The sequence below is a fragment of the Enterobacter sp. HSTU-ASh6 genome (genome assembly GCF_026319105.1).
Lineage (GTDB): Bacteria > Pseudomonadota > Gammaproteobacteria > Enterobacterales > Enterobacteriaceae > Enterobacter > Enterobacter sichuanensis.
In genome coordinates, this window is the sequence record NZ_WSPD01000004.1 from 227846 (window position 1) to 282241 (window position 54396).

59 protein-coding genes, 5 tRNA genes and 2 pseudogenes (2 of these 66 only partly in view) are annotated in these 54396 nt (G+C 56.6%); 35 read left to right on the forward strand and 31 right to left on the reverse strand.

Annotated elements, in window-relative coordinates; all coding sequences use genetic code 11:
* The 7 genes from gutQ to srlA form a co-directional block, all read right to left on the reverse strand.
* Window positions 1-25, reverse strand: partial view of an arabinose-5-phosphate isomerase GutQ gene (gene gutQ, locus GM298_RS06675; RefSeq protein ID WP_045286052.1) — the start only. Its footprint begins 941 nt before the window's first position; the window shows 25 of its 966 coding nt (coding positions 1-25); its start codon is at window positions 23-25; its stop codon lies off the left edge, out of view.
* Window positions 18-791, reverse strand: coding sequence for a glucitol operon DNA-binding transcriptional repressor SrlR (gene srlR, locus GM298_RS06680; protein ID WP_059386982.1), 774 nt, complete (start codon window positions 789-791; stop codon window positions 18-20). The genes gutQ and srlR overlap by 8 nt, the downstream gene beginning before the upstream one ends.
* Before the next feature lie 63 nt (window positions 792-854).
* The gene (gene gutM, locus GM298_RS06685) at window positions 855-1214 is read right to left on the reverse strand and encodes a transcriptional regulator GutM (RefSeq protein ID WP_045286053.1); all 360 of its coding nucleotides are present in this window, start codon (window positions 1212-1214) and stop codon (window positions 855-857) included.
* Window positions 1215-1281: 67 nt separating this feature from the next.
* Entirely contained in the window at window positions 1282-2061 is a 780-nt protein-coding gene (gene srlD / locus GM298_RS06690; protein WP_266153821.1) for a sorbitol-6-phosphate dehydrogenase, read from the reverse strand.
* Window positions 2062-2075: 14 nt separating this feature from the next.
* Window positions 2076-2438 carry a PTS glucitol/sorbitol transporter subunit IIA gene (gene srlB, locus GM298_RS06695; RefSeq protein WP_024907705.1) on the reverse strand — a complete coding sequence of 121 codons (363 nt, stop codon included), beginning with the start codon at window positions 2436-2438 and terminating at the stop codon, window positions 2076-2078.
* A 12-nt stretch (window positions 2439-2450) separates the two neighbouring features.
* A complete protein-coding gene (locus GM298_RS06700; protein WP_025757116.1) occupies window positions 2451-3410 on the reverse strand; it encodes a PTS glucitol/sorbitol transporter subunit IIB in 960 nt (319 codons plus the stop codon).
* Window positions 3407-3970, reverse strand: coding sequence for a PTS glucitol/sorbitol transporter subunit IIC (srlA, locus tag GM298_RS06705; RefSeq protein WP_025757117.1), 564 nt, complete (start codon window positions 3968-3970; stop codon window positions 3407-3409). The genes GM298_RS06700 and srlA overlap by 4 nt, the downstream gene beginning before the upstream one ends.
* A 250-nt stretch (window positions 3971-4220) precedes the next feature.
* Between srlA and mltB the strand changes: the two genes are divergently transcribed.
* From mltB to GM298_RS06800, 19 genes are all read left to right on the forward strand, one after another.
* Window positions 4221-5321 carry a lytic murein transglycosylase B gene (gene mltB / locus GM298_RS06710; protein WP_025757118.1) on the forward strand — a complete coding sequence of 367 codons (1101 nt, stop codon included), beginning with the start codon at window positions 4221-4223 and terminating at the stop codon, window positions 5319-5321.
* Window positions 5322-5631: 310 nt separating this feature from the next.
* Window positions 5632-6285 (forward strand): metal ABC transporter ATP-binding protein, encoded by a 654-nt coding sequence (locus GM298_RS06715; protein ID WP_045286056.1) that lies wholly within the window; start codon window positions 5632-5634, stop codon window positions 6283-6285.
* Window positions 6282-7142, forward strand: a complete 861-nt coding sequence (locus tag GM298_RS06720; protein WP_059386979.1) for a metal ABC transporter permease — start codon at window positions 6282-6284, stop codon at window positions 7140-7142. The genes GM298_RS06715 and GM298_RS06720 overlap by 4 nt, the downstream gene beginning before the upstream one ends.
* A gap of 14 nt (window positions 7143-7156) precedes the next feature.
* Window positions 7157-8035 carry a metal ABC transporter substrate-binding protein gene (locus GM298_RS06725; RefSeq protein WP_262747991.1) on the forward strand — a complete coding sequence of 293 codons (879 nt, stop codon included), beginning with the start codon at window positions 7157-7159 and terminating at the stop codon, window positions 8033-8035.
* A gap of 129 nt (window positions 8036-8164) precedes the next feature.
* Complete coding sequence (gene pncC, locus GM298_RS06730) at window positions 8165-8662, forward strand: nicotinamide-nucleotide amidase (RefSeq protein WP_025757122.1); 498 nt, start codon at window positions 8165-8167, stop codon at window positions 8660-8662.
* 89 nt (window positions 8663-8751) lie between these two features.
* Window positions 8752-9810 (forward strand): recombinase RecA, encoded by a 1059-nt coding sequence (gene recA / locus GM298_RS06735; protein WP_025757123.1) that lies wholly within the window; start codon window positions 8752-8754, stop codon window positions 9808-9810.
* Between the two features lie 68 nt (window positions 9811-9878).
* Window positions 9879-10379, forward strand: a complete 501-nt coding sequence (recX, locus tag GM298_RS06740) for a recombination regulator RecX (protein ID WP_025757124.1) — start codon at window positions 9879-9881, stop codon at window positions 10377-10379.
* A gap of 131 nt (window positions 10380-10510) precedes the next feature.
* Window positions 10511-13138, forward strand: coding sequence for an alanine--tRNA ligase (gene alaS, locus GM298_RS06745; protein ID WP_266153822.1), 2628 nt, complete (start codon window positions 10511-10513; stop codon window positions 13136-13138).
* Between the two features lie 241 nt (window positions 13139-13379).
* Window positions 13380-13565, forward strand: a complete 186-nt coding sequence (gene csrA / locus GM298_RS06750; RefSeq protein WP_000906486.1) for a carbon storage regulator CsrA — start codon at window positions 13380-13382, stop codon at window positions 13563-13565.
* Window positions 13566-13907: 342 nt separating this feature from the next.
* A tRNA-Ser gene (locus GM298_RS06755) sits at window positions 13908-14000 on the forward strand.
* A gap of 4 nt (window positions 14001-14004) precedes the next feature.
* Window positions 14005-14081 (forward strand) — tRNA-Arg (locus GM298_RS06760).
* 64 nt (window positions 14082-14145) lie between these two features.
* A tRNA-Arg gene (locus tag GM298_RS06765) sits at window positions 14146-14222 on the forward strand.
* A gap of 29 nt (window positions 14223-14251) precedes the next feature.
* A tRNA-Arg gene (locus tag GM298_RS06770) sits at window positions 14252-14328 on the forward strand.
* Between the two features lie 29 nt (window positions 14329-14357).
* Window positions 14358-14434, forward strand: a tRNA-Arg gene (locus tag GM298_RS06775).
* 117 nt (window positions 14435-14551) lie between these two features.
* Window positions 14552-15118 (forward strand): fructose-1-phosphate/6-phosphogluconate phosphatase, encoded by a 567-nt coding sequence (yqaB, locus tag GM298_RS06780; protein ID WP_025757126.1) that lies wholly within the window; start codon window positions 14552-14554, stop codon window positions 15116-15118.
* A complete protein-coding gene (locus GM298_RS06785; protein WP_025757127.1) occupies window positions 15115-15543 on the forward strand; it encodes a YqaA family protein in 429 nt (142 codons plus the stop codon). Before yqaB ends, GM298_RS06785 begins: the two co-directional genes overlap by 4 nt.
* A gap of 83 nt (window positions 15544-15626) precedes the next feature.
* Complete coding sequence (gshA, locus tag GM298_RS06790; RefSeq protein WP_045286061.1) at window positions 15627-17171, forward strand: glutamate--cysteine ligase; 1545 nt, start codon at window positions 15627-15629, stop codon at window positions 17169-17171.
* A gap of 153 nt (window positions 17172-17324) precedes the next feature.
* On the forward strand, window positions 17325-17840 hold the full coding sequence (gene luxS, locus GM298_RS06795; protein WP_025757129.1) for an S-ribosylhomocysteine lyase: 516 nt from the start codon (window positions 17325-17327) through the stop codon (window positions 17838-17840).
* A gap of 54 nt (window positions 17841-17894) precedes the next feature.
* Window positions 17895-18659, forward strand: a complete 765-nt coding sequence (locus tag GM298_RS06800; RefSeq protein ID WP_095449261.1) for an AraC family transcriptional regulator — start codon at window positions 17895-17897, stop codon at window positions 18657-18659.
* Here the strand turns inward: GM298_RS06800 and leuA are convergent.
* The 13 genes from leuA to GM298_RS06865 form a co-directional block, all read right to left on the reverse strand.
* Window positions 18646-20301, reverse strand: coding sequence for a 2-isopropylmalate synthase (leuA, locus tag GM298_RS06805; protein WP_266153823.1), 1656 nt, complete (start codon window positions 20299-20301; stop codon window positions 18646-18648). The two genes, GM298_RS06800 and leuA, sit on opposite strands and share 14 nt — an antisense overlap.
* A 190-nt stretch (window positions 20302-20491) precedes the next feature.
* Complete coding sequence (gene emrB, locus GM298_RS06810) at window positions 20492-22039, reverse strand: multidrug efflux MFS transporter permease subunit EmrB (protein WP_025757132.1); 1548 nt, start codon at window positions 22037-22039, stop codon at window positions 20492-20494.
* Between the two features lie 16 nt (window positions 22040-22055).
* Window positions 22056-23228, reverse strand: coding sequence for a multidrug efflux MFS transporter periplasmic adaptor subunit EmrA (gene emrA / locus GM298_RS06815; RefSeq protein WP_045286064.1), 1173 nt, complete (start codon window positions 23226-23228; stop codon window positions 22056-22058).
* 126 nt (window positions 23229-23354) lie between these two features.
* Complete coding sequence (gene mprA, locus GM298_RS06820; protein ID WP_047959312.1) at window positions 23355-23885, reverse strand: transcriptional repressor MprA; 531 nt, start codon at window positions 23883-23885, stop codon at window positions 23355-23357.
* Between the two features lie 314 nt (window positions 23886-24199).
* The gene (locus tag GM298_RS06825) at window positions 24200-25384 is read right to left on the reverse strand and encodes an MFS transporter (protein WP_266153824.1); all 1185 of its coding nucleotides are present in this window, start codon (window positions 25382-25384) and stop codon (window positions 24200-24202) included.
* A gap of 158 nt (window positions 25385-25542) precedes the next feature.
* Window positions 25543-26538 (reverse strand): glycine betaine/L-proline ABC transporter substrate-binding protein ProX, encoded by a 996-nt coding sequence (gene proX / locus GM298_RS06830; RefSeq protein WP_047959310.1) that lies wholly within the window; start codon window positions 26536-26538, stop codon window positions 25543-25545.
* Between the two features lie 9 nt (window positions 26539-26547).
* Window positions 26548-27612, reverse strand: coding sequence for a glycine betaine/L-proline ABC transporter permease ProW (gene proW / locus GM298_RS06835; protein WP_266153826.1), 1065 nt, complete (start codon window positions 27610-27612; stop codon window positions 26548-26550).
* Window positions 27596-28807 (reverse strand): glycine betaine/L-proline ABC transporter ATP-binding protein ProV, encoded by a 1212-nt coding sequence (gene proV / locus GM298_RS06840; RefSeq protein WP_045286363.1) that lies wholly within the window; start codon window positions 28805-28807, stop codon window positions 27596-27598. Before proV ends, proW begins: the two co-directional genes overlap by 17 nt.
* Before the next feature lie 330 nt (window positions 28808-29137).
* A complete protein-coding gene (gene nrdF, locus GM298_RS06845) occupies window positions 29138-30097 on the reverse strand; it encodes a class 1b ribonucleoside-diphosphate reductase subunit beta (RefSeq protein WP_045286361.1) in 960 nt (319 codons plus the stop codon).
* A 9-nt stretch (window positions 30098-30106) separates the two neighbouring features.
* Entirely contained in the window at window positions 30107-32251 is a 2145-nt protein-coding gene (gene nrdE, locus GM298_RS06850) for a class 1b ribonucleoside-diphosphate reductase subunit alpha (protein ID WP_266153827.1), read from the reverse strand.
* Window positions 32224-32634 carry a class Ib ribonucleoside-diphosphate reductase assembly flavoprotein NrdI gene (nrdI, locus tag GM298_RS06855; RefSeq protein ID WP_021241965.1) on the reverse strand — a complete coding sequence of 137 codons (411 nt, stop codon included), beginning with the start codon at window positions 32632-32634 and terminating at the stop codon, window positions 32224-32226. The genes nrdE and nrdI overlap by 28 nt, the downstream gene beginning before the upstream one ends.
* On the reverse strand, window positions 32631-32870 hold the full coding sequence (nrdH, locus tag GM298_RS06860) for a glutaredoxin-like protein NrdH (RefSeq protein WP_047959307.1): 240 nt from the start codon (window positions 32868-32870) through the stop codon (window positions 32631-32633). Before nrdH ends, nrdI begins: the two co-directional genes overlap by 4 nt.
* Window positions 32871-33122: 252 nt before the next feature.
* Window positions 33123-33449: a DUF883 domain-containing protein gene (locus GM298_RS06865; RefSeq protein ID WP_025759729.1), complete on the reverse strand. Its 327-nt coding sequence runs from the start codon at window positions 33447-33449 to the stop codon at window positions 33123-33125.
* A gap of 160 nt (window positions 33450-33609) precedes the next feature.
* Between GM298_RS06865 and GM298_RS06870 the strand changes: the two genes are divergently transcribed.
* The gene (locus tag GM298_RS06870) at window positions 33610-33954 is read left to right on the forward strand and encodes a DUF2002 family protein (protein WP_008502568.1); all 345 of its coding nucleotides are present in this window, start codon (window positions 33610-33612) and stop codon (window positions 33952-33954) included.
* Window positions 33955-33986: 32 nt separating this feature from the next.
* Here GM298_RS06870 and alaE read toward each other — a convergent pair whose 3' ends face one another.
* Complete coding sequence (gene alaE, locus GM298_RS06875; protein WP_025759727.1) at window positions 33987-34436, reverse strand: L-alanine exporter AlaE; 450 nt, start codon at window positions 34434-34436, stop codon at window positions 33987-33989.
* A 494-nt stretch (window positions 34437-34930) separates the two neighbouring features.
* Between alaE and stpA the strand changes: the two genes are divergently transcribed.
* Window positions 34931-35335 (forward strand): DNA-binding protein StpA, encoded by a 405-nt coding sequence (gene stpA, locus GM298_RS06880; protein WP_025759726.1) that lies wholly within the window; start codon window positions 34931-34933, stop codon window positions 35333-35335.
* A 38-nt stretch (window positions 35336-35373) separates the two neighbouring features.
* Here the strand turns inward: stpA and GM298_RS06885 are convergent, their stop codons facing one another.
* From GM298_RS06885 to GM298_RS06895, 3 genes are all read right to left on the reverse strand, one after another.
* Window positions 35374-35553, reverse strand: a complete 180-nt coding sequence (locus tag GM298_RS06885; protein WP_025759725.1) for a hypothetical protein — start codon at window positions 35551-35553, stop codon at window positions 35374-35376.
* Between the two features lie 79 nt (window positions 35554-35632).
* Window positions 35633-36154, reverse strand: a complete 522-nt coding sequence (locus GM298_RS06890; protein WP_025759723.1) for a rhodanese family protein — start codon at window positions 36152-36154, stop codon at window positions 35633-35635.
* A gap of 9 nt (window positions 36155-36163) precedes the next feature.
* A complete protein-coding gene (locus tag GM298_RS06895) occupies window positions 36164-36463 on the reverse strand; it encodes an ArsR/SmtB family transcription factor (RefSeq protein ID WP_025759722.1) in 300 nt (99 codons plus the stop codon).
* Between the two features lie 178 nt (window positions 36464-36641).
* Here GM298_RS06895 and GM298_RS06900 point away from each other — a divergent pair, with 178 nt between their 5' ends.
* Window positions 36642-36800, forward strand: a complete 159-nt coding sequence (locus GM298_RS06900; protein ID WP_008502562.1) for a YqaE/Pmp3 family membrane protein — start codon at window positions 36642-36644, stop codon at window positions 36798-36800.
* Here the strand turns inward: GM298_RS06900 and GM298_RS06905 are convergent.
* Complete coding sequence (locus GM298_RS06905; RefSeq protein WP_025759721.1) at window positions 36797-37726, reverse strand: LysR substrate-binding domain-containing protein; 930 nt, start codon at window positions 37724-37726, stop codon at window positions 36797-36799. The genes GM298_RS06900 and GM298_RS06905 overlap by 4 nt on opposite strands.
* 318 nt (window positions 37727-38044) lie before the next feature.
* Here GM298_RS06905 and GM298_RS06910 point away from each other — a divergent pair, with 318 nt between their 5' ends.
* From GM298_RS06910 to GM298_RS06940, 7 genes are all read left to right on the forward strand, one after another.
* Window positions 38045-38650, forward strand: a complete 606-nt coding sequence (locus GM298_RS06910; protein WP_025759719.1) for an ankyrin repeat domain-containing protein — start codon at window positions 38045-38047, stop codon at window positions 38648-38650.
* Between the two features lie 107 nt (window positions 38651-38757).
* Complete coding sequence (fdrA, locus tag GM298_RS06915; RefSeq protein ID WP_262783940.1) at window positions 38758-40299, forward strand: acyl-CoA synthetase FdrA; 1542 nt, start codon at window positions 38758-38760, stop codon at window positions 40297-40299.
* Window positions 40299-41714 carry a DUF1116 domain-containing protein gene (locus tag GM298_RS06920; RefSeq protein ID WP_025759716.1) on the forward strand — a complete coding sequence of 472 codons (1416 nt, stop codon included), beginning with the start codon at window positions 40299-40301 and terminating at the stop codon, window positions 41712-41714. The genes fdrA and GM298_RS06920 overlap by 1 nt, the downstream gene beginning before the upstream one ends.
* Before the next feature lie 11 nt (window positions 41715-41725).
* Window positions 41726-43279, forward strand: a complete 1554-nt coding sequence (locus GM298_RS06925) for a xanthine permease (RefSeq protein ID WP_266153829.1) — start codon at window positions 41726-41728, stop codon at window positions 43277-43279.
* Window positions 43276-44232: a carbamate kinase family protein gene (locus GM298_RS06930; RefSeq protein ID WP_266153830.1), complete on the forward strand. Its 957-nt coding sequence runs from the start codon at window positions 43276-43278 to the stop codon at window positions 44230-44232. Before GM298_RS06925 ends, GM298_RS06930 begins: the two co-directional genes overlap by 4 nt.
* Before the next feature lies 1 nt (window position 44233).
* Window positions 44234-45613 (forward strand): amidohydrolase family protein, encoded by a 1380-nt coding sequence (locus tag GM298_RS06935; RefSeq protein ID WP_025759713.1) that lies wholly within the window; start codon window positions 44234-44236, stop codon window positions 45611-45613.
* Between the two features lie 125 nt (window positions 45614-45738).
* Window positions 45739-46470 (forward strand): class I SAM-dependent methyltransferase, encoded by a 732-nt coding sequence (locus tag GM298_RS06940; RefSeq protein WP_266153831.1) that lies wholly within the window; start codon window positions 45739-45741, stop codon window positions 46468-46470.
* Here the strand turns inward: GM298_RS06940 and GM298_RS06945 are convergent.
* Entirely contained in the window at window positions 46467-47069 is a 603-nt protein-coding gene (locus GM298_RS06945) for a short chain dehydrogenase (protein ID WP_262783937.1), read from the reverse strand. The two genes, GM298_RS06940 and GM298_RS06945, sit on opposite strands and share 4 nt — an antisense overlap.
* A gap of 97 nt (window positions 47070-47166) precedes the next feature.
* On the opposite strand from GM298_RS06945, the gene GM298_RS06950 reads away from it, so the two are divergent.
* From GM298_RS06950 to GM298_RS06960, 3 genes are all read left to right on the forward strand, one after another.
* Window positions 47167-48054: a LysR family transcriptional regulator gene (locus GM298_RS06950; protein WP_047959299.1), complete on the forward strand. Its 888-nt coding sequence runs from the start codon at window positions 47167-47169 to the stop codon at window positions 48052-48054.
* Window positions 48055-48074: 20 nt separating this feature from the next.
* On the forward strand, window positions 48075-49256 hold the full coding sequence (locus GM298_RS06955) for a PLP-dependent aminotransferase family protein (protein WP_266153832.1): 1182 nt from the start codon (window positions 48075-48077) through the stop codon (window positions 49254-49256).
* An 84-nt stretch (window positions 49257-49340) separates the two neighbouring features.
* A complete protein-coding gene (locus GM298_RS06960) occupies window positions 49341-49859 on the forward strand; it encodes a DUF6622 family protein (RefSeq protein WP_266153833.1) in 519 nt (172 codons plus the stop codon).
* Window positions 49860-49861: 2 nt separating this feature from the next.
* Here the strand turns inward: GM298_RS06960 and GM298_RS06965 are convergent, their stop codons facing one another.
* Window positions 49862-50281: a nuclear transport factor 2 family protein gene (locus tag GM298_RS06965; RefSeq protein WP_266153834.1), complete on the reverse strand. Its 420-nt coding sequence runs from the start codon at window positions 50279-50281 to the stop codon at window positions 49862-49864.
* 69 nt (window positions 50282-50350) lie between these two features.
* Between GM298_RS06965 and GM298_RS06970 the strand changes: the two genes are divergently transcribed.
* Window positions 50351-51109, forward strand: coding sequence for an AraC family transcriptional regulator (locus GM298_RS06970; RefSeq protein WP_266153835.1), 759 nt, complete (start codon window positions 50351-50353; stop codon window positions 51107-51109).
* A gap of 14 nt (window positions 51110-51123) precedes the next feature.
* Here GM298_RS06970 and GM298_RS06975 read toward each other — a convergent pair whose 3' ends face one another.
* From GM298_RS06975 to GM298_RS06985, 3 genes and pseudogenes are all read right to left on the reverse strand, one after another.
* Complete coding sequence (locus GM298_RS06975) at window positions 51124-51471, reverse strand: HigA family addiction module antitoxin (RefSeq protein WP_025759703.1); 348 nt, start codon at window positions 51469-51471, stop codon at window positions 51124-51126.
* A 10-nt stretch (window positions 51472-51481) separates the two neighbouring features.
* A pseudogene (locus tag GM298_RS06980) lies at window positions 51482-51637 on the reverse strand (type II toxin-antitoxin system RelE/ParE family toxin); the annotation flags it as partial.
* Between the two features lie 66 nt (window positions 51638-51703).
* Window positions 51704-51977, reverse strand: a pseudogene (locus GM298_RS06985) (hypothetical protein).
* Window positions 51978-52467: 490 nt separating this feature from the next.
* Here GM298_RS06985 and GM298_RS06990 point away from each other — a divergent pair.
* Window positions 52468-52917: an STM2901 family protein gene (locus GM298_RS06990; protein WP_266153836.1), complete on the forward strand. Its 450-nt coding sequence runs from the start codon at window positions 52468-52470 to the stop codon at window positions 52915-52917.
* Window positions 52911-53237 (forward strand): DUF1493 family protein, encoded by a 327-nt coding sequence (locus GM298_RS06995; protein ID WP_262783931.1) that lies wholly within the window; start codon window positions 52911-52913, stop codon window positions 53235-53237. The genes GM298_RS06990 and GM298_RS06995 overlap by 7 nt, the downstream gene beginning before the upstream one ends.
* Before the next feature lie 92 nt (window positions 53238-53329).
* Here the strand turns inward: GM298_RS06995 and GM298_RS07000 are convergent, their stop codons facing one another.
* Window positions 53330-54396: the 3' portion of an HlyD family efflux transporter periplasmic adaptor subunit gene (locus GM298_RS07000; protein ID WP_266153852.1), read on the reverse strand. It continues 103 nt past the right edge of the window; 1067 of the gene's 1170 nt are visible here — the last part of the coding sequence; its start codon lies beyond the right edge, outside the window; its stop codon occupies window positions 53330-53332.

Genomic DNA, 54396 nt, shown 5'->3' on the forward strand with positions numbered 1-54396 from the left:
CTGCGTTTAACAGAAAATCACTCATCTTTTTCTCCGGTTACGATCACGTCGATGCCTTTCTCTTCCAGCGCTTTTTTGAACGCCGGGTCGATACCTGCGTCGGTAATCAGTTTGTCGACGCTTTCCAGGCTGCACACAATGTTGGGGCTTTTACGGCCAAATTTCGACGAGTCCGCCATTAAAATCACTTCCCGCGCGGCGTTACACATCGCTTTGCTGACGTTGAACACCTCGTTGAAGGTGGTGACGCCCGCGTTCAGGTCGATGCCGTCGGTCCCCATAAACAGTTTATCGAAGCTGAAGTGGTCGAAGGCGTTTTCGGCCAGTTGCCCATGAAACGACGCGGATTTCTTACGGAAGGTGCCGCCGGGCATCAGGATGGTCTGCTCGCTATCAAACTCTGACAGGGCGTTAACGATGTGCAGACTGTTAGTCATCACGGTGATGTTATTAAAGCGGCTGAGCAGGGGGATCATCTGCAGCACGGTGCTGCCTGCATCCAGAATAATAGAGTCGCCATCGTGGATAAATTTTACCGCCGCTTCGGCAATCAGCGCCTTCTGGTGGGTGTTGATCAGCGTTTTGTGATCGATGGGCGGGTCCGCTTCGTCTTTGTTGAGCACCACGCCGCCGTAGGTTCGGATGACGGCGCCAGAATTTTCGAGCAATACCAGGTCTTTGCGTATTGTCGTGCCGGTGGTGTCAAAGTAGTGGGCCAGATCGTCTACCGAGCATTTTCCCTGCTTTTGCAGATACTCGAGAATGGCCGCCTGCCGCTGACGAGGTTTCATAGGCGCTTCGTTCCTTAGGTTGCGAAATGATAATTTCGCAAGGCTATAGCTTTCACAACGAAATTATCCATGTTTCAGATTAAGCGCTAATGATAGTGCATTCTGACAGAGTGGATCATGGGGAAAGATCACATCAGGCCGCAATTCCTGCAACGAAATGCCGTTGATTGCCTGGATTTTCACCGGCCGCGCGAAGACGGTCATCCCGCGCATGATCAGGGAATCGCAGACGTTATTGTTTTCATCCAGCGCAACCGCGACGACGACCCGCGGTTTGAAACGTCCGCCGGACCGCCCGACGCCCACGCGACCTTTCTGGCACAGGGCGTCAAACGCGCGGTTAAACTGGTGGATTTGCCAGCCGCCAAACGCCATCTGGCAGATCCAGGCGAGGGCGGCGACGGTAATGAGTGCGGTGACCATATCGGCTCCTTGTTGTATTCCCTCTCCCGGGGGGAGAGGGTTAGGGTGAGGGCTTCCGCCCGCGCGATCAGAACATCACCTGTCCGCCGGTGACGTTAATCGACTGCCCGGTGCAGTACGAGGCTTTCGGGCTGGCGTAAAACAGCAGCATGTTCAGCACGTCCTGATAGTCGCACCCGCGCTTCAGCGGCACTTTATCGATGTAATACTGCTCCACCTCTTCCTCTTTGATGCCAAGCTTGGTGGCATACTGCGGCAGCAGGGACTGGAACATCGGCGATTTAAGCAGGTTGCCCAGCATCAGTGAGTGAACGGTGATCCCGTATTCGGCCAGATCCAGCGCCAGGGACTGCGTCAGCCCCACGCCGCCAAACTTCGCCGCGCTGTAGCCGGAGTTGTGCTTGCTGCCCACTTTCCCTGATTTTGAGTTGATCTGAATGATGCGCCCCTGAATGCCGTCGCGGATCATCAGACGAGAAAACTCGCGGGCGCAGAGGAAATAGCCCACCAGGTTCACCTGCAGCGAGCGGTCAAAATCCCCCAGTTCGAAATCGCTGATAAACGCGGCTTTTGCGATTCCCGCGCTGTAGACCAGCAGGTCGGTACGACCAAAAATCTCATCCACGCCGCGGGCCAGCGCCATCACGCTCTGCTCGCTGGTGGCGTCGGCACCAAAGCCGTACGCCATTCCTTCGCCAAAGTCGGTATTGATGCTATCCGCCACGCGGGCAGCCTTCTCACTCTGAATGTCCACTACCGCCACGCGGTAACCTTCTGCGGCAAGCCCACGGCTGAGGAACTCGCCTAAGGTTTGTCCCCCACCAATGACAACGGCAACCTGACTCATGTCTATCTCCTTAATTACGCAACAAATTTCAACGTGCAGCCTGGGGTGACAGCCTGCGGAACCGGACCATCGACGTGAACCGTGCCGGGATACTCTGCCTGCGGCTGGCCATCAAAACGCAGGGTGATGTGGCCCAGCTCGCGCAGGTTTTGCTCAGCCACGTCGCCGACGGCGGTCACGGCATAGCGCGCTTCGCCCAGCTCCAGCTGGCTTCCGGCCTTCAGCTCGCCCTTCAGCTCGCCGTGGCAGTGAATAAAACAAAACTCTTCGATATCCGCAGGCGCCCCTTCGCGGAAGGTGATCAGCATCTGGTCGCTTAATGCGTCAGCTGCGCTCTGGCCGATGCGGGTAATGGTGGTCTGGTAAATCACGGTCATGGCAAAAACCTCTTATTGATAAATAAAGCCAGAGACAAACCAGGCAATCAGCACCGTCGGGGCGCCCGTCAGGAAGCGGCTGACCAGTACGGACGGCACGCCCACGCGCACGGTGTCCTGGCGCGCTTCGGCCAGCGACAGCCCAACGGGGATGAAGTCGCACGCCGCCTGGGCGTTAATGGCAAACAGGGCGGGCAGGGCGAGGTGCGGGGGAATGTTGCCCAGCCCAATCTGTACGCCAATCAGCACGCCGATGACCTGGGCAATCACCGCGCCCGGGCCGAGGAACGGCGACAGCAGCGGGAAGGAGCAGATCAGCGCCAGCGTGACCAGCCCCAGCGGATGGCTGGCGAGCGGGGCAAGGCCGTGGGCAATCCAGTCACCCAGACCAGACGCCATGATGATGCCGATCAGCGCCGAGACGAATGCCATAAACGGCAGGATGGTTTTCAGCACCGTGTCGATGGTGTCGCGTCCGGACTGGAACAGCACCGCCACGGCGGACCCCATGCCCATCCCGACCTTTGCCAGCAGACCATCGCTCTGCTCGGTGATCTTCTTGCTGGTGTCGTAATCGCGCGGGGCCGCTTTTTGCGGTACGGGAGCGCCATTCACCAGAGAGATGTTGTCCTCCTTCACACCCGACACATAAATGTCTTCAAGGATGTACTGCGCCAGCGGGCCTGATTTTCCGGTGGAGTGAATGTTCACCGTTGGAATGCGACGCTTCGGATAGATGCCGCAGCGCAGCGTGCCGCCGCAGTCGATCACCGCCACGCCGATTTCCGCTTCCGGCGGTTCGCCCTCTTTGAAGCCATCGACCGCTTCCCAGCCGGTCAGTTCACGCAGCTTGTCGACGATCGCCGGGCGCGTGCCCGCGGTGATGTAGACGATTTTTTTGCCTTCGGTGGCGTCGAACTCCAGCGGGCCGCCCCAGCCGCCTGTGCCTTTCTCAATGCGGATCCGGTTCATGCTGTGGCTCCTGAAAGCTGGACTTTCTGTTCAAGCTGGATGCCCATTTTTTTCTCGAAAATGGCGGTGGTGAGGTCCGTCACCCAGCCGCGGAAGAAGTTGGTCACCAGACCAACCAGCAGATAGCTCACCGCCAGCGGGCCGAGCGGCAGGCCAAGGGTGGTGAGACCGCTGGCGATCCCGAGATAGACAAACAGCTCGCCGGGGTTGATGTGCGGGAACAGGCCGTTCATGGAATGGCAGCTGTAGGAAGCGGCAGCGTAATAGCTCGGCTTGTACTTTTCTGGCATAAAGCGACCGAGGCTTAAGGTCATCGGGTTACAGAACACGAAAGTGCCGATGAAAGGTAACACCAGGTAGCGGGACAGCGGGTTCCCGGCGCAGCGCTGGGCGAAACGCTCAATGCGCTGCTGGCCGATAAAGTTAATCAGCGCGTTCATGATCACCAGCAGGCTGATCAGCAGGGGCAGGATCCCGGTCACCATGCCGGTGAACACTTCTCCGCCTTTCTGAAACAGCCCGATGAACCACTCGGCGCCGTGGGTGATGGTTTCTATCATTCTTCTCTCCTCTGGGCTTTTGTTTTTGTATTACCGCGACTAATAATAATCACTTTGAAAGGTTTTAAAGTGTTAATCAGATCTCACAATGAAAGAAAAATGGATTATTTTGAAAGTTAATCGATGGGGGAATGGATTTTCGGTGGAAAAAAGGGCGGATTTGCGTGGGGGAGGTGTGTACTGCTTCCTTGAGGTGTTGCGGATGCTTTACCATACTGGGTTCTTATCGAACCCGTTAAATGGATGTCTCATGTTCAAGCGTCGTTATGCAGCGCTGTTGCCTGCGCTTATTCTGCTGTCTGCCTGTAGTAGCAAACCTAAGACCGAAGCCGTTCAGCAAACGGCGGGCGCGCCTTCCGGAGGATTCCTGCTGGAGCCGCAGCACAATATGATGCAGATGGGCGGCGACTTCGCGAACAACCCGGCGGCCGAGCAGTTCATCGATAAAATGGTGAGCAAACACGGCTTTGACAGACAGCAGCTGCACGAAATTTTGTCACAGGCGAAACGTCTGGACTACGTGCTGCGCCTGATGGACAGGCAGGCACCCACGGCCCAGGTGCCGAGCGGGCCAAACGGTGCGTGGCTGCGCTATCGCAAACAGTTTATTACCCCGGACAACGTGCAAAACGGCGTGGTGTTCTGGAATCAGTATGAAGATGCGCTCAATCGCGCCTGGCAGGTGTACGGCGTACCGCCTGAAATCATCGTCGGGATTATCGGCGTGGAAACCCGCTGGGGCCGCGTGATGGGGAAAACCCGCATTCTGGATGCGCTGGCGACGCTCTCCTTCAACTATCCGCGCCGTGCGGAGTATTTCTCTTCCGAGCTGGAAACCTTCCTGCTGATGGCGCGCAACGAACAGGATGATCCGCTCGAACTGAAAGGATCGTTTGCCGGTGCGATGGGCTACGGCCAGTTTATGCCGTCCTCCTATAAACAGTATGCCGTCGACTTTAACGGGGATGGTCATATCAACCTGTGGGATCCGGTGGATGCCATCGGCAGCGTGGCGAATTACTTCAAAGCGCATGGCTGGACGCCGGGTGGTCAGGTTGCTGTACAGGCAAACGGCGAGGCGTTTGGTCTGGAAAACGGCTTCAAAACCAAATACAGCGTCGCACAGCTGGCGGCGGCGGGCTTAACGCCAACGCAGCCGCTGGGCAATGTTGATCAGGTGAGTCTGCTGCGCCTGGATGTGGGAACGGGCTATCAGTACTGGTACGGCATGCCGAACTTCTACACCATTACCCGCTATAACCACAGCACCCACTATGCGATGGCCGTATGGCAGCTGGGTCTGGCGGTATCGCAGGCCCGCGTGCCGGCAGCGTCGCCGTTTAGTCAGTAGATCGCTCTGACGGCTAGGCCGGGTGCAACGCCGCCACCCGGCATGGTTGCGCGCACGGTGCGACCTGATGCCCTCACCCTGACCCTCTCCCACGGGAGAGGGGCATTTTGCAGAAACATTTCGCCACACTCCCGTTTCAAACGCGCCATTTACATCTCAGTTACCTTTGATTATTGTTATGTTATAACATTAATTGTGGTGTCGCGATGTCAACGTCCCTTTTCTCTCTCTCTGCGCCGGTTCGGCTTTTGCTGGCGCTGGTGCTTGTTCTCTTTATCGGTCTGGCTGTGCGCTGGGCGGTGGCATTGCCATGATTGTGATGGATGAACTGATTGCGGGTTATGACCGTATACCCGTCACGCGTGCGCTATCCGGCTTGATTGAGCGGGGAAGCATGACCGCCATTATCGGCGCTAACGGCTGCGGGAAATCCACGCTGCTGAAAACGCTCGCCGGGTTTATTCCCCCCGTAAACGGCAGCTTCCGCTGGCAGGGAAAGCGCCCGGTCATTGGCTGGCTGGCGCAGCGTCACGCGCTGGAGGCGCAATTTCCCGTGACCGTACAGGATGTCGTCAGCATGGGCTGCTGGCCGGGTATTTCGCTATTTTCCGCTCTCCGTCGGGAAACACGCTTGCGTATTGCCCGCGCGCTGGAACGCGTGGGGCTCGAATCCATGGCGTTATCCACTATCGATGAGCTCTCCGGCGGTCAGTTTCAGCGCATGCTGTTTGCCCGCATCCTGGTACAGCAGGCGCCGCTGGTGATGCTCGATGAGCCCTTTACCGGGGTCGATGAAGCCACCTGCAATGTACTGATGGATCTGATGCTGGAGATGTATATGCAGGGTCAAACGCTGCTTGCGGTACTGCACGACAGCGAGCGCGTGTCGCGCCACTTCCCGCAGACGTTACGGCTGGACGCTGACATTCCCCAATGGAAGACCGAGCGGGTGAGGGTGGCATGATCTGGCATCTCTTTTTTCAGCCGTTTATCGAGTACGGCTTTATGCGTCGCGCGCTGGTGGTTTGCCTGGCGCTTTCTGTCAGTACCACCGCGCTCGGCGTGTTTCTGCAGCTGCGCCGGATGAGCCTGATGGGCGATGCCCTTTCACACGCCATATTGCCCGGCGTTGCCGTGGGATATCTGCTGAACGGCATGTCACTGCTGGCAATGAGTATCGGCGGATTTATTGCCGGGATTGTCGTCGCGCTGGTGGCCGGGCTGGTTAGTCGTCGTACGCCGCTTAAAGAGGATGCCAGCTTTGCCGGTTTCTATCTTGGCTCGCTGGCGCTGGGCGTGACGCTGGTATCGCTGCGAGGCTCGAATGTCGATCTGCTGCACCTGCTGTTTGGCTCCATTCTGGCAGTGGATAACGATGCCGCGCTGTTTGTGGCAGGCGTTTGCATGTTCACGCTGCTGGCGCTGGCGGTTTTCTATCGCGGGCTGGTGTCCGAGGCGTTTGATACCGCCTGGCTACAGGTGAACGCCCGCTGGCTGCCAGGCCTGCTGCACGGACTGTTTCTGGCGCTGCTGGTGCTTAATCTGGTGGCCGGATTTCAGGTACTTGGCACGCTGATGGCTGTCGGGCTGATGATGCTGCCGGCGGTGGCGGCGCGCTGCTGGGTGCGCACGTTGCCAGGGCTACTCCTGATGGCGGGCATTAGCGGCATTTTTTGCGCGTGGCTGGGGCTAAGCCTCTCCTGGGCGGTGAGTCTGCCCGCCGGGCCGTCCATCGTGCTGACGGCCAGCGCACTGTTCCTGGTTTCTGTCTTATTTGGTACGCGAAGCAGGCTCGCGGGCAGCCTGCGTACGCTTTTTTAACGCAAGGGGAAATGATGAAACGTACAGGATTAATTGTGGCGCTCGCGCTGGGGATGATGTCGCAGGGGGCGATGGCGAAAACCCTGAATGTGGTCGCCAGCTTTTCGATACTGGGGGATATCACGCAGGAGGTGGGCGGCGATCGGGTGAATGTGACCACGCTGGTTGGGCCTGACGGCGATCCGCATACCTTCGAACCCTCACCGAAAGACAGCGCGGCGCTGAGCAAGGCGGATGTGGTGGTGGTGAACGGTCTGGGTCTGGAGGGCTGGATTGACCGTCTGGTGAAGGCCTCCGGATTTAAGGGCCAACTGGTGGTGGCGTCAGCAGGTGTCAAAACACACACCCTGGAAGAAGAGGGCAAAACCGTGACCGATCCGCATGCGTGGAACAGCGCGGCGAATGGCGCACTGTATGCGCAAAATATTCTGAACGGGCTGGTAAACGCCGATCCGCAAGACAAAGCCGCGCTGGAAGCGTCCGGAAAAAGGTATATCGCGCAGCTTAACCAACTCGACAGCTGGGCCAAAGCGCAGTTCAGCCAGATTCCACAGGCGAAGCGTAAGGTGCTGACCAGCCACGACGCTTTTGGTTATTTTGGCCGCGCCTACGGCGTGACGTTTATGGCACCGCAGGGGCTCTCCTCTGAGAGTGAAGCGAGCGCGGCGCAGGTTGCGGAAATTATCAACCAGATCAAAGCCGACGGGGTGAAGACCTGGTTTATGGAAAACCAGCTTGACCCGCGGCTGGTGAAGCAGATTGCGTCGGCGACAGGGGCACAGCCGGGGGGCGAACTTTACCCGGAAGCGCTGTCGTCCAAAGGCGGCGTGGCGGATACCTACGTTAAGGCGTTTCGCCACAATGTGAATATCCTCGCCATCAGCATGAAATAATCTTTCGCTTGCCGGTGCGCCCGCACCGGCTATTTTCTGAAGCCCCCTCGTAAAACCGGAAGTGCATCCCCATATCTGACGAGAAAGTGCTATCTTGTGCAGCACGTTTTTCTGATGCCTGGAGCGAGAATGACTGACCATGAATTGATGCAGCTGAGCGAGATAGTGGGCCTGGCGCTTAAGCAACGTGGGGCGACCGTCACCACCGCTGAGTCCTGTACGGGCGGCTGGGTTGCCAAAGCGATTACCGATATTGCCGGCAGTTCCGCCTGGTTTGAACGTGGCTTTGTGACCTACAGTAACGAAGCAAAAGCACAGATGATTGGCGTGCGGGAATCCACCCTTGAACAGCATGGCGCGGTCAGCGAACCGGTGGTGATCGAGATGGCCATTGGCGCGCTCAAAGAGGCACGGGCCGATTACGCGATCTCCATTAGCGGCATCGCGGGTCCGGACGGCGGCAGCGACGTGAAGCCTGTCGGCACTGTCTGGTTTGGGTTTGCCAGCGCCAAAGGCGAAGGGATCACCCGCCGGGAGTGCTTTAGCGGCGATCGCGAAAGCGTGCGTCGTCAGGCCACCGTTTATGCGTTAAAAACGCTCTGGCAACAATTTCTACAAAATACTTGATACTGTATGACCATACAGTATAATTGCACCAACAGAACAGAAATCCACGGTGAAGCACAGTCGCTTCTCCCGGCATGACAGGAGTAATAATGGCTATCGACGAAAACAAACAGAAAGCGTTGGCGGCAGCACTGGGCCAGATCGAAAAGCAATTCGGTAAAGGCTCCATCATGCGCCTGGGTGAAGACCGTACCATGGATGTGGAAACGATCTCCACCGGTTCGCTTTCTCTGGATATCGCGCTGGGCGCGGGCGGCCTGCCAATGGGCCGTATCGTAGAAATCTACGGGCCAGAATCCTCCGGTAAAACCACCCTGACGCTGCAGGTCATTGCCGCCGCTCAGCGCGAAGGTAAAACCTGTGCGTTCATCGATGCCGAGCACGCGCTGGATCCGGTTTATGCACGTAAGCTGGGCGTGGATATCGACAACCTGCTCTGTTCTCAGCCGGACACCGGTGAACAGGCGCTGGAAATTTGTGACGCGCTGGCGCGCTCCGGTGCGGTTGACGTTATCGTGGTCGACTCCGTGGCAGCACTGACGCCAAAAGCGGAAATCGAAGGCGAAATCGGCGACTCTCACATGGGCCTCGCGGCACGTATGATGAGCCAGGCGATGCGTAAGCTGGCGGGTAACCTGAAGCAGTCCAATACGCTGCTGATCTTCATCAACCAGATCCGTATGAAAATTGGTGTGATGTTCGGTAACCCGGAAACCACCACCGGTGGTAACGCCCTGAAATTCTACGCCTCTGTCCGTCTGGATATCCGCCGTATCGGTGCGGTGAAAGAGGGCGAGAACGTGGTCGGGAGCGAAACCCGCGTGAAGGTTGTGAAGAACAAAATTGCAGCGCCGTTCAAACAGGCTGAATTCCAGATCCTCTACGGTGAAGGGATTAACTTCTTCGGCGAGCTGGTTGACCTGGGTGTGAAAGAGAAGCTGATCGAAAAAGCAGGTGCCTGGTACAGCTACAACGGTGACAAAATTGGTCAGGGTAAAGCGAATGCGATCGCCTGGCTGAAAGAGAACCCGGCTGCGGCGAAAGAGATTGAGAAGAAAGTGCGTGAGCTTCTGCTGAATAATCAGGATGCTACTCCAGACTTCGCGGTGGATAGCGCGGATGCTGAAGAAACCAACGAAGACTTTTAATTCTTTCGTTTAACCATGAAGGGCTGCTGATGCGGCCCTTTTTGCATTTCTGAATCAGCAGGTTTTTTATGAGTGAACCGACGACCCGCCGACCCGCATATGCACGCTTACTGGACCGTGCGGTACGCATTCTTGCTGTCCGTGACCACAGTGAACAGGAGCTGCGCCGAAAACTGTCGGCGCCGGTGATGGGTAAAAACGGGCCGGAAGAGATTGATGCCACCGCGGAAGATTATGACCGGGTGATTGCCTGGTGTTACGAGCACCGCTATCTGGATGATGATCGTTTCGCTTCCCGGTTTCTCGCCAGCCGAGGCCGCAAAGGATATGGACCGGCGCGCATTCGCCAGGAGCTAAACCAGAAAGGCGTTTCCCGTGAGTCCATTGAAAAAGCGATGCGTGAATGCGACACCGACTGGTGTGCGCTGGCAAAAGAGCAGGCGATCCGCAAGTACGGTGAACCCCTGCCGCACGGGTTTTCAGAAAAAGTTAAAATCCAGCGCTTTTTGCTCTACCGCGGCTTCCTGATGGAAGATATTCAGGATATCTGGCGTAATTTTGCCGATTGAACGCATGCGGGATTTTACTTCCCACTAAAGAAAACTTATCTTATTCCCACTTTTTCCAGTAGCTGGCCTGTCCAGGGGTTTACCGATACAGACCTGCTACGACATTTCGTTAGCTTGATTTCAGGATAATTATGAGCAAGAGCACCGCTGAGATCCGTCAGGCGTTTCTCGATTTTTTCCATAGTAAGGGACACCAGGTTGTTGCCAGCAGCTCCCTGGTACCGAACAACGATCCGACTCTGCTGTTTACCAACGCCGGGATGAACCAGTTCAAGGATGTGTTCCTTGGTCTCGACAAGCGTAATTATTCCCGCGCCACAACCTCACAGCGTTGCGTGCGTGCGGGCGGTAAACACAACGACCTGGAAAACGTCGGTTACACCGCGCGTCACCACACGTTCTTCGAAATGCTGGGTAACTTCAGCTTCGGCGACTACTTCAAACACGATGCCATTCAATACGCGTGGGAACTGCTGACCGGTGAAAACTGGTTCAACCTGCCGAAAGAGCGTCTGTGGGTTACCGTCTATGAAACCGATGACGAAGCCTACGAAATCTGGGAAAAAGAAGTCGGGATCCCGCGCGAGCGTATTATTCGCATCGGTGATAACAAAGGCGCGCCATACGCGTCGGACAACTTCTGGCAGATGGGTGATACCGGTCCTTGCGGTCCGTGCACCGAGATCTTCTACGATCACGGCGACCACATCTGGGGCGGTCCTCCAGGCAGCCCGGAAGAAGACGGCGATCGCTACATTGAGATCTGGAACATCGTCTTCATGCAGTTCAACCGTCAGGCCGACGGTACCATGGAGCCGCTGCCGAAGCCTTCCGTTGATACCGGTATGGGCCTGGAGCGTATTGCCGCGGTTCTGCAGCACGTTAACTCCAACTACGAGATTGACCTGTTCAGCACTCTGATCAAAGCCGTTGCGGACGTCACCGGCGCGACCGATCTGAACAACAAATCGTTGCGCGTTATCGCCGACCATATCCGTTCCTGTGCGTTCCTGATCGCCGACGGTGTTATCCCGTCGAATGAAAACCGTGGCTACGTGCTGCGTCGTATCATTCGTCGCGCCATCCGTCACGGCAACATGCTGGGCGCGAAGGACACCTTCTTCTATAAACTCGTTGGGCCACTGATTGGCGTGATGGGTACTGCCGGCGATGAGCTGAAACGCCAGCAGGCACAGGTAGAGCAGGTTCTGAAAACCGAAGAAGAGCAGTTTGCGCGTACACTGGAGCGCGGTCTGGCGCTGCTCGACGACGAGCTGGCGAAACTGAAAGGCGACACGCTGGATGGCGAAACCGCTTTCCGTCTGTACGACACCTATGGCTTCCCGGTTGACCTGACGGCAGACGTTTGCCGCGAGCGCAACATCAAAGTTGACGAAGAGGGCTTCGAAGCGGCGATGGAAGAGCAGCGTCGTCGCGCGCGTGAGTCCAGCGGTTTCGGTGCAGATTACAACGCAATGATCCGCGTTGATAGCGCGTCTGAATTCAAAGGTTACGACGCGCTGGAACTGACCGGTAAAGTGACCGCCCTGTTTGTTGACGGCAAAGCCGTAGACAGCATCAGCGCAGGTCAGGATGCGGTTGTCATTCTGGACAAAACCCCGTTCTATGCGGAATCCGGCGGTCAGGTTGGCGATAAAGGCGAACTGAAAGGCAACGGTTTCAGCTTCAGCGTGAGCGACACCCAGAAATACGGTCAGGCGATTGGTCACCAGGGCAAACTGGTTTCCGGTTCTCTGAAAGTGGGCGAGGGCGTCCAGGCTAACGTTGATGAAGCTCGCCGCGCGCGCATTCGTCTCAACCACTCTGCCACCCACCTGATGCACGCTGCACTGCGCGAGGTGCTGGGTACCCACGTTGCACAGAAAGGTTCTCTGGTTAACGACAAAGTGCTGCGTTTCGACTTCTCGCATTTTGAAGCGATGAAACCGTCTGAAATCCGTGCGGTGGAAGATCTGGTGAACGCGCAGATCCGTCGTAACCTGCCTATCGAAACCCATATCATGGATCTCGAGGCGGCGAAGAAAAAAGGCGCGATGGCGCTGTTTGGTGAGAAATATGACGACCGTGTTCGCGTGTTGAGCATGGGCGACTTCTCTACCGAGCTGTGCGGTGGTACTCACGCCTCCCGCACCGGTGACATTGGCCTGTTCCGCATTGTTTCCGAGTCGGGGACGGCGGCAGGTGTGCGTCGTATTGAAGCGGTGACCGGTGAAGGGGCGATTGCCAGCCTGCATGCGCAGAGCGATCAGCTGCACGACATCGCGCAGCTGCTGAAAGGTGATAGCCAGAACCTGGGCGAGAAAGTGCGCGTTGCACTGGATCGCACGCGTCAGCTGGAAAAAGAGCTGCAGCAGCTGAAAGAGCAGGCTGCGGCGCAGGAGAGTGCAAACCTCTCCAGCAAGGCTGTAGACATTAAGGGCGTTAAACTGCTGGTCAGCGATCTGGCGGGGGTTGAGCCTAAGATGCTGCGTACTATGGTCGACGATCTCAAGAACCAGCTTGGTTCCACCGTTATCGTGCTGGCGACAGTGGCAGAAGGTAAGGTTTCTCTGATTGCGGGCGTCTCTAAGGATGTGACCGACCGCGTAAAAGCAGGGGAGCTGATTGGTATGGTCGCTCAGCAGGTGGGCGGCAAAGGTGGCGGTCGTCCGGACATGGCGCAAGCCGGTGGTACGGATGCGGCGGCACTTCCGCAAGCTTTGGCCAGCGTTGAAAGCTGGGTAAGCGCGAAACTGTAATAACTACAAAGCACAAGCAGACGCCATAGCGGTAACGTTATGGCGTCTTGTTCACTGTGCTATCGATAACGATAAAGTCAGGTTGAGTTTGTGTATATCGGCTAAACTTACGTTTAACAGAATGTGATGCCGTGACTGCTTACACTTTACGTGTTTGTCATCGCTTACTTTTTGGCGTTATATGATGGATAATGCCGGGATACAAGAGACCCGACTCTTTTAATCTTTCAAGGAGCAAAGAATGCTGATTCTGACTCGTCGAGTTGGTGAGACCCTCATGATTGGGGATGAGGTCACCGTGACAGTTTTAGGGGTAAAGGGTAACCAGGTACGTATTGGTGTTAACGCTCCTAAAGAAGTATCTGTCCACCGTGAAGAGATCTACCAGCGTATCCAGGCTGAAAAATCCCAGCAGTCCAGTTACTGATATTGTCGCGTCTCGCTGTCGGGCGAGACGCAACCCTCCTGTCATTTTTCCTGCTCAAAGTTACCGTTTAATTTCAACCGCTCTCTTTTTAACCACTCCGTTACCCTTTACTCGTCTCTGCACTGCCTTTTCTGCCACAGTTTTATGTGAAGATGCCTGCAAAATCCGCTTATAAAACACCCTCTTTGCGGCTTTTACATGCGAATTGCCTGTGATTTGTGCAAACGATAAAAGCTTTTGGAAAATTGTTTGACTTATAAGTCCCAGAAAGTAATATATGCGCCACGCAGCGACGAGAAGCTCTTAACGAGTCACTCGAAGCACTCGAAAGAGGCGTTGTGTGGTGAGGTGGCCGAGAGGCTGAAGGCGCTCCCCTGCTAAGGGAGTATGCGGTCAAAAGCTGCATCCGGGGTTCGAATCCCCGCCTCACCGCCATTTTGCATCCGTAGCTCAGCTGGATAGAGTACTCGGCTACGAACCGAGCGGTCGGAGGTTCGAATCCTCCCGGATGCACCATCTATTACTTCATATTGCTTTAGAAGTGATATGAATATCGAGCAGTACAGTAGTAAATCCCGATGCATCCGTAGCTCAGCTGGATAGAGTACTCGGCTACGAACCGAGCGGTCGGAGGTTCGAATCCTCCCGGATGCACCATTTACTGTTTCTAAAAGCATTTCCCCGATGCATCCGTAGCTCAGCTGGATAGAGTACTCGGCTACGAACCGAGCGGTCGGAGGTTCGAATCCTCCCGGATGCACCATTTACTGTTTCTAAAAGCATTTCCCCGATGCATCCGTAGCTCAGCTGGATAGAGTACTCGGCTACGAACCGAGCGGTCGGAGGTTCGAATCCTCCCGGATGCACCATCTTCTCCTTCTTTGTTTATTCCTTCGACGTTCCGTCAGCAATCACACTCTCAGTCAGCGACAAAAAACACCTTTTACGATAAAGTAATGCTTTGTTAATCGTTTAGCGAGAGCACGATGTACGCACAGTATGACGGTTTGATCTTCGATATGGATGGCACTCTCCTGGATACCGAACCTACGCATCGTCAAGCCTGGACTGACGTCCTGGGCCGCTACGGCATGCGTTTCGATCTTCAGGCGATGATTGCCCTTAACGGATCGCCCACCTGGCGTATTGCGCAGGCCGTGATTGAACTGAATCAGGCCGATCTCGACCCGCACCTGCTCGCGCGCGAAAAAACCGATGCGGTAAAAGCCATGCTTTTAGATACTGTCCGCCCGTTGCCGCTGGTTGACGTGGTAAAAGCGTGGCACGGACGTCGCCCAATGTCGGTCGGCACGGGCAGCGAAAGCGCGATTGCAGAAGCCTTACTCAATCATCTTGGCCTGCGCCACTATTTTTCTGCCGTGGTCGCCGCCGATCATGTTAAGCACCACAAGCCAGCACCGGACACCTTCCTGCTTTGCGCAGAATTAATGGGCGTCCCGGCGGCAAAATGCGTCGTGTTTGAAGATGCCGATTTCGGTATTCAGGCCGCGCGTGATGCCGGCATGGCCGCGGTGGATGTGCGCTTACTGTGAGTGACGCACTGTCACTTGCCTCATTATTCGCCAGCAGTTTCTTAAGCGCCACGCTGTTACCGGGCAATTCGGAAGTGGTGCTGGTGGCGATGCTGTTGTCCGGCGTGAGTCAGCCCTGGCTGCTGGTGTTAATAGCAACAATGGGTAATAGCCTTGGAGGGCTGACTAACGTTATTCTTGGGCGTTTCTTTCCGCTGCGTGAGACATCGCGCTGGCAGGAAAAGGCAGTCGGCTGGCTAAAACGCTATGGCGCTGCCACGCTGTTATTAAGCTGGATGCCTGTAATAGGCGATTTACTGTGTCTGCTGGCGGGATGGATGCGCATCTCCTGGGGACCAGTGCTCTTTTTTTTGTGCCTTGGCAAAGCGGTGCGTTATGTCCTTGTGGCATGGGCAACGCTGCAGGGTATGACGTGGTGGCACTAATTGGTGGAATGAATACGCGACCTTCAATCGTCAACCATTACAATTATGCTGAGTAACATTACTTTGACAGGCGGGAGGTCAATTTGATCCCGGACGTATCTCAGGCGCTGGCCTGGCTGGAAAACCACCCTCAGGCATTGAAGGGTATTCAGCGTGGTCTTGAGCGTGAAACGCTGCGCGTTAACGCGGACGGTAGTTTAGCGACGACGGGTCACCCGAAGGCGTTAGGCTCGGCGCTGACACATAAATGGATCACAACCGATTTCGCTGAAGCACTGCTGGAGTTTATCACCCCGGTAGAAGGCGATATTGATCATATGCTGACGATCATGCGCGATATCCATCGCTACACGGCGCGTAATCTGGGCGACGAGCGTATGTGGCCTCTCAGCATGCCGTGTTATATCGAGCAGGGCCAGGAGATTGAGCTGGCACAGTACGGCACATCGAATATCGGCCGGCTGAAAACGCTCTACCGTGAAGGGCTGAAAAACCGCTACGGCGCGTTGATGCAGACAATTTCGGGCGTGCACTACAATTTCTCGCTGCCAATGGCTTTCTGGCAGGCGAAATGCGGTGAAACGGATAAGGACGCGATCTCCGCGGGCTATTTCCGCCTGATCCGCAACTATTACCGCTTCGGCTGGGTTATTCCTTATCTGTTTGGTGCGTCGCCGGCCATCTGCTCGTCGTTCCTGCAGGGGAAACCGACGACGCTGCCGTTCGAGAAGACCGAGTGTGGAATGTACTATCTCCCATATGCCACCTCTCTGCGCCTGAGCGATCTGGGTTATACCAATAAATCGCAAAGCAATCTCGGTATTACGTTTAACGAATTGCACGAATATGTGGCAGGATTGAAGCGGGCGATCAAAACCCCGTCGGAAGAGTACGAAAAAATCGGCCTCGAAAAAGACGGTAAGCGCCTGCAGATCAACAGCAACGTCCTGCAGATTGAAAACGAGCTGTATGCGCCAATTCGTCCTAAGCGCGTGACGCGCAGCGGTGAAACCCCGTCGGATGCGCTGCAGCGCGGTGGGATTGAATACATTGAAGTGCGCTCGCTGGATATCAACCCGTTCTCACCGATTGGCGTTGATGAACAGCAGGTTCGCTTCCTGGACCTGTTTATGGTCTGGTGCGTGCTGGCGGATGCGCCGGAAATGAGTTCAGACGAACTGCTCTGTACCCGTACAAACTGGAACCGCGTGATTCTGGAAGGGCGTAAACCAGGCCTGACGCTGGGTATCGGCTGTGAAACCGCACAGTTCCCGCTGACGAAAGTCGGTAAAGATCTGTTCCGTGACCTGAAGCGTGTTGCCCGGACGATGGACAGCATGGAGGGCGGCGACGCGTATCAGCAGATTTGCGACCAGCTGGTGGAATGCTTTGATAACCCGGAGCTGACGTTCTCAGCACGTATTCTGCGTTCTATGATTGATCAGGGCATCGGCGGTACCGGGCGTTCGCTTGCGGCGGAATACCGTGAGATGCTGTTGCAAGAGCCATTAGAAGTCCTGAGCGAAGCGGATTTCGTTGCGGAACGCGATGCGTCCGTGGTGCGTCAGAAAGAGGTTGAAGCGGCGGATTCGGAGTCGTTTGAGGCGTTTCTGGCGAAGCAGGCTTAAGCAGAAAAGAAAAAGGCCACATCGCTGTGGCCAAAATATACATCTCTGAATTCAGGGATGATGATAACAAATGCGCGTCTTTCATATACTCAGACGCGCATTCTGTAGAAGAGTTCAGTTTATTTTAAAAAAAATCACTACCGGAGGTGACGTATGCCGTTATTAGATAGCTTTACTGTCGACCATACCCGTATGGAAGCACCTGCAGTCCGCGTGGCGAAGACCATGCACACCCCGCACGGCGACACGATCACCGTCTTCGATCTGCGTTTCTGCGTGCCAAACAAAGAAGTGATGCCGGAGAAAGGCATTCATACGCTGGAACACCTGTTCGCTGGTTTCATGCGTGACCACCTGAACGGCAACGGCGTTGAGATCATCGATATCTCTCCAATGGGCTGCCGTACCGGCTTCTACATGAGCCTGATTGGCCAGCCTGAAGAGAAACGTGTGGCAGATGCCTGGAAAGCGGCCATGCAGGATGTGCTGAAGGTAAAAGAGCAGAGCCAGATCCCTGAGCTGAACGTTTACCAGTGTGGGACTTACCAGATGCACTCTCTGGAAGAAGCGCAGGAGATTGCGCGTCACATCATCGAGCGTGATGTCCGCGTGAACAGCAACGAAGAGCTGGCCCTGCCAAAAGAAAAACTGCAGGAACTGCACATCTAGTGCACCTTCTCCCTCTCCCACCGGGAGAGGGTAGGGTGAGGGTGGTTTAATCCCATGACCACAACCTTAACCTTCTCCTTTACCCATCGTCCCCTTGTGCCGTTTGCCCATGATTACGTTCATGGTGACAACGAGCCGTGGCATGAGCATGACTGCGCGCAACTGCTGCATACCCTGAGCGGCGTGGTACGGGTAGATACCGCATCCGGCTGCTGGGTTGTCCCTCCGGGCCGCGGCGTCTGGCTACCGGCGGGTACCCGTCACTCGTTGCGTATTACCGGCAACGTGGCGGCGCGCACGCTGTTTATCGATCCGCTGGCGCGGGCCGATCTCCCGGCCACCTGCCAGATCGTGCAGATCTCCCCGCTGCTGCGGGAACTGATCCTCGCTGCGCTCTCGCTTCCCGAGTCTTACGCACCGGGGAGCCGAGACGAACGCGTGTATGAGCTCATTCTGGATGAAATTCGCCTTATGCCGGTACTGCCGTTTCATCTCCCGGAGCCGGAAAGTGAACCGCTACGCCGTCTTTGCCAGCAGATCCGCCAGACCGCCGGGGAGAGCTGGAGCAGTGCACAAGCCGCGGGCCTGCTAGGCATGAGCGAGCGCACAATGAACCGCCATTTTCAGCAGCAGACGGGATTAAGCTACGGTGAGTGGCTGAGACGGGCGCGCCTGCTGGAGGCGCTGGTACGGCTGGCGCAGGGCCAGCCGGTGCTTCGGGTGGCGCTGGAACTGGGTTACGGCAGTCACAGCGCCTTTACGGCCATGTTCCGCCGGGTGATGGGCATTTCACCCAGCGACTACTTCAAAGACAGCTAACCGCATTAAAAAGTGCCTGAAGCGAGGCGCGCGAGACGTCGCTGTCAATTCCCACGCCCCAGCGGTTGCTGCCGTCCTGAAACAGGCAGCGAATGTACGCCACCGAACGGCTGTCGCTGCGTTCGCCTAACGAATGTTCGTGATAATCCTTAATCACGAACGGCGCGTTGACCCAGCGGCTTAACCCCTGAGCGGCGGCGGACAGCAGGCCGTTACCCTGACCTTCGAGCTGGCGCGTTCCCCCCTGCGTACAGATGCTTGCCGTCAAACGCAGCTGACCGTCCTGCTGGCCATCGCTGCGATAGGATTGCAGCGCTAACGGCGGCGTTGCCACCAGGCCGTAGCGGGTGCGGAACAGCTGCCACAGCGCGTTTTGCGTCATCTCTTTTCCGTGGCGGTCGGTTTCCTGCTGTACATGCTGGCTGAAATCCTGCTGCAGGGCGCGGGGTAATTTCAGACCATGATTCTGCTCGATAAGCCACGCGCTGCCGCTTTTCCCTGACTGGCTGTTCACGCGGATCACCGCTTCATAGGTGCAGCCGATATCCTGCGGGTCAACGGGCAGGTAAGGCATCTCCCAGCGGTCGCCTGGCCTGCGGGCATCAAAGCCTTTTTTGATGGCGTCCTGGTGCGAGCCGGAGAAGGCGGTATAGGCCAGACGTCCGGCCCACGGATGGCGCGGATGCACCGGCAGCTGGTTGCAGGTTTCCACCACTTCCACCACCCGGTTCATATCGCTAAAGTCCAGATTCGGGCTAATACCCTGGCTGTAAAGGTTCATCGCCAGCGTCACCAGGCAGACGTTGCCTGTACGTTCCCCGTTCCCGAAGAGACAGCCCTCCACGCGGTCAGCGCCCGCCATCACGGCCAGCTCGGCGCTGGCAACGCCGGTACCGCGGTCGTTATGCGGATGCACGCTGATGCAGACATCGCGGCGGCGGCTAAAGTGGCGACAGAAATACTCGATCTGATCGGCATAGACGTTCGGCGTGCTCACTTCGACGGTCGCGGGTAAGTTGATCACCATCGGGCGTTCGTCGCACGGTTGCCAGATCTCCGCCACGGCTTCACAAATCTCCAGCGCAAATTCCGGCTCGGTAAAGCAGAAGGTCTCCGGAGAGTATTCATACTGCCAGCGGGTGTCGGGATTTTCCTCGCACAGCTTACGGATGAGCCGCGTGGCGCGCGTCGCCAGCTCAACGATTTGCCCTTTCTCCATGCCGAATACCAGGCGGCGGAACAGCGGAGCGGTGGCGTTATACAGATGGACGGTGGCCTGCTTCGCACCGCGCAGGGATTCAAAAGTACGATGGATGAGATCTTCCCGCGCCTGAGTGAGCACCTGAATCGTAACGTCATCCGGAATGCGGTTCTCTTCAATCAGCTGGCGGACAAAGTTGAAATCCGTCTGCGAGGCGGAGGGAAAAGCGACCTCGATCTCTTTAAACCCGCAGCTCAGCAGCAGATCCCAGAACTGCAGCTTGCGCGCGCTGTCCATCGGCTCGGCCAGGGCCTGGTTGCCGTCGCGTAAGTCGGTGGAGAGCCAGCGCGGCGCGTGGGTAATGCGTTGCTCCGGCCAGCGGCGGTCGGGAAGAGAAATAGCGGGATAAGGCTGGTACTTGTCGGCGGGTGTGTTCAGCATGATGCGCTCCTGTTGTCTTTTCACTATCGTGAAGGGATTTCAGGCGCGCTGCTTTATCGGAGGTGACAATTGCTGTCGCGTTTTGGACAGGGAGGTGATGGTTGCCGGGTGGCGGCTATGCCTTACCCGGCCTACAGGATTATTTGTAGGCCCGGTAAGCGCAGCGCCACCGGGCAACCCGCGCAGAGGACTAATGCGCGCCGCCACCCCCGCCACCGGCACCAAACGGCGGTCTGGCAAACCACACCAGCCCCAGCAGGACGATAAAGATCCCTGCCGAAATCCAGAAAATCTCGTTAGCCGAGATAATCAGCCCCTGGTTGGTGATCTGCTGGGCAATCCAGCCGGACGCCTGCTGCTCCGTCATGCCCATTCCCTGAAGCTGGCTATACATCTGCTGCGCATTCGGGTTGTAGGGATTCACCGCTTCGGTCAGTTGCGCGTGGTGCATCGATTCACGGTTTGTCCACAGGGTGGTGGTGATCGACGTCCCGATGGAGCCCGCCAGTGTACGGGTGAAGTTCGACAGGCTCGACGCAGCCGCCAGACGCTCAGGCGGCAGGCCGGAGAGCGTGATGGTGGTCAGCGGCATAAAGAAGCACGCAACCGCGAAGCCCTGAATAAACTGCGGCCACGCAGAGGCGCCAAAGTCCATTCCCGGCTCAAAGGTATACGCGCGCCAGTAGAAGCACACCGCATACATAATGAAGCTGAAGGTCACCAGCCGACGCATGTCGAGCTTGTGGGCAAAGCGGCCAATAATCGGCGACAGCAGGACCGGGATCACCCCGACCGGCGCGGACGCCAGACCCGCCCAGGTTGCGGTATATCCATACACCTCCTGCAACAGCTGCGGCAGCAGAACAATCGCGCCGAAGTAGAGCATATAGGCGAGGCTGATACACAGACAGCCGATGGTGAAATTTCGCGACTTAAACAGTGAGAGATCGACTATCGGGTTTTCGTCCGTCAGCTCCCAGACAATCAGGAAGCTCAGCGACACCACCGCGACAATGGTCAGGATGATAATTTCCTGCGAGTTGAACCAGTCGAGCTCTTTACCGCGGTCGAGCATGATCTGCAGACTGCCGATGCCGAGGATCAGCAGCGCCAGCCCGATGCTGTCGATACGCCGCTGCTCGGTACGCGTTTCACGGCCGCGCAGGGATTGCAGCGTCATCAGCACCACGACGGCACCAATCGGGACGTTGATAAAGAAGATCCAGCCCCAGTGGTAGTTATCGCTGATGTAGCCACCCAGAATCGGTCCGCAGATAGGCGCGACGATAACGGTCATCGACCACAGCGCCAGCGCGACGGAGCGTTTTGCGGGAGGGTAGTTGCTCAACAGCAAACTCTGGGAGAGCGGGATCAGCGGCCCCGCGACTATCCCCTGAATGACGCGGAAGAAAATCAGCATCGTCAGGCTGCTGGACATGCCGCAGGCCCAGGAGGCCAGCACAAACGCCACCGTGGACCAGAGGAACAGCTTCACTTCCCCGACGCGCTTCGCCAGCCAGCCGGTAATCGGAATGGAGATGGCGTTCGCCACCCCAAACGAGGTGATGACCCAGGTTCCCTGGCTCAGGGACGAGCCAAGGTTACCGGCGATGGTCGGGATGGCCACGTTTGCGATGGTGGAGTCCAGCACCTGCATGAATGTCGCCAGCGACAGTGCAATGGTCATAATGACCAGCTGCGCGCCCTCCAGCGGTTTTTGCGGCTTTTGCTGTTGCATAACGCTCACCTTCGGATTAACCGGCGTTTGCCTTCACGATGTCATCGATCAGCTTGTTGACCGGATCGAGGCTAATTTCACGGGCGTTACTCTCATACGCCGGGCTGCTACGCACCTGGCTTGCCAGGATCTGACCATCGCGGTTGGCGGTGTCGACCGTCACCAGCGTAGAGAGGCCGATACGCAGCGGGTGATCCGCCAGCTGTTTGGCATCCAGTTCGATACGCACAGGCAGACGCTGGACCACTTTGATCCAGTTACCGGTGGCGTTCTGCGCGGGCAGCAGGGAGAAGGCGCTGCCGGTCCCCATATCCAGGCCAACCACTTTCCCGGTGTACTTCACGTCATCGCCGTAGATGTCGCTGACAACCGTCGCGGTCTGGCCGATACGCATATGGGCGAGCTGCGTCTCTTTAAAGTTGGCATCAACCCACAGATTGTCCGCCGGCACGACCGCCATCAGCGGGGTGGTAGGGCTAATCTGCGCCCCTGGCTGGACGGAACGGCGGGAGACATAGCCGGTCATCGGGCTGACGATTTTGGTACGCTGGAGGGCAAGCCATGCGTTGCGCACTTCAGTCGCGGCCTGCTGTACGGCTGGCTGGTTTTCGAGGCTGGTGCCCAGCACCATCGCCTGGTTGGCGTTGTACTGTTGAATGGCGACATCCAGCTGTGCCTGAGCGCTGGCAACGGCGTCACGCGCGTGCTGCAGCTCTTCACGGCCAATCAGGTTGGCGCTGCCGAGCGGTACGCGGCGGTTCAGGTCGCTCTGCGCCTGGGCAAGTGCGGTTTTCTGCACGTCGATGTTGGCCTGCAGCTGTTTGCTGTTGATCATCAGCTGGCGGGTCTGACGGACGCTGGAGGCCAGCGCGGTCTTCGCTTTCTCAAATGCCTGCTGGGCGTCGGTCGGATCGAGGGTCACCAACACATCGCCTTTTTGCACAAAGTCGGTATTGTCAGCCCAGACTTTCGTCACGCTGCCCGACACCTGCGCCATAATTTGTACCTGGTTCCCTGCCACGTACGCGTCGTCTGTTTCCTCAGCATGACGCAGTACTAAAAACCAATAGATCCCATATGCCACGGCAATAATGATAAAGAGCAAGGTCAACAGAAGAAGGGCGCTCTTACGTTTGCCTTTCTTATTGGCCGGTTGCTGCGGGGTAGTGCTCTCCGCATTTGCGCTCATTGTTGTTCTCCACGATCTTCTTATTTTCACATCGGCTGAGCCGACCTGTTGTCAGAAAGGCCAGCAGTGTGACGTGCTGGCCTGTCGGTTTTCTTATGAATCTGGATGGTTGAGCGTGTCGTCGCGTTAGCGCAGCGCCTCAAGAACGGCGCCGTCTTCATCCATCTGGTCCAGACGGGTGAGCAGCTTGCGAGTGATGTGCTCAAGCTGGTCGCGCTCGGCAGCGCTGAGGGCGGACCACAGTTTGTGCAGGCAATTGTGCTGAGGTGGCAGCACCTCACGCAGGAACTGGTGACCTTTGTCGGTCAGTTGCAGATGCAGGCAGCGGCGATCGTTGTCGCTTTCACGGCGTTCAATCCAGCCACGCTTTTCAAGCTCATCGGCAATACGGGTCGCATTGGTACGGGAGGAGCCCAGCGCGCAGCTCAATTCGGAAGGCTGAATGCTATGGTTTTCCTGAGACTCCAGCGTAATCAACGCCATAAACAACGTCTCGTTAATCCCTTGAGCTTTCAGCATTTTATTACGGTTTTCCAGTAGCTTACCCTGCATGTGCATGCACAGGCGAGTCAGCAGGATCTCCTGGTACGGGAAGTCCTCATGGCGACTGGCGCGGAATTTAAGCATTTGTTCAATGGGCGTAAACGAACTATCCATTTGGGCATAACCTCATTAATTACAGCCGATATAGTAACGACGGTGACAAATAATGTAAATGAATTATTTGTGCGGTTATATCCGCCAAATTAATGTCACCATCAGAAAGCGCCGGGTAAGTCCGTGACCCGGTGAGCACAGAAAGGGTAGGGTGTGAACCCGCTGAAGAGAGGATGTGAGGACGGGGGTCTGAACTGTTCATGCCGATTGTAAATATGTCACCCACATTAAAATTTCTGGGATAAATGATTACGTTTACATTAACAGACTGAGGGGCCTCTTTACACCCTAAGAGGCCCAACGCAATGTAAAACTTAATGAATTGCCTCCTGGCGATGGTAACCACGCCACCATACCACCAGGTTGAGTGCGGCAACGATGGCGCCAATCCCACACACGCCGGACCAGCCGGCATGCTGCCACGCCGAGGCGGAAATGAGCGAACCCGCTGCGCCGCCAATAAAGTAGCTGGTCATGTATCCGGCCGTGAGGCGGTTACGCGCCTCTGGCTTCACGCGGTAGATCACGGTCTGGTTGGTGATATGAACGCCCTGCACGGTGAGATCGAGCACCAGAATACCGACAATCAGCGCCAGCACCGAGACGTGCCCGTACCATATTGCCGCCCAGGAGAGCAGGAGTAAAACCAGCCCTGCGGAGGTGGTCAGGTGAGATTTGCCCTTGTCGGCCAGCCCACCCGCGGGACGCGCGCCCAGCGCGCCAGCGGCACCGGCCAGACCGAACAGACCAATCACCCCTTCGGAATAATTGAACGGCGGGGCGGCAAGCAGAAACGCCATCGACGTCCACAGAATGCTGAAGTTAGCGAAGGTGAAACAGCCGAGCAGGGCGCGGGTGCGCAGAAGTTTATCCTGCGTGAACAGGCTAAACACGGAGGCCAGCAGCTGCGGATAGTTCAGGTGGTTCTCCTGCTTCACCTTCGGCAGGCCGCGCCACAGCGCCAGCGCCATAACGACCATCAGGACGCTCGCCACCCAGTAAACGGTGCGCCAGCCGCCGAGGCTTGCCAGCAGTCCTGCAACGGTACGCGCCAGCAAAATCCCCAGCAGCAGGCCGCTCATGATGGTACCCACCACCTTGCTGCGTTTTTCCGGGGAGGCGAGGGTCGCCGCGAGAGGCACCAGAATTTGTGCCACCACGGAGAACAGCCCCGTAAGCGCGGTACCGACGATCATCATCGTCAGCGACTGGCTGCTGGCGGTGATCAGCATCCCGACGGCGGCCAGCAGGGTCATTGAGACAATCAGCATCCGGCGTTCAAACATATCGCCCAGCGGCACCAGGAACAGCAGCCCGGCGGCATAGCCGAGCTGCGCGGCCGTAACAATAAAGCCTGCGGAGCTGGCAGAGAGGTTGAACGCGCGGGCGATGGTGTCGAGAAGAGGTTGCGCGTAGTAGTTGCTGGCGACCGCCAGACCCGTTGCCACGGACATTAAAAGGATGAGTGCGGGGCTAAGCCCTTGAGTTGTTTTGGTCATTAGTTTCAGGAATCGTTAGTGAAGTGATTATTTTTCCGGAAACCATAATAGCTAATGATTGTGAATAGTGTGGGATTGTTACGTGATGGATTGTGCGGTTTGGGCCCCTCACCCGGCCCTCTCCCCTTTGGGGAGAGGGCCGGGTGAGGGGGGTATTTTTACTTCTGCGCTGCAAGCGCCTCTTTCACCCAGCCGTCAAACTGCTGCTGGTGGGCTTTGATCCAGCCGTCCACATGACCTTTCACATCCGCCTCAGAGGATTTGCCCGCATGCATCATTGCGTTCTGGGCGTTAATGTCCGCCAGCGGCAGCTTCATCACCGAAAACAGCTTCGCCGCCGCCGGGTTTTTCTCTGCCCAGGCTTTGTTGGCGACGATGTGCATAGTGTTCACCGGGAAACCGTAGTTCATGCCGTTCGGCAGTTTAGTGTCGATATCCTTTTGCTCGCCCGGCAGGGAGGAGAACGGCACCTGCAGCCACACCACGTCTTTACCCGGCTTCAGCACGTCGCTCACCCAGTATGGCGTCCAGGTGTAATAGATCACCGGTTTGCCCTCTTTGAAGCGGGCGATGGTGTCGGCCATCATCGCCGAATAGTTGCCGTGGCTCACCTCGACCGTTTTCGCCAGATCAAACGCTTTGTTCTGGTGGTTAATCACCGCTTCACAACCCCAGCCCGGCGAGCAGCCCATCATGTCGGCTTTACCGTCGCCGTTGGTGTCAAACAGCTTCGCGATCTGCGGATCTTTCAGCTGCGCAATATTGGTGATGTGATACTGGTCGGCGGTTTTCTTGTCGATCAGATACCCCTGGGCCGCACCGGTTACAAAAGTGCCTTCGCGGTAGAATTTCTTATCGCCGCCGGCGGCGGCATACATATCGTCGTGCAGCGGCTGCCAGTTTACGGCGGTAAAGGTGGCATCACCGGAGGCAATCGAGGTGTAGCCGACGTTGTAATCCACTTCGCTCGGCGTGTTAACCGTGTAGCCCAGCTTCTCCAGCGCGCGGCTGACCAGCAGGGTCTGGAAGCTCTCTTCCGAAATGGTGCTCTGCACCGGCTGCACGGTAATGCCTTTGCCCGGCAGGTCAGCGGCGAATGCGCTGGTGGAGACAAGGGTGGCAAACGCTGTGGCAAAAAGTACGCTCTGTCGCATCGTTGTTCCTTATTTAATGAATGGGCGGGTGAGTAACCCGACGGGGCCGGTGGTGTACCAGCGACGGTTGCCGCGACTGCGTGAATCACGACCGACGGCCTGGGTCAGGCGGTCAAGAATAATGGCGAGGATCACAATCCCGACGCCGCCAACGGTAGCCAGCCCCATGTCGAGACGGCCAATGCCGCGCAGCACCATCTGACCGAGACCGCCTACGGCAATCATCGAGGCAATCACCACCATCGACAGCGCCAGCATCAGCGTCTGGTTAACGCCTGCCATGATGGTCGGCATTGCCAGCGGGAGCTGAACCTTAAACAGCATCTGACGCGGGCTGGCGCCAAACGAGCGTGACGCTTCGATCAAATCCGCAGGGACCTGGTTAATGCCCAGAATGGTCAGACGAATAATCGGCGGCAGGGCGAAGATAATGGTCACCACGACCCCCGGCACGTTGCCGATGCCGAACAGCATGACGATAGGTACCAGATAGACGAACGCCGGCGTGGTCTGCATCGCATCAAGCAGGGGACGAATGATCTTCGCCGCCCTCGGGCTGCGCGCCAGCCAGATCCCCATCGGCAGGCCGATGACAATGCAGAAGAGCAGGGCGGTCAGCACCAGCGCCAGGGTGATCATCGCCTGCGACCAGGCTCCGATGGCACCGATCGCAATCAATGAGATCAGCGTGGCGATCCCCATCCCCGTGCTGCCAAACTGCCAGGCGATCAGGGAAAACAGCACAATCGCCACCGGCGCTGGCATGCCCAGCATCAGCTGCTGGAAGCCGTTAAGGATGTAATCGACCGGGATGCGGATCCCCTGGAAGAGCGGGCGGAAGTGAGTGACCACCCAGTCGATCCCCTCCGTGACCCAGCTGTCCAGCGGGATCAGCGTCTTGTGGAACGGATCCATAATATTGAAATGCTCTGGCGCAGGCGCGGGCGCGCTGTTCAGCCAGTCTGCTGCACCCCCACCGTCGGCAGGAGCTGGCGTGGAGCCCCACGCATCGGCAGATTGCGCCGCGCTGTCCGCGGCTTCAGTGGTACCCCACGGGTTAGATTGATCGGTCATTGTTTGCCCCCTCGCGATCTAAAGCCTGCAGCAACATGCGTTTTGAGATGATGCCGACGTACTGTTGTTCCTCACCCACGACCGGCACGGCGCATGGCGCCTGGCCGACGTGAGAGAGCAACTCGCTGAGCGGCGTTTCGGCGTCCACGGCAAGCGGAGCGTCAATTAACGCCGCATCGATTCCCTGGTTTTCGCCAAGGGCGGTTTTCAGAGAGTCGATGGAGACAACGCCAACAAATTTATTGCCACGTTCAACCAGATAACCGTATTCACGGTCTTCGTCCTGCAGCAGCTTGAGGGCCGAGCGCGGGCCAAAACCGGGCGTTTTACGGATAATGCCGTTGGGCGTTCTGCGGGCAATATCTTTGGCGCTAAAGACCTGGCTAATATCCACGCCACGGAAGAAGGTGCGCACATAATCATTGGCCGGATTATTGAGAATTTCATCCGGCGTGCCGACCTGCACCACTTCACCATTTTGCATAATGGCAATACGGTCGCCAATTCGCATGGCTTCATCCAGATCGTGAGAAATAAAAACAATGGTGCGCTGATGTTTCGCCTGTAATTTTACCAGCTCATCCTGCATCTCTGTGCGAATTAATGGGTCGAGGGCCGAGAAGGCTTCATCCATTAATAAAATATCCGGATTAATGGCTAATGCGCGGGCTAATCCCACGCGCTGGCGCATACCGCCGGAAAGTTCATCCGGGTACGCATGGGCATAATTTTCCAGCCCGACCTGACGCAGCGCATCAAGGGCTTTTTCCTGACGTTCCTGAGCGGGCGTACCGGCCAATTCCATGCCAAAGGCGGTATTATCCAGCACCGTCATGTGCGGCATCAGCGCGAATGACTGGAACACCATCGCAATCTTCTTTCTGCGCACCTCGCGAAGCTCAGCGTCGGATATTCTGGCGATATCCACGCCGTCAATCAGCACCTGCCCGCGGGTGGGTTCAATCAGGCGATTGAGAAGGCGAACCATAGTGGATTTACCCGAACCGGATAATCCCATGATGACAAAAATCTCGCCTTCTTCAATGGCCAGACTGGCGTTTTTCACGCCAAGCGATAGCCCGGTTTTTTCCAGAATTTGCTCTTTCGAAAGGCCTTTCTCAATATATTTGAATGCGCGCTGTGGATGCTCGCCAAATACCTTATAAAGATTTTTCACTTCTAATTTAATTGCCATGCAATAGAGAGTGTCCTGTTATTTGTTTATGTCGATATGATTACCATGGTAAATTGTTAACGGGCATAACCCTAACATACTCAGAATCTGAGACAACCCTGTGTTTGCTTATGACGTGAATTTTCAGGTAAGCGAAACGGCTGAATTTCCCATGAGTAAAGGGCTGAGCGTGGTTTGAATTTTTCTCAATTTTTTGCTGCGGCATCGGGGAATTTCGCCTGAACATGACGATTCAGGCGAATATGACGTGGAAATGACAGTGTAGTCGCTTTGTAAATATTCGAGAGAAAAATGTTGGGTTTATATTAAATTAACGAACGTTAGCGTTCATTAAAAATCCCAGTCTTCGTCCTCCGTTTCCACCGCTTTACCCATCACGTACGACGACCCCGAGCCCGAGAAAAAATCGTGGTTTTCGTCAGCGTTGGGCGACAGCGCGGACAGAATCGCCGGGTTGACCTCCGCCATCTCCGGCGGGAACATCGCGTCGTACCCCAGGTTCATCAGCGCCTTGTTGGCGTTGTAGCAGAGGAAGGCCTTCACGTCCTCCTCCCAGCCGGTACCGGCGTACAGTTCCTCGGTATAGCTCAGCTCGTTGTCGTACAGATCCATCAGCAAATCGAGCGCAAACCCTTTGAGCTCCTCACGCTTCGTCTCGCTGACTTTCTCAAGTCCTTTCTGATATTTATAGCCGATGTAATACCCGTGTACCGCTTCATCGCGGATGATAAGGCGAATCAAATCGGCGGTGTTGGTCAGCTTGCCGCGGCTCGACCAGTACATTGGCAGCCAGAAGCCGGAATAGAAGAGGAAAGATTCCAGAAACACGCTGGCGATTTTCTTCTTCAGCGGCTCATCAGCCTGATAATAGTCCAGCACCAGGCGGGCCTTGCGCTGCAATGACTCGCTCTCCTCACTCCAGCGGTACGCTGCATCCACATCTTTGGTCTGGCACAGCGTGGAGAATATCGAGCTGTAGGAGCGGGCGTGCACCGCCTCCATAAAGCTGATGTTGGACATCACCGCCTCTTCGTGAGGCGTCAGCGCATCATGCATCAGGGCGGGTGCGCCGACGGTATTCTGGATGGTGTCCAGCAGCGTCAGACCGGTAAAGACGCGGATCGTCAACTGCTGTTCGGCGTGGCTGAGCGTTTGCCAGGCCGGGATATCGTTGGAGAGCGGAACCTTTTCCGGCAGCCAGAAGTTGCTGGTCAGCCGGTTCCACACCTCCAGATCTTTGTCGTCCTGGATTTTGTTCCAGTTAACGGCGCTCACGCGTGATAGTTTCATCCTTTCTCCTTACAGCGCGCAGGACACGCAGCCTTCAATTTCGGTGCCTTCCAGCGCAAGCTGGCGCAGGCGAATGTAGTAGAGCGTTTTAATGCCTTTTTTCCAGGCGTAGATCTGCGCTTTATTGATATCCCGCGTGGTGGCGGTGTCCGGGAAGAAGAGCGTCAGCGACAGCCCCTGATCCACATGTTTTGTCGCCTCGGCGTAGGTATCGATGATTTTCTCCGGTCCGATCTCGTACGCGTCCTGATACAGTGCCAGGTTCTCATTGGTCATAAACGGGGCAGGGTAGTAAACGCGCCCGGTTTTGCCTTCCTTGCGGATCTCTATTTTTGACACAATCGGGTGAATGCTCGACGTGGCGTGGTTGATGTAGGAGATTGACCCGGTTGGCGGCACCGCCTGCAGGTTCTGGTTATAGATGCCGTAACGCATCACGTCATCTCGCAACTGCTGCCACATCTCGCGCGTCGGCAGAACGATCCCGGCGCGGGCAAACAGCTCACGCACTCGCGCTGTTTTCGGCTGCCAGTCGCCTTCCAGGTATTGGCTGAAATACTCTCCGCTGGCGTAGCGGGAGTGCTCAAAGCCCGCGAAGCGCTGGTTACGCTCGCGCGCCAGCATCATCGAGGTGTGCAGCGCATGCCAGGTGATGGTGTAAAAATAGAGATTGGTGAAATCCAGCCCTTCCGAGCTGCCGTAGGCAATGCCTTCCCGCGCCAGATAGCCGTGCAGGTTCATCTGCCCAAGGCCGATAGCGTGCGACGCGGCGTTACCTGCTTCAATGGACGGCACGCTGCGGATGTGGCTCATGTCCGACACCGCCGTCAGGCCGCGAATGGCCGTCTCCACCGTGCGGCCAAAGTCGGGGGAATCCATGGTATGGGCAATATTCAGCGACCCGAGGTTGCACGAGATATCCTTGCCGATCTCCGCGTAGTCGAGGTTCTCGTCATAGCGGGACGCGCTATTGACCTGCAAAATCTCCGAACACAGGTTGCTCATGTTGATGCGCCCGGCAATCGGGTTGGCGCGGTTCACCGTGTCCTCGTACATGATGTACGGATAGCCGGACTCAAACTGAATTTCGGCCAGCGTCTGGAAGAAATCGCGGGCGTTGATATATTTTTTGCGAATACGATCGTCGGCCACCAGTTCGTCGTAGCGCTCGCTGATGGCCACATCGCCAAAGGCTTTGCCGTAAATTCGCTCGATGTCATACGGCGAGAAGAGCGCCATCTCAGCATTCTCTTTGGCAAGCCGGAAGGTAATATCCGGGATCACCACCCCCAGCGACAGGGTTTTGATACGGATTTTTTCGTCGGCGTTTTCGCGTTTGGTATCCAGAAACCGCAGAATATCCGGATGGTGCGCATGCAGGTAAACCGCGCCTGCACCCTGACGCGCGCCAAGCTGGTTGGCATAGGAGAAGGCATCTTCCAGCATCTTCATCACCGGGATCACCCCGGAGGACTGGTTTTCGATGCGCTTGATCGGCGCCCCGGCTTCACGCAGGTTAGAGAGCAAAAACGCCACGCCGCCGCCGCGTTTGGAAAGCTGTAGCGCTGAATTCACCGCGCGGCCAATTGACTCCATATTGTCTTCAATGCGTAGCAGGAAGCAGGAGACCAGCTCGCCGCGCTGGGCCTTGCCGCAGTTGAGGAAGGTTGGCGTGGCGGGCTGGAAGCGCCCGGAGAGGATCTCATCGCTTAGCTGTTGCGCCAGCGCTTCATCACCCTGCGCCAGCGTCAACGCCACCATCACTACGCGATCTTCAAAGCTTTCCAGGTAGCGTTTACCGTCAAAGGTTTTCAGGGTGTAGCTGGTGTAGTACTTCCATGCACCAAGGAAGGTCTGGAAACGAAAACCGCTGGCGTGCGCGCGTTCAAAAAGCTTCACAACGAAGGGGCGTTGATAGCGGGACAGGACGCGAGCGTCGTAGTAGCCCTCTTTGATCAGATAGTCGAGGCGCTCATTCTGGCTCGCAAAGGTCACGCTGTTGGGCCGCACATGGGCGGCAAAAAAGGCGTCCACCGCCTCGCGATCTTTCCCGAACTGAATGCGCCCCTGACGATCGTAGAGGTTAAGCATTGCGTTTAATGCGTGGTAATCCGGCGTCGCCTGAATTACCCGTTCTGCGGTTGTCGTTGCCAAAATTCGTTCACTCCTTTACGCACGTTTTCGACGTCCTGTTGTGTCCCCATGAGCTCGAAGCGATAGAGATACGGCACGCCGCATTTTTGAGAGATGACATCCCCGGCGCGGCCAAAGGCATCGCCGAAATTGCGGTTGCCCGCCGCAATCACGCCGCGGATCAGCCCGCGGTTATGAGGATCGTTGAGAAAGCGGATCACCTGACGGGGAACGGCCCCCGCCGTGCCGCCGCCGCCATAGCTCGGCACCACCAGAATGTACGGTTCCTCTACCCGGATGCGCTCCCGCTCGTTGAGCGGAATGCGCACCGCTGGCAGCCCGACGCGCTCAATAAAACGAAGCGTGTTTTCCGAGCTGCTGGAGAAGAAAACCAGCCCACTCATGCCCGGACGGCCTGCGCGCTCAGGCGGTTGATCATGTCCGGACGGAAACCAGACCAGCTAAGCTCCCCGGCGACAACGACAGGAAGCTGACGGAACCCCTGCGCACGCAGGGTATCGGCGGCCTCGGGCTGCTGATCAATATTCACCATCTCAAAAGCCACACCACGGCTTTCCATCGCACGTTTTGTGGCGTGGCACTGAACACAATCGTTACGTGTGTAAATAATAATGCTCATGATTCGTATTTCCATTTAAAATGAGAGAGCGGCGCGAATCATCGCGTCAGGTTGTGTGTCTCTTGCTAAAAGGAATACTAGATGTAGTTGCCTTAACTTTCAACCATACAAGATATGGGAAATTTAGATTGATATCGCCCCTGTGATGAGCACAGCGGGGCAGGGCGGGCTGTACGGGTTTTTCAGGCGTTCGGGCAAAGAAAAGCCCCGGTAGCCGCTGGCCACCGGGGCAGAAAAACATCTCACAAGGCGTTATTTACGCAGGCTAAGCAGGGCTCCGACGAAAATCCCGACTGCCGCTACCGTGCCCAGCGTGCAGAGCGGTTTTTCGCGCACGAAGGTGGTTGCGCAGCTGACCGCATCGCAGGCCGCCTGAGTCGTACGGGTACGTCCGTTCAGACGCGCACGGGTTTCACGGAGCAGAGACTGAGCCTTACGTTTAGCCGCATCCGCTTCGTCCTTCGCGCCACTTCCCCAGGATTTCAGCACCTCTTCCAGCGAATCCGCTAATTGGCTGACATCATTACGAATATCCTGCGCGTCGTCATTAATATCGTTTCGGTTCGGTCTGTTAAACATACGTTCCTCCGTAATCTTGTGTTCCCGTTCAGTTTAGTTCAGAAATTTAATATCTGAAGCGCATCACGCGTTATACGGCAGTTTATGGACTATTCTGAAAGCCCTGCTAATGCTGAATACTGTAAGGTTGCCGGGCAGGAAAAGATAACGAGGAAAAGATATGTATTTACGACCTGATGAGGTGGCGCGCGTTCTTGAAAAAGAGGGATTCACCATGGATGAGGTGACACCAAAAGCGTATGGTTATCGCCGTGGCGAGAATTACGTTTACGTTAATCGTGAAGCAAGAATGGGACGTACCGCTCTCATTATTCACCCGACGCTGAAAGACAGAAGTTTGTCATTTGCTGAGCCAGCCTCGGATATTAAAACCTGCGATCATTATCAGCAATTCCCGCTCTATTTAGGCGGCGAGACGCATGAGCATTATGGTATTCCGCATGGCTTCAGCTCGCGTATGGCGCTGGAACGGTTTTTGAAAGGCCTGTTTGGCGACGTACAGTAAACTTGCGACTGGCGTTCGCCAGTCGCTTCACATTACGCTTTTGCCTGGCTGTACTGGCTGACCCTGAACAGGCGGCGACAGTAGTCGAGGAAATAGCCATACACCGCCCCCATCAGCATTGAAATCACAATATTTGAGCTGACTGCCGCCGCGATCTGGTGCCAGTCCGCCCCCACCGTCAGCAGAATGGCCACGTAAACCGGAGACTGGAAGGTCACATACGCCAGAACGTCTGCCAGGTTTTTCACCCAGCCAGCGGGGCTGAGTCGCCGCGCAAAACGCATTACCGCATCGCGGTATAAACCGTAAGGCCAGGCAATAATAATATTGACCGGGATCGCCACCAGGCGAGAGGAAAGTGACTGCTCAAAGGTCATTCCGGAGAGGAATATTTCAATCAGCATGTTCACGACGGAACAGTAGACAACCATCGCGAAAGTATCCGCTACCGCATGGCGCAGGCGTGATTGCGGTGAGAACATGGCTGAACTCCTTGAGAAGAACACAAAAGAAACGATTTTCCCGCAGCGCATAGTGCTTTAGGTTGGTTTGTTTGACGTGTATAGCGTATCTCTCTGTGTTTGAACTAACAACTAGTGATTAATTTTTATTTAATCGCGTTTTGTCCACAAAATTCTCTAAAAATGATTGTTTTTTGACCGGTTCGTTATAATCTGTCCCGCTTAATACTTTTTTATTTAAAAACAATTGGTTATTGGTGGTGGTGCTGACGCGTGTATAAGTGTCGTTCCGGGGGGGCGCAGAATGCTGTAATTTGGCTTAAGGTTGACCATTTATAGTGTGGTCAGAGATCAATGCAAACATACCCCGCAAACCGTATATGATAATATAAAGGGTGACATATAAAGGTATTGGCATTATTGGCAGAGCGGACCCGTGGGTAGATATTTTCGCTGAAATGAATTACTCTTTCGGTGATTTATCTATTTACCCAAAGAAAAGGTTTTCAAATAATATGTCTTTGACGTTACAGAATCTTAATAATATCCGAACTCTGCGCGCCATGGCGCGTGAATTATCCCTGGACGTTCTTGAGGAAATGCTGGAAAAGGTCAGGGTCGTTGCCGAAGAGAAACGGAGTGAGCTGGCGGAATTAGAACAGCAGCGCGCTGAGCAGCAGGAAAAAATTAATGCCCTGCTGGAACTGATGAAAGCCGATGGTATTTCTCCAACCGAACTGCTGAACTCTGAACGGGCGCTGGCGGGTAAAACGGTGAAAAAACGTAAACCGCGTGAAGCGAAATATCGCTTTATTGACCAGAACGGTGAAGAGAAAACGTGGACCGGCCAGGGGCGTACGCCGAAGCCTATTGCCAGCGCACTGGCTAACGGTAAATCACTGGATGATTTTCTGATCTAATCCGTGAGCCGGGCGGAAGCGTCCGCCCGGATGTCTCTTTAGCAGACGCCGAAATCACCTTCTTCGCTATACAGCACGACTTCTGCTGCTTTCAGGGTAAATTTCTCACCCTCTTCATTGCTGGCCTGCACCGCCACAATGCTATCCCCCTTCACGTCGAGCACTTTCAGTTTTGGCCCGCCCTGACGCGGTTGTACATAATCACCGACAGCAAACATAGAACCTCCTCATCGTTTTAGCGATCTTCACCTTAGCCCACGCAGGACGTCGGGTACAGCGTATTTCACCGATGACGGATTACGAGGTACGCCGGTTCCAGGGCATCACCCTGAGCAGTCTCGCCATACCGCAAAAGCCCGTCACACCGGCGAACAGCAGCCCGGCTCCGACAAAACCGCTGAGCAGGAAAAAGCCGCCGGAGACGCTATAGCCCAGCACCACGCCGCACAGAATGAGCAGCCCGGCGGCAATCTGCACCTGACGCATCAGCGGCAGCGGCTGGGATCTGTCTTCGACGGTCTCCAGCCCGGCCTGCTTCCAGCCCTGAATCCCCCCTTCGATCACAAAGGTCTGAGCGGGCGAGGCTGCCCGGGCAAGGCGATCGGCATTCCCCGAGGTCCGGGCACCGGACTGGCAGTGGAAAATTATCGTGTCACCGGCCTCGGCTTTAAGCCCTGCGGGCAGGGTATCCAGCGGCACGGACCGGGCGACAGGAATATGCTCGCGGGCGTATTCGTCGGCATCACGGATATCAATCAGTTTTGCCCCTTCTGCGACGCGCGCGCTGGCCTGTTGAGGTGAAATCAGAGGAAGTGACATGGCGGCTCCTTACGGACAATAAACGGTTTTCAGGGTGCTGATGAGCTGATGCACCGCATCGTTTTTAATGAAATAGAGAATGCGCTGCGCGTCGCGGGTGCTGTCGATCAGACCCTCTTCACGCATACGCGCCAGATGCTGCGACGTGGCAGAGGCGCTAAGGCCGGTCGCGCGGGCCAGTTCGCCTGCGCTGGTCCCCGGCGCGCCGCAGAGTGTGCAGAGGATCAGCAGCCTGCGTGGGTTGCTCATCGCTTTTAAAAGGTTGGCGGCCTGCTCTGCGCTGGCCTGAAGCTGTTCGAGTTCAGTCATGATGATTTAGCATTTACTTAATTAAGGTAATGCTAAAGTAATTGCGGGCATTAAGCCAGTGTCAAAAGCGTAAAAGAGGGTAAAAGCGAGGCATGGAACTGGCGCATACCGATAAACTGACTACGCTTAGAGGGTGTTCTTTTATTATTTTCAATGGATTAGCTTGTACGGAGTTTTTATGGGTTTTTGGCGTATTGTTTTTACCATCCTGTTGCCGCCGCTGGGCGTTCTGTTGGGCAAAGGGCTTGGCTGGGCGTTTATCATCAACATTCTTCTGACGCTGCTGGGCTACTTCCCCGGCCTCATTCACGCGTTTTGGGTACAAAGCAAAAGCTAAGCGCGCCAGAGTAAGTCGCTGTAGATCCCGGTCAGCACGCCCTGTGGGCCAAACTGCTGTTTGATCCAGCGCGTGACCTGGCCGGTTGCGGCATGCTGCGTGGCGAGCAGCATGCGCGAGTCCTGACGCGGGTTATTGATACGTCGCGTCACCAGCAGCCCGTCTTCCACCGCTTCCCGCGCCATATATTCCGGCAAAAATCCTATCCCTTCCCCCAGAATCTGACACTGGCATTTGGTATTAAAGTCCGGCACCAGAATCGCCTCCTGTCCGTGCAGCAGCCAGCCAACCTTCTTGTTAATGGTATGTGCCGTATCTTCCACCATGATGTTGGGATACAGGCGCAACTGGCTCTCCGCTATCGGTTCCGGGACGAAGGCCAGCGGGTGTTCCGGCGCGATGGCAAACACCCAACGGATGGCGCCGATCTCGGTGTAATCAATCCCCCCGCCATCGAGCAGCGTGTCCGGGGCGCCAATGGCGATATTGGCCTGGTTATTAATGATCGAGTCCCAGACGCCGTTATACACCTCGGTGGTGACGGTGATCTGGCAGGTAGGAAACTGTTTTTTCAACACCTGCAGCAGCCGCGCGGTATGGCGCGGGGTATATAACAGCTGATTAATACAGATGCGCACCCGCGCTTCGATGCCCTGAGAAATGGTATCAATTCCGCGCTTGATGGCATGAAAATCATTCAGCAGGTCGGTCGCTTTGCGATAAAAGTAAAAACCGGACTCGGTCAGCTCAATGCTGCGCGTGTTGCGGACAAACAGCACCACGTCCAGCCCGGTCTCCATCCGCTTAATGGTGTAACTGATGGCCGAAGTGGTAACGCCCAGTTCGGCAGCCGCCTTGCTGAAGCTGCCGAAACGTGCCGCGGTCGTGAAGGCCAGCAAATTCTCTTCAGTAAAGATCGAATTCATATTACGGCTCCAGGTTGCCATCAGTTTTGAACATATTTTAACAGCCTCGCAACACGGTATTTGACGTCGGTCACAGTTCTGATGATTTACTACAGGCCTTGTCGTGCAAGGCTTTATCAGCCATAAGAACAATGCCGTCTGCGGCGATAAAAAGCGGCCAGCCATAAGGAAAAGGTTGCACAGACGCACGTTTTAGCTGAACTATTGAATTTAACTCAACAATGAATTGACTGTCGATGAATGATTTTTAAGCGGATTCTTTTCTGAAAGGGCTGTTGCTATTCTCAGGTCATCAGCAACACATCATCGGGAGTCTTTATGTCTGCGAACGAACTCGTTACTGAATTTCTGCTGGCGGCAGAGCAGGGCAATGCCGACGCGCTAAAAGCCTGTCTGGAGAAAGGCGTGGATATTAACGCCACCAACCGTCAGAAAAGAACCGCGATTATTCTTGCCAGCCTGAACAAACATTATTCCTGCGTGTCCTTATTAATTGATGCCGGCGCGGATATTGATAAACAGGACCAGACCTGTTTTAACCCCTTCCTGATTAGCTGCCTGACCAACGATATCACCCTCCTGCGGCTGATATTACCCGCGAACCCGGACCTCGACCGCCTGACCCGCTTCGGCGGCGTGGGCATTACCCCTGCCAGTGAAAAAGGGCACGTGGACATTGTGCGTGAGCTGCTGGAAAAAACCGATATTAACGTCAACCACACCAACTTTGTCGGCTGGACGCCGCTGCTGGAAGCCATCGTATTAAATGACGGCGGAGCGAAGCAGCAGGAGATTGTGAAGCTGCTGCTGGAACACGGCGCGAACCCGCATATGACCGACAAATACGGCAAAACGCCGCTCGAACTGGCGCGGGAAAAAGGCTACCACGAGATAGCCGACCTGCTGCTGGCGGCGGGCGCATAACGTATTCGGCCAGCCTTTTCCGGCTGGCCAGTAATTAAAAACGCATTTTTACCGACGTGTATTTCGCACGACGGCGGCCCCCTTTTATCCGCTCTCAGGAGAAAATAATGCCCACGAAAATCGTGATTAAAAAGAACACGTATTTTGACTCCGTCTCATTAATGTCCGTTTCCACCAAAGCCAATAAATTGCCGGGCGTCGAGCAGGCCTTTGTGGCCATGGCGACGGAGATGAATAAAGGCGTCTTAAAAAACCTCGGACTGTTAACGCCGGAATTAAATGAGGCTAAAAACGGCGATCTGATGATCGTGATTAAAGGCGACGCGGCCAATGATGAAACCCTGGCGGCAATTGAGGCGCTGTTCACGCGTAAAGAACGCCAGGGGGCCCATGAAGCACGCTACGCCACGATTGCCAGCGCCAAAACCCATCGTCCTGATGCCAATCTTGCGGTCATTTCGGTCAACGGGACCTTTGCCGCCCGTGAAGCGCGCCAGGCGCTGGAAAACAATCTTAACGTGATGCTGTTCTCCGATAACGTGTCGCTCGACGACGAGCTGGCGCTGAAGCAGCTGGCTCACCAGAAAGGCTTGCTGATGATGGGGCCAGACTGCGGTACCGCCATTATCAACGGCGCGGGGTTGTGCTTCGCCAACGCGGTACGCCGCGGGCCCATTGGGATTGTCGGCGCTTCCGGTACCGGCAGCCAGGAGCTGAGCGTGCGCATCCATGAATTTGGCGGCGGCGTATCGCAGCTGATTGGCACCGGCGGGCGCGATCTCAGCGAGAAGATCGGCGGCCTGATGATGCTCGACGCCATCGGGATGCTGGAGGCCGACGAGGGCACAGAGGTGATTGCGCTGATCTCCAAGCCGCCGGCCCCCGCCGTGGCCGAAAAAGTGCTGGCCCGGGCGCGCGCCTGCCGCAAGCCCGTTGTCGTCTGTTTCCTTGGGCGCAATGAGCCGCCAGCAGATGAAGACGGGCTGCAGTTTGCGCGCGGTACCAAAGAGGCGGCCCTGAAGGCCGTCCTGCTCACCGGCATTAAAAAAACCTCCCTGGACCTGCACCCGCTCAACTGGCCGCTGATTGAAGCGGTGCGCGCCCGCCTGACCCCGCAGCAGAAATACATTCGCGGCCTGTTCTGCGGCGGCACCCTGTGCGATGAAGCGATGTTCGCGGCGCTGGAAAAATTCGACGACGTCTACAGCAACATTCAACCGGATCCGGCGAAGCGCCTGCGCGATATCAACGTCAGCCAGGCCCATACCTTCCTCGATTTTGGCGATGACGATTTCACCAACGGCAAGCCGCACCCGATGATCGACCCGACCAACCGCATCAGCCGCCTGCTGCAGGAAGCGCGCGATCCGGAAGTGGGGGTGATTGTGATGGACTTCGTGCTGGGCTTCGGCGCGCACGAGGATCCGGTTGGGGTGATGCTCGACGCCATCAAAGAGGCGCAGGCCATTGCGAAAGCCGATAACCGTCCGCTGGAGATCCTCGGCTACGTGCTGGGTACCGATCAGGATCCGCAGCCGCTGGCGCAGCAGTGCCAGCGGCTCACCGATGCCGGCGTCATCTGGGCCAGCAGCAGCACTAACACCGGATTACTGGCCCGTGAATTTGTCTGCAAAGGGGAGAAAGCATAATGACCACTTTATTTAACCAGCCGCTGGACGTGATTAACGTCGGCATCGCGATGTTCAGTGACGATCTCAAAAAACAGCACGTTCCCGTCACCCAGCTCGACTGGACGCCGCCGGGGCAGGGCAATATGCAGGTTGTTGAGGCGCTCGACCAGTTGGCACAAAAACCGCTGGCGGAGAAGATCGCCGCCGCCAACCAACTCGCTCTTGAGCGCATTATTCAGTCTCATCCGGTGCTGGTGGGCTATGACCAGGCGATTAACGTTGTGCCGGGGATGACCCGCACTACCATCCTGCATGCTGGTCCGCCTGTGACCTGGGAAAACATGTGCGGAGCGATGAAGGGTGCTGTCACCGGCGCGCTGGTGTTTGAAGGGCTGGCGACGGATCTGGAGGACGCGGCTAGGCTGGCGGCCTCCGGGGAGATCACCTTCTCGCCGTGCCACGAGCACGACTGCGTGGGCTCCATGGCGGGCGTCACCTCCGCGTCGATGTTTATGCACATCGTTGAGAACAAAACCTATGGCAACCGCGCGTTCACCAACCTCAGCGAGCAGATGGCGAAGATCCTGCGCATGGGCGCCAACGACCAGAGCGTGATCGACCGTCTGAACTGGATGCGCGACGTGCTCGGCCCGATGCTGCGCGATGCCATGAAGATTATCGGTGAAATCGACCTGCGTCTGATGCTGGCCCAGGCGCTGCATATGGGCGATGAGTGCCACAACCGCAACAACGCGGGCACCACGCTGCTGATCCAGGCGCTGACGCCGGGGCTGATTCAGGCGGGCTACCCGGTTGAGCAGCAGCGCGAGGTGTTTGAGTTTGTTGCCAGCAGCGACTACTTCTCCGGCCCGACGTGGATGGCAATGTGTAAGGCCGCGCTGGATGCCGCCCACGGCATTGAATACAGCACCGTGGTCACCACCATGGCGCGTAACGGCTACGAGTTTGGTCTGCGCATTTCCGGCCTGCCGGGACAGTGGTTCACCGGCCCGGCGCAGCAGGTGATTGGCCCTATGTTTGCGGGCTATAAGCCGGAAGATTCCGGGCTGGACATTGGCGACAGTGCAATTACCGAAACCTACGGCATCGGCGGCTTTGCGATGGCAACGGCCCCGGCGATTGTCGCCCTTGTGGGTGGCACGGTGGAGGAAGCCATCGACTTCTCCCGCCAGATGCGTGAAATCACCCTCGGCGAAAACCCGAACGTCACCATTCCGCTGCTCTCGTTTATGGGCATCCCGAGCGCCATCGACATCACCAAAGTCGCCGGCAGCGGCATTCTGCCGGTCATCAACACCGCCATTGCCCACAAAGACGCGGGCATCGGCATGATTGGGGCGGGCATTGTCCACCCGCCGTTTAGCTGTTTTGAAAAGGCGCTGTTGACCTTCCGCGATCGCTACTTTTTATAAGGCATGCATCCATGAAAAACATGAAACTGGAGTGGAAAAGAGGTGACTGGGCGGCCTATTTCGGGTTGATGACCAACAACCTGACCAATTTGCTGACCATGATGGGGTTGCTCATTTTTGTCGTCGGCATCCCGAAGGAGATTGTTTATGGACGCATTGCGCCCGCCTTCGGGCTGGCGGTGCTGGCGGCGAGTATTTGCTACGCATGGTTCGGCATGCAGATGGCGCGCCAGACCGGGCGCACGGATGTGACCGCGCTGCCGTCCGGCCCCAGCGCGCCGTCAATTTTTACCGTGACCTTCCTAGTCCTGATGCCGGTATATCAGCAAACGGGCGATGCGGAGTTCGCCATTCAGATTGGCCTGGTGTGGTGCTTTGTTGAGGCGATGATCCTGGCGGGCGGTTCGTTTTTAGGGGAAACCATCCGCAAGATGATCCCGCGTACCGTACTGCTGTCGTGCTTGTCCGGCCTGGGCCTGCTGCTGCTGGCGATGAACCCGATGCTGCAGGCGTTCGAAGCGCCCACCGTGTCCTTCATCGTCCTGCTGCTGATCTTCATCAACTGGTTCGGTAAAAAGCCCATTTTTGCCCGCATCCCGACAGGGCTGCTGCTGCTGATTGCCGGCACGGCCCTGGCGTGGATCTCCGGCCTGCAAAGCCCGGAGGCGATTAAAGCCTCGATGTCATCGTTCGGCTTTAACCCGCCGCAGGTGCATGTGGAAGGGTTCCTGCAGGGGCTGCCGCACGCGCTGCCGTATCTTGCCTCGGCAGTTCCGCTGGGCCTGGCGAACTATATCTTTGACCTGGAGAACATCGAAAGCGCCCACGCGGCGGGGGACGAATACCCGACGCGTAAAGTGATGCTGGCGAACGGTCTGGCGTCGATGCTTGGTTGCCTGATGGGCAACCCGTTCCCGGTCACGGTCTATGTCGGCCATCCGGGCTGGAAAGCGATGGGGGCGAGCATCGGCTACACGCTGGCTTCCGGCGTGACCATGTTCATCGTGCCGCTGTTCGGGCTGGGGGCGTTTATGCTCGCCATCATTCCGATGACCGCCATCGTGCCGATTCTGGTGTTTATCGGCGTCGTCACCGCCAACCAGGTGGTGCGGGAAACGCCGAAGGTGGAGGTCCCCGTCATCTTCATCTGCCTGTTCCCGTGGATCGCCAACTGGGCGCTGACCATGATGAACAGCGTGATGGGCGCGGCCGGGACAAGTGCGGCGAAAATCGGTACCGACGTGCTGCACAGCAAAGGGATCTACTACGAAGGGCTGATGCATCTCGGCAACGGCGCGCCGCTGGCCAGTATGCTCTGGGGCTGTATCGCCATCTTTGCCATCATTAACAAACCGCTGCGCGGGGCTGTCTCTGCTGCGGGGGGCGCGCTGCTGGCGCTGTTTGGCGTCATCCACGCCCCGGTAGTGGGCTTTGCCGAAGGCAGTTCGCTGATGTTCGTGACGGCCTACCTGATGATGGGCGGTATGTTTGTGGTGAAGCATGTACTGGATAGCCGCGAAACGGCGAGCGTCGAACCCGGCCCGATTGTGAAGGAAAACGTATGAAAGCGCTTATGGTCGTCGCCATTGGCGGCAACAGCATTATCAAAGACAACGCCAGCCAGTCGGTCGAGCATCAGGCGCAGGCGGTAAAAGCGGTGGCAGAGTCGGTGCTGGAAATGCTGGCCTCGGACTATGACATCGTGCTGACCCACGGTAACGGCCCTCAGGTCGGGCTGGATCTGCGCCGCGCCGAAATCGCTCACGAGCGGGAAGGGCTGCCGCTGACGCCGCTGGCGAACTGCGTGGCGGACACGCAGGGAGGAATCGGCTATCTGATCCAGCAGGCGCTCAACAACCGCCTGGCCGCCCGCGGGGAGCAAAAAGCGGTCACGGTCGTCACGCAGGTGGAGGTGGATAAAAACGATCCCGGCTTCAGCCATCCGACCAAACCCATCGGCGCGTTCTTCAGTGAGGCGCAGCGTGATGAACTGCAGCAGGCGCACCCGGACTGGCACTTTGTTGAAGATTCAGGCCGGGGCTATCGCCGCGTGGTGGCGTCACCCCAGCCGCTGCGCATCGTTGAAGCGGAGGCTATCAAAGCGTTAACGCAAAAAGGCTTTGTGGTGATCGGCGCGGGCGGCGGCGGGATCCCCGTTGTGCGCTCGGCGCAGGGCGATTACCAGAGCGTGGATGCGGTGATTGATAAAGATCTCTCCACCGCGCTGCTGGCGCGCGAGATCCGCGCCGACGTGCTGGTTATCACCACCGGGGTGGAGAAGGTGTGCGTCAACTTCGGCAAGCCGAGCCAGCAGGCGCTGGACACCGTCAACGTGGCGCAGATGACGCGCTACATGGAAGAGGGACATTTCCCGGCGGGCAGCATGTTGCCCAAAATTGTCGCCTCGCTGGCGTTTTTACACCACGGCGGCAAGCGCGTGATCATCACCTCGCCTGACTGCCTGCCCGCCGCGCTGCGCGGGGAAACCGGCACCCACATTGTTAATGAAGGAAGATAAGATGAGTGAGAACAAAAGCCGCCGTGAATTCATTAGCCAGAGCGGCAAAATGGTCACCGCCTGCGCGCTGTTTGGCGCGACCGGATCCGTCGCGTATGCTGCTGATTCCGCAAAGCCACTCTGCGAGACCGGTAAACCGATGACCATCACCGCAAAACATTACTATCTGGACAACGTGCTGCTTGAAGCCGGGTTCAACTTTGACGGCAGCGTGGCGACAAGTACCCGCACTGAGCTGAAAACGCTGGAGATTAAAGACGGCAAGATCGTCGCCCTGCGCGACAACAAAAGCCACGCGGTCGCCTCGCTGCCGCACTATGACGCGGGCGGCAAGCTGATGCTTCCGGCAATGCGCGACATGCATATCCACCTGGATAAAACCTTTTACGGCGGACCATGGCGGTCGCTCAACCGCCCGGCGGGCACCACCATTCAGGACATGATCCGTCTTGAGCAGAAGCTGCTGCCGGAGCTGCAGCCGTACACCCAGGCGCGGGCGGAAAAGCTGATCGACCTCATCCAGTCGAAAGGCTCTACCATCGCCCGCAGCCACTGCAATATCGAGCCGACCTCCGGCCTGAAGAATCTGGAAAACCTGCAGGCGGTTTTATCGCGCCGCAAGCCCGGCTTTGACTGTGAAATCGTCGCTTTCCCGCAGCACGGGCTGCTGCTGTCAAATTCCGAAAAGCTGATGCGTGAGGCGATGCAGGCCGGGGCGCACTACGTGGGTGGGCTGGACCCTACCAACGTCGATGGCGCGATGGAGAAATCCCTCGACACCATGTTCCAGATTGCGCTGGACTACGACAAAGGGGTGGATATTCATCTGCATGAAACCAGCCCGGCGGGCGTGGCGGCGGTGAATTACATGGTGGAAACCGTGGAAAAAACGCCGGCGCTGAAGGGCAAACTGACCATCAGTCACGCCTTTGCGCTGGCGACGCTTAACGAACAGCAGGTGGATGAGATCGCCACCCGCATGGCGGCGCAGCAGGTCACCATCGCCTCTACCGTGCCAATTGGCACGTTGCATATGCCGCTGAAGCAGCTGCGGGATAAAGGCGTGTTTGTGATGACGGGCACCGACAGCGTGATCGACCACTGGTCGCCATACGGCCTGGGGGACATGCTGGAAAAAGCCAATCTTTATGCCCAGCTCTACATCCGTCCGAACGAGCAGACGCTCTCTCGCGCATTAGGTATTGCCACCGGCGACGTGTTGCCGCTCAACGACAAAGGCGAGCGCGTGTGGCCGAAAGCGCAGGACGACGCCAGCTTTGTGCTGGTGGACGCCTCCTGTTCCGCCGAAGCCGTGGCGCGCATTTCCCCGCGTACCGCGACCTTCCATAACGGCAATCTGGTCTGGGGCTCGGTGGGCTAAAAGCGAGCCGGGTGGCGCTGCGCTTACCCGGCCTACGGTTCGGAGATTTTGTAGGTCGGGTAAGGCGAAGCCGCCACCCGACAATGCAGTATACTGTTATGCACATTCTTAAAGAGGGATCTGCCATGGCACAAAACATCTACGACAACCCCGCGTTTTTCGAAGGCTACGCCCAGCTTCCGCGCTCGGTACAGGGGCTGGACGGCGCGCCGGAGTGGCCCGCGCTGAAAAGCATGCTGCCCGATCTCACCGGTAAATCGGTTGTCGATCTCGGCTGTGGCTACGGCTGGTTCTGCCGCGCCGCGCGTGAGCTGGGCGCGTCTGAAGTGACCGGCGTGGATATCTCAGAAAAGATGCTTGCCCGCGCCGCTGAGCTGACGCATGACGCCCGGATCCACTACCAGCGTAGCGATCTCGAATCGCTGACGCTTAACGAGAACAGCCTCGATCTGGTCTATAGCTCCCTGGCGCTGCACTACCTGCCAGAGCTGGACACCCTGTTTGCTAAGGTTCAGCGCGCGCTCAAACCCGGCGGCAGCCTGGTCTTTTCGATGGAACACCCCATTTACACCAGCGCCACGCGTCAGGGCTGGCTGACCGATGACAACGGCGAGCGGTTCTGGGGTGTGAATCGCTATCAGAACGAAGGTAAGCGCGTCAGCAACTGGCTGGCAGACGGGGTGATCAAGTATCACCGCACGCTGGGCACCACGCTTAACGCGCTCATCAGGGCCGGGCTAACGATAAGTGAAGTCAACGAGTGGGGCCCAACGCAGGCGCAGATTGACGCCTGGCCTGCGCTTGCCGAAGAGACGGAACGCCCGATGCTGGTGTTGATCGCCGCGCGAAAGGCTTAATACCCCACCTTATACACCCGCCCGCTCTGCACGCCTTCCACGCTGCGGCGATAGGCTTGCGCCACCGTCGCGGCAGGCACGCTTTCGAAGCCCGGGAAGAAACCATCGTAGGTTTCGACGGATTCGGTGAGCACCGTCGGGCTAATCAGGTTGATGCGGATCCCGCGCGGCAGCTCGCAGGCCGCGGCGCGCACAAACCCTTCCAGGGCCGCATTCACCGTGGTGGCATTCACGCCCTGAGCGATCGGCTCGTGCGCCACGATGCCGCTTATCAGGGTGATCGAGCCGCCTTCGTTCAGGTAGTGCTGGCCGGTCAGCGCCAGGCGCACCTGGCCGAGCAGTTTATCCTGTAAGCCCTGATTGAAGTCGCTGTCCTTCATGGTCACGAGCGGGCCAAAGTAGAGTCCGCCGCTGGCGGAGACAATGGCATCCACCGGGCCGATTTTTTCAAACAGCGCCTGGACGCTTGCCTGCGAAGTAATATCCACCTGATAGTCACCCTGCGTGCGGCCCACGCGGATCACCTCGTGGCGACGACTCAGCTCTTCACTTACCGCACGACCCACTGTACCGCTGGCACCAATAATGACGATTTTCATAACCGACTCCTTCTGTTGTGAGCCTCCATTCTTTAATAAATTAAAAACCGGATAAACTGGGCTAAAGTTAGAAGATTGCTAACCAGAGGTTTGGAATATGGATAAGCTTCGCGGCATGGAGACCTTCATCGCGGTCGTGGAAAGCGGCAGTTTTACCGGTGCCGCATCCCGGCTGGAGATGTCGTCAGTGATGGTGGGGAAGTACATTGCATTGCTGGAATCGCAGCTCGGCACCCGTCTGCTGGAGCGTAATACGCGGCGGCAAAGTCTGACCGACGCCGGACGGGTCTATTATGACGAAGCAAAGCGGGTGCTGGAGCAGGTATCGATTGCCGAAAGCGCGGTGGAGCGTCTGCGCGCCGCGCCGGCCGGTACGCTGCGCGTGACGGCACCCACCTCGTTTGGGGGCTGTGTTATTGCCCCGCTAACCGCAACGTTTTTGCAGCGCTACCCGGACGTGCGCGTGGAGCTGGACCTGACCAACCGGATGGTGGATCTGGTGGAGGAGGGTGTCGATCTGGCCATTCGCATTGGCGATATTCATCACGACGATCTGGTGGCGAAATATCTCTGCCCATACCGGATGGTGATCTGCGCCGCGCCGGACTATCTGGCGCGCTACGGCACGCCGCAAACGCCCGCCGACCTGGTGAATCACCTTTGCCTCTCCCACAGCGTATGGACTGAGCGCAACGAGTGGCGGCTACCGGGGGTCGAAGGGGAGGTGCGCTGGAAGCGGGATGCGGTATTAAGATGCAACGACGGTTACGGGCTGCGGATGGCGGCACGCGCCGGAGCGGGGCTGTTGCTGCAGCCGGAAGTGCTGGTGGCGGAAGAGCTGGCAAGCGGCAGGCTGGTACGGGTGCTGGAAAATTACATCCCGCAGCCGAGGCCGGTGCATCTGCTGTGGCGCCAGGATTTACGCCCGCTGCCTAAGCTTACGGAATTTATCGCTCATATTCTGCTAAGATTGGGCACACTATAAAAAAAGAAGGTAAGCAAACAATGTCTGTGAATAAACTCGCCAGCAGCGCGCAGGGCCTGCAATCATCTGCCATCCGTGAATTATTAAAACATAGCAAAATGGCAGGCGTTATATCGCTGGGCGGGGGGATCCCTAACCCGGCCTTATTCGATCACGAAGGCCTGAAAATGGCCGCGGATTCCGTACTCTCACAGCATTTTGGCGAAGCCTTTCAGTACGGTCTGACCGAAGGCGTGCCGGGGCTGCGCGAAGAAATTCAGCGCATCTGTGAAGGGCGCGGCATTGCCTGCAAAGCTGATGACGTGGTAGTGACATCCGGTTCGCAGCAGTCTCTGGACGTGCTGGCGCGGGCGTTGATTAACCCCGGCGATACCGTCGTTGTCGAGCGCCCAACCTATCTCGCTGCCCTGCAGGTGTTCGGCCTGGCGCAGGCGAATTTTGAATCCGTAGGCACTGATGGCGACGGCATGATCGTCGACGAACTCGAAGCGCTGGTGAGCAAAAAAGCCATTAAAGCGGTTTATATTGTGCCGACCTTCGGCAACCCTGGCGGGGTTACGCTTTCTGAAGCGCGTCGTAAAAAGCTGGTGGAACTCTCGAAGCGCCATGACTTCGTGATCATCGAAGACGATCCGTACAGCGAAATTAACTACACCGATGAGCTCTTCCGTCCGTTACTTGCCCATGCCAAAGCTATCGGTAACGAAGAGAACGTGGTGTATACCTCCACCTTCTCTAAAATTCTCGCGCCGGGCACGCGCGTAGGCTGGGTGCTGGTGCCGGAGTGGCTGAAGCGCGCGGTGGTAAATCTGAAGCAAACCACTGACCTGCATACCAGCACCCTGTCGCAGCTGATGACCTACGAATACCTGAAAACCGGCCGTCTGCCGGATCAGATTAAAATGATCCGTGAGGCCTATCGTCAGAAATTCCAGACCTTCGCGACGGAACTGGAGGCGGAGCTGGGCGATGTGATGTCGTTCCACAAGCCAAAGGGCGGCATGTTCCTGTGGGCGAAAATGAACAACGGCATGAACACCACCCGCTGGCTGGAAAAAACGTTAAGTAATGGCGTAGTCTTTGTACCGGGCGAATTTTTCTACTGCAATGAGCCAGACCCTTCAACGCTGCGTATGTCGTTTGTCACGCCAACGGATGAAGATCTGAAAGAGGCGGTTCGTCGCCTGAAAAAATCGCTGTAAAAGACCTGCGCATAACGGTGGTTCTGCCGTTATGCGCAACAGGCGTTCAGGGCGGCAAGGCCGCGATCGTTCATGGTGATCTCCATGTTTGAATTTCTGATCGGTGTTGTGACGCACACCCCCGTCTGGGTGTGGGTGCTGTTTCTCTTCCTTCTCTCTCGCGGCATAAAAGCCCGCAAGCCCGCGACCGTGACCCTGGAGCGGCTTGCCATCATTCCAGGGATTTTTCTTGTCTGGGATATCTACGATCTGGTGGTCTATCGCCAGCTGACCCTTGTGACGTTAGCACTGTGGTTCGCAGGGATCGTTATCGGCGCGGCGCTGGGGTATGTCCTGATTAAGCGGACGGTTGTCACGCGTACGGATGCGCCGCGCACCCTGTTCCGTCAGGCTGATTACACGGCGCTGCCGTTTATGATGCTGGCGTTTGGGGTGAAATATGTGCTGGGCGTCATGAGCGCCATCTCTCCCCAGACCCTGCAGCAGCCCGCGATGAGCGCGCTGGCAATTGTCTCCGGCGGCGTCTTTGCGGGCGTATTTATCGGCAAGTTTGTGCGCTATGTCGGGGTGTATAACAGCGTCGCCCTGAACCCGGCGGAGTAACGTTACTGTGTCGCGTGGGCCAGCGCGCGGTCTGAGGCATTGCCGCTGAGGGCTCGCGTGACCTCATGGATCCGCCAGATTTTTCCTTCACGCAGTGCCGCAAACATGTACACCTCCAGTACGGCCTGATGACCCTCCGGATAGGTCACCGTTACGATATGCCGGTCTGCCAGAAGGTGGTTCTGGCAGCTTATCTCCTCCACGGTGAATGCGATCTCGCGGATCTGCGCGCGAACGTGGTTCAGGTGCTGCACAAAACCCTGATAATCAAGCGTATGGCCGTCTGTGAACTGCTGGTAGTCGGCAGTGAATACCTCTGCCGGATCGATTTCGCCTGTAAAGAGACCCGTCAGCAGGCAGGCCATGTTCTCGCGCTGTGCGCTGTTTTCTGCAGGGTCGAGCAGGGATGTAATAATACGCATGATGACTCCTTGTGTAGGTGAGCCACCATTATCCTTGACAGAGGAAGGCGCAGTTTCTGTAATACGTCGATGAATAACGATTTTCGGTCAAATGCGATGTTCAGCACTGAGATACTCAGTCATCCCGGCGGCTATCGTACTCCGTGGCACAGCCATCATCCCGGCCAGCTCTGGTGCATTCAAACAGGGCTGCTGGTGATTGAGACGCAGCAGGGACGCGCGGTGGTACCGGCAAAACATATCGGCTGGATCCCGCCCGGCCAGCAGCACGCCGCTTTTGCGGAAAGCGCCGTTGAAGGCTGCGCGATCTACCTTGATCCTGAGCAGTGTGCTGCGCTTCCCGGTGCGCCTGCGCTTTTCGAACCCGACGATCTCACGCATGCGCTCTTTTCGCGTGTAAGCGCGGGAGGAAGTGAAGGCGATCCGCGAAAGCTCGCTCTGCTGCTGGATGAACTTGCCCTGGCGCCACAGGTCCGTTATTACCTGCCTGTACCGACAGATTCGCGCCTGAAGCACGTGGTCAGGCATCTGCTGCAGTTCGTCGATGATAACCAGACGGTTGAGGACCATGCCCGCCAGGCGGGGATGAGCGTGCGTACGTTCAACCGTCGGTTTCGCGCCGGGACCGGCATGAACTTCGTCAACTGGCGGCAGCTGGCGCGCGTTATGCAGGCAATGGAGTGGCTCGCGGCGGGAAAACCGGTGGGGTGGATCGCGCTGTCGTGCGGTTACAGCAGCGTCAGCGCATTTATTGAGGTTTTCAGAGCATGGACCGGTAAAACGCCGGGACAGTGGGCGGTTAAAGACGTCCCTTTTGGGCGAAGGTAATGCGCGTGGCTGGATCAGGCGACATCCGGCTGACCAGATTTCCTTTTAGCCATGACTTCTGCAACGGTCTTTATACGGCTTAATTCCTCCTGCGTCCTGGAGTTAGATTGCGCTTCCCGGATATCGACGTTCAGTTGTAAATTCAGCCAAAATTCAATAGTGGTATCAAAGGCTTTTGCCAGTTTTATTGCCATATCGGCAGTAAGCTTGCGATTGTTATTGACCAATGCGCTGATGGAGTTGCGGTGGACATTAAGCATCTCCGCCAGATCGCTGATTTTAAGATTGAGCGGTTCAAGGTACTCGTACTGCAACACGTCGCCCGGCGTGGTGGGTTTGCGGAGTGCCTGCTGAAGTGTCATAGATGATGCCTCACTTGTGTTGCGTGTACTTGTGTGGAGAGAGGTAGATATCGTCTGCTTTACCCGCTGTCCAGCGAAATACGAGCCTGTATTGTTTGTTGACCCGGATTGAAAAATAGCCTTTCAACGGAGGATTGAATGCTTCATACATGTTGCCCGGTGGCGCTACGCTTGCACGGGCCTACGGGAATGTAGGCCGGGTAAGGCGAAGCCGTCACCCGGCAATCCAGACTCAACCCAGCAACGCGACGCCAGCCTCCGTTCTCAGCCAGCGCGGGGCGGTGAGCTGGTCGGCAAAGTAGCCCGTCAGCTCAAAGAGTAAATCCCCCATCACGCGGGCGGAGTAGGGCGAGAGTTGAGGCAAGACGACCGCAGAGCGCTATTTTTCTTGCAGGATCGGTCTCTTCCACCAGCGCTTCGCAATAGCGTTGGCAGTTGTCAGCAAGTTCGGTGAAGTCGGTATTGTGGTCGAAAGGGGTCGTGAAAAGTGCGTTGCTGGTGGTCATATGACAGTTTCCATTAAGTGATTAAGACACTGCCAGAGAAATGCCAATTTCCCGGGTGGCAGGACTGAACGGAGTTGGCATTACCGGCCTTAATGGACACCGGCGCGTCTTGCGACGCCCCCGTCCAGCCCAACATGGGAATGTAGCCAGACGCACGGCGCAACAAGCGCTTACGCCGCCATTAAGTTTAACCGGGATGCCAATCCCGACGCCAGATTTTGCTGGCGTGGGAGAAACATACGCCCGTTAAATCCTAAGCAAAAGAGGGTGTGAAAAAAGAAGTAACATTCTGCGAGGCTGCTTCAGAAAAATGGATAATAAATAACGTGTTTCATTAATAATTGTTCAAATCAATAAATCATTATCTGTTGTCGTATGTGTAAATTACGCCAGGGAGAAATTAGGAATTTATAAAGGTCGCTTTTATCAACATATCAGCTGAAGTGGCGTAAGGTATATGTGATTAATAAATACTGATATGAAGGCATGTATGGATACGGTCGAGGAACTCAATGGGACATATTTCTATAAAGGAATTTGCAATATATCGGCTGGTGAATTATTTTTCTGGATTCTATTAGATGTGATCGAAGAGCAGTTTGGCGGTATAGAGGATGCTGTAATGATGAGTTGTATCATTTTAGGATTACCGCTATTAAAGACCAGAAATAAACCCTACGGAACGACAGCAGGCACCTCGATAGCTTCAAAGTATTTGCGTCAATATCTCAACGTAGCATTACCAGTAAGATTACCGACGTTAACACAAGCGAGCATTACCACCTTAAAACCGAAGTATGTTACAAATCTGGGAGCCTTTGTTGGCAGAAGCCTGCCAGTGCTCGGCTGGACATTGGTTGCCAGCGATTTGGCTCAAATATGCTATAAAACACTTATAAAATACAACACGATTGCACATAAGAAAGATCGCATATGGTAAATGAACAAGACGTTTTAACATTTTTCCGGAATGAGTTACCGGTGCTGGGAACGTTCACCGGAAAACTTATTCCCTTGCAGTTAGATGATATCCTGCAGGATTATACAGAAGATGATGATCTGGCCTTTTGTATGGATAAATTCAGTATTCAGTTCCATGTTGATATCACGCTGATGAATTACAACGCTTACTACCCCTGGTTTCGCACATGGTTTTTCAGGAAGTGGTTTACTAATAAACCCGTAAAACAGATTTCAAAGCCGTTAACCGTCAGGATGTTTGCCGAATCCGCAAAGGCTGGCAGGTGGTTATATGATTAATAAGGTGATGAATGAAGGCCGTACTGGTTCATTAACGACCAACATCGCCAAAGGGACGAGGGGAAGGGCGGCCAAACCCTTCCCCACAATTTTCACCGCTCCCTCAGCGCCTCTTTCGCCCGGTTAAACGGTTTAATCATGTAATCCAGCACCGTTTTCTCACCAGTCTTGATATCCACCGTCGCAATCATTCCAGGCACAATCGAGAAGCGCCTGCCCGCCTTATTCATCAGATAATCCTGGCTGGTGCGGATAAACACCCGGTAGTAGAACACCTCCGGCTTGGCTTCGTCCTGGATGGTGTCCGGGGAAATGGTCTCGACCACGCCGTGCAGCCCGCCGTAAATGGCGTAGTCGTAGGCCGTGATCTTCACCAGCGCTTCCTGGTTTGGATGGATAAACGCGATATCACGCGGCGAGAGGCGGGTTTCGATCAGCAGATGGTCGTCCACCGGCACAATCTCCATCAGCTCGCCGTTGGGCGGGATCACGCCGCCGATGGTGGTGACCTTGATGTTTTTCACGATCCCGCGCACCGGGGATTTCACCGTCAGCCGCGTGACGGAATCCTGACGACCTTTCAGAACCGCCGCGACCATATCGACTTCCGCATTGGCTTTGGAAAGCGCCTCGCGCGCCTGCACGTAATACTGCGAACGCACGTCGGTGAGCTTCAGCTCCAGATCACTTTTCTGCCGCTGCAGGCGCAGCACCTCCACGTGGCTGGCGGCACCGGTTTTCACCAGCCGCTGGGTGATGGCCAGCTCTTTATTGGCGAGATCGAGCGCAGCGCGCAGCTCCCGCTGGGTATCCTCCAGCTGCGCACGCCGCGAGTTGAAGAGCCGCGTTTCGTCGGCAATCAGAACCGGCCATTTCGCCAGCGAAGGGGGGAACTTCAGCGGCAGATCGTTCACTTCGGCGTACAGGCGGGCGCTGGAAGCCAGAGACGCGCGGTAGCGCGCCGCGCTTTCGCCGACGTTCGACTCGGAACGGGTAGGATCAAGGCGCGCCAGTACCTGCCCGGCCTGCACCTGATCGCCCTCGTGGACGTTCAGCTCGGTGAGGATCCCGCCGTCAAGCGACTGTAATACCTGCTCGCGCGAGCTGGGGATCACCTTCCCGGAGCCGGTGGATACCTCGTCCAGCACGCCAAACCACG

What these genes read in the sequence shown, in the direction of transcription:
- srlR (WP_059386982.1), bottom strand. Translation starts at nt 791, where the DNA reads ATGAAACCTCGTCAGCGGCAGGCGGCCATTCTCGAGTATCTGCAAAAG.
- gutM (WP_045286053.1), bottom strand. Translation starts at nt 1,214, where the DNA reads ATGGTCACCGCACTCATTACCGTCGCCGCCCTCGCCTGGATCTGCCAG.
- srlD (WP_266153821.1), bottom strand. Translation starts at nt 2,061, where the DNA reads ATGAGTCAGGTTGCCGTTGTCATTGGTGGGGGACAAACCTTAGGCGAG.
- srlB (WP_024907705.1), bottom strand. Translation starts at nt 2,438, where the DNA reads ATGACCGTGATTTACCAGACCACCATTACCCGCATCGGCCAGAGCGCA.
- GM298_RS06700 (WP_025757116.1), bottom strand. Translation starts at nt 3,410, where the DNA reads ATGAACCGGATCCGCATTGAGAAAGGCACAGGCGGCTGGGGCGGCCCG.
- srlA (WP_025757117.1), bottom strand. Translation starts at nt 3,970, where the DNA reads ATGATAGAAACCATCACCCACGGCGCCGAGTGGTTCATCGGGCTGTTT.
- mltB (WP_025757118.1), top strand. Translation starts at nt 4,221, where the DNA reads ATGTTCAAGCGTCGTTATGCAGCGCTGTTGCCTGCGCTTATTCTGCTG.
- GM298_RS06715 (WP_045286056.1), top strand. Translation starts at nt 5,632, where the DNA reads ATGATTGTGATGGATGAACTGATTGCGGGTTATGACCGTATACCCGTC.
- GM298_RS06720 (WP_059386979.1), top strand. Translation starts at nt 6,282, where the DNA reads ATGATCTGGCATCTCTTTTTTCAGCCGTTTATCGAGTACGGCTTTATG.
- GM298_RS06725 (WP_262747991.1), top strand. Translation starts at nt 7,157, where the DNA reads ATGAAACGTACAGGATTAATTGTGGCGCTCGCGCTGGGGATGATGTCG.
- pncC (WP_025757122.1), top strand. Translation starts at nt 8,165, where the DNA reads ATGACTGACCATGAATTGATGCAGCTGAGCGAGATAGTGGGCCTGGCG.
- recA (WP_025757123.1), top strand. Translation starts at nt 8,752, where the DNA reads ATGGCTATCGACGAAAACAAACAGAAAGCGTTGGCGGCAGCACTGGGC.
- recX (WP_025757124.1), top strand. Translation starts at nt 9,879, where the DNA reads ATGAGTGAACCGACGACCCGCCGACCCGCATATGCACGCTTACTGGAC.
- alaS (WP_266153822.1), top strand. Translation starts at nt 10,511, where the DNA reads ATGAGCAAGAGCACCGCTGAGATCCGTCAGGCGTTTCTCGATTTTTTC.
- csrA (WP_000906486.1), top strand. Translation starts at nt 13,380, where the DNA reads ATGCTGATTCTGACTCGTCGAGTTGGTGAGACCCTCATGATTGGGGAT.
- yqaB (WP_025757126.1), top strand. Translation starts at nt 14,552, where the DNA reads ATGTACGCACAGTATGACGGTTTGATCTTCGATATGGATGGCACTCTC.
- luxS (WP_025757129.1), top strand. Translation starts at nt 17,325, where the DNA reads ATGCCGTTATTAGATAGCTTTACTGTCGACCATACCCGTATGGAAGCA.
- GM298_RS06800 (WP_095449261.1), top strand. Translation starts at nt 17,895, where the DNA reads ATGACCACAACCTTAACCTTCTCCTTTACCCATCGTCCCCTTGTGCCG.
- leuA (WP_266153823.1), bottom strand. Translation starts at nt 20,301, where the DNA reads ATGCTGAACACACCCGCCGACAAGTACCAGCCTTATCCCGCTATTTCT.
- emrB (WP_025757132.1), bottom strand. Translation starts at nt 22,039, where the DNA reads ATGCAACAGCAAAAGCCGCAAAAACCGCTGGAGGGCGCGCAGCTGGTC.
- emrA (WP_045286064.1), bottom strand. Translation starts at nt 23,228, where the DNA reads ATGAGCGCAAATGCGGAGAGCACTACCCCGCAGCAACCGGCCAATAAG.
- mprA (WP_047959312.1), bottom strand. Translation starts at nt 23,885, where the DNA reads ATGGATAGTTCGTTTACGCCCATTGAACAAATGCTTAAATTCCGCGCC.
- GM298_RS06825 (WP_266153824.1), bottom strand. Translation starts at nt 25,384, where the DNA reads ATGACCAAAACAACTCAAGGGCTTAGCCCCGCACTCATCCTTTTAATG.
- proX (WP_047959310.1), bottom strand. Translation starts at nt 26,538, where the DNA reads ATGCGACAGAGCGTACTTTTTGCCACAGCGTTTGCCACCCTTGTCTCC.
- proW (WP_266153826.1), bottom strand. Translation starts at nt 27,612, where the DNA reads ATGACCGATCAATCTAACCCGTGGGGTACCACTGAAGCCGCGGACAGC.
- proV (WP_045286363.1), bottom strand. Translation starts at nt 28,807, where the DNA reads ATGGCAATTAAATTAGAAGTGAAAAATCTTTATAAGGTATTTGGCGAG.
- nrdF (WP_045286361.1), bottom strand. Translation starts at nt 30,097, where the DNA reads ATGAAACTATCACGCGTGAGCGCCGTTAACTGGAACAAAATCCAGGAC.
- nrdI (WP_021241965.1), bottom strand. Translation starts at nt 32,634, where the DNA reads ATGAGTGGGCTGGTTTTCTTCTCCAGCAGCTCGGAAAACACGCTTCGT.
- nrdH (WP_047959307.1), bottom strand. Translation starts at nt 32,870, where the DNA reads ATGAGCATTATTATTTACACACGTAACGATTGTGTTCAGTGCCACGCC.
- GM298_RS06865 (WP_025759729.1), bottom strand. Translation starts at nt 33,449, where the DNA reads ATGTTTAACAGACCGAACCGAAACGATATTAATGACGACGCGCAGGAT.
- GM298_RS06870 (WP_008502568.1), top strand. Translation starts at nt 33,610, where the DNA reads ATGTATTTACGACCTGATGAGGTGGCGCGCGTTCTTGAAAAAGAGGGA.
- alaE (WP_025759727.1), bottom strand. Translation starts at nt 34,436, where the DNA reads ATGTTCTCACCGCAATCACGCCTGCGCCATGCGGTAGCGGATACTTTC.
- stpA (WP_025759726.1), top strand. Translation starts at nt 34,931, where the DNA reads ATGTCTTTGACGTTACAGAATCTTAATAATATCCGAACTCTGCGCGCC.
- GM298_RS06885 (WP_025759725.1), bottom strand. Translation starts at nt 35,553, where the DNA reads ATGTTTGCTGTCGGTGATTATGTACAACCGCGTCAGGGCGGGCCAAAA.
- GM298_RS06890 (WP_025759723.1), bottom strand. Translation starts at nt 36,154, where the DNA reads ATGTCACTTCCTCTGATTTCACCTCAACAGGCCAGCGCGCGCGTCGCA.
- GM298_RS06895 (WP_025759722.1), bottom strand. Translation starts at nt 36,463, where the DNA reads ATGACTGAACTCGAACAGCTTCAGGCCAGCGCAGAGCAGGCCGCCAAC.
- GM298_RS06900 (WP_008502562.1), top strand. Translation starts at nt 36,642, where the DNA reads ATGGGTTTTTGGCGTATTGTTTTTACCATCCTGTTGCCGCCGCTGGGC.
- GM298_RS06905 (WP_025759721.1), bottom strand. Translation starts at nt 37,726, where the DNA reads ATGAATTCGATCTTTACTGAAGAGAATTTGCTGGCCTTCACGACCGCG.
- GM298_RS06910 (WP_025759719.1), top strand. Translation starts at nt 38,045, where the DNA reads ATGTCTGCGAACGAACTCGTTACTGAATTTCTGCTGGCGGCAGAGCAG.
- fdrA (WP_262783940.1), top strand. Translation starts at nt 38,758, where the DNA reads ATGCCCACGAAAATCGTGATTAAAAAGAACACGTATTTTGACTCCGTC.
- GM298_RS06920 (WP_025759716.1), top strand. Translation starts at nt 40,299, where the DNA reads ATGACCACTTTATTTAACCAGCCGCTGGACGTGATTAACGTCGGCATC.
- GM298_RS06925 (WP_266153829.1), top strand. Translation starts at nt 41,726, where the DNA reads ATGAAAAACATGAAACTGGAGTGGAAAAGAGGTGACTGGGCGGCCTAT.
- GM298_RS06930 (WP_266153830.1), top strand. Translation starts at nt 43,276, where the DNA reads ATGAAAGCGCTTATGGTCGTCGCCATTGGCGGCAACAGCATTATCAAA.
- GM298_RS06935 (WP_025759713.1), top strand. Translation starts at nt 44,234, where the DNA reads ATGAGTGAGAACAAAAGCCGCCGTGAATTCATTAGCCAGAGCGGCAAA.
- GM298_RS06940 (WP_266153831.1), top strand. Translation starts at nt 45,739, where the DNA reads ATGGCACAAAACATCTACGACAACCCCGCGTTTTTCGAAGGCTACGCC.
- GM298_RS06945 (WP_262783937.1), bottom strand. Translation starts at nt 47,069, where the DNA reads ATGAAAATCGTCATTATTGGTGCCAGCGGTACAGTGGGTCGTGCGGTA.
- GM298_RS06950 (WP_047959299.1), top strand. Translation starts at nt 47,167, where the DNA reads ATGGATAAGCTTCGCGGCATGGAGACCTTCATCGCGGTCGTGGAAAGC.
- GM298_RS06955 (WP_266153832.1), top strand. Translation starts at nt 48,075, where the DNA reads ATGTCTGTGAATAAACTCGCCAGCAGCGCGCAGGGCCTGCAATCATCT.
- GM298_RS06960 (WP_266153833.1), top strand. Translation starts at nt 49,341, where the DNA reads ATGTTTGAATTTCTGATCGGTGTTGTGACGCACACCCCCGTCTGGGTG.
- GM298_RS06965 (WP_266153834.1), bottom strand. Translation starts at nt 50,281, where the DNA reads ATGCGTATTATTACATCCCTGCTCGACCCTGCAGAAAACAGCGCACAG.
- GM298_RS06970 (WP_266153835.1), top strand. Translation starts at nt 50,351, where the DNA reads ATGAATAACGATTTTCGGTCAAATGCGATGTTCAGCACTGAGATACTC.
- GM298_RS06975 (WP_025759703.1), bottom strand. Translation starts at nt 51,471, where the DNA reads ATGACACTTCAGCAGGCACTCCGCAAACCCACCACGCCGGGCGACGTG.
- GM298_RS06990 (WP_266153836.1), top strand. Translation starts at nt 52,468, where the DNA reads ATGGATACGGTCGAGGAACTCAATGGGACATATTTCTATAAAGGAATT.
- GM298_RS06995 (WP_262783931.1), top strand. Translation starts at nt 52,911, where the DNA reads ATGGTAAATGAACAAGACGTTTTAACATTTTTCCGGAATGAGTTACCG.